This window comes from Candidatus Pelagibacter sp. HIMB1483 (genome assembly GCF_052048135.1).
GTDB lineage: Bacteria > Pseudomonadota > Alphaproteobacteria > Pelagibacterales > Pelagibacteraceae > Pelagibacter.
Genome location: NZ_JBNAIM010000002.1, coordinates 517685 through 575355, shown reverse-complemented (window position 1 = coordinate 575355; position 57671 = coordinate 517685). Strand labels below are relative to the sequence as shown.

At 29.7% G+C, this 57671-nt stretch carries 60 protein-coding genes (2 of these 60 running past the window's edge); 24 read left to right on the top strand and 36 right to left on the bottom strand.

Annotated features, from left to right (window positions below; genetic code table 11):
• Positions 1–125, top strand: the final stretch of a protein-coding gene (locus ACTTAV_RS03680; RefSeq protein ID WP_440670282.1) for an ABA4-like family protein. The gene continues 349 nt to the left of window position 1, outside the view; only the last 125 of its 474 coding nucleotides appear in the window; its start codon lies off the left edge, out of view; the stop codon is at positions 123–125.
• Positions 118–705, top strand: coding sequence for a 2-hydroxychromene-2-carboxylate isomerase (locus tag ACTTAV_RS03675; RefSeq protein ID WP_440670280.1), 588 nt, complete (start codon positions 118–120; stop codon positions 703–705). The genes ACTTAV_RS03680 and ACTTAV_RS03675 overlap by 8 nt, the downstream gene beginning before the upstream one ends.
• On the opposite strand, the gene ACTTAV_RS03670 is transcribed toward ACTTAV_RS03675, so the two are convergent.
• Entirely contained in the window at positions 698–1081 is a 384-nt protein-coding gene (locus tag ACTTAV_RS03670; RefSeq protein ID WP_440670278.1) for a rhodanese-like domain-containing protein, read from the bottom strand. The genes ACTTAV_RS03675 and ACTTAV_RS03670 overlap by 8 nt on opposite strands.
• 47 nt (positions 1082–1128) lie before the next feature.
• Here ACTTAV_RS03670 and ACTTAV_RS03665 point away from each other — a divergent pair, with 47 nt between their 5' ends.
• On the top strand, positions 1129–2118 hold the full coding sequence (locus tag ACTTAV_RS03665; protein ID WP_440670276.1) for a glycosyltransferase family 9 protein: 990 nt from the start codon (positions 1129–1131) through the stop codon (positions 2116–2118).
• A 126-nt stretch (positions 2119–2244) separates the two neighbouring features.
• Here ACTTAV_RS03665 and ACTTAV_RS03660 read toward each other — a convergent pair whose 3' ends face one another.
• From ACTTAV_RS03660 to ACTTAV_RS03640, 5 genes are all read right to left on the bottom strand, one after another.
• Entirely contained in the window at positions 2245–3546 is a 1302-nt protein-coding gene (locus ACTTAV_RS03660; protein WP_440670274.1) for an ammonium transporter, read from the bottom strand.
• Between the two features lie 136 nt (positions 3547–3682).
• Positions 3683–3958, bottom strand: coding sequence for an HU family DNA-binding protein (locus ACTTAV_RS03655; protein WP_075519434.1), 276 nt, complete (start codon positions 3956–3958; stop codon positions 3683–3685).
• A gap of 155 nt (positions 3959–4113) precedes the next feature.
• A complete protein-coding gene (rseP, locus tag ACTTAV_RS03650) occupies positions 4114–5226 on the bottom strand; it encodes an RIP metalloprotease RseP (protein WP_440670272.1) in 1113 nt (370 codons plus the stop codon).
• Positions 5227–5802 (bottom strand): tetratricopeptide repeat protein, encoded by a 576-nt coding sequence (locus tag ACTTAV_RS03645; RefSeq protein WP_440670271.1) that lies wholly within the window; start codon positions 5800–5802, stop codon positions 5227–5229.
• Between the two features lie 322 nt (positions 5803–6124).
• On the bottom strand, positions 6125–7561 hold the full coding sequence (locus tag ACTTAV_RS03640; protein ID WP_440670269.1) for a helix-turn-helix domain-containing protein: 1437 nt from the start codon (positions 7559–7561) through the stop codon (positions 6125–6127).
• A gap of 111 nt (positions 7562–7672) precedes the next feature.
• Here ACTTAV_RS03640 and ACTTAV_RS03635 point away from each other — a divergent pair, with 111 nt between their 5' ends.
• Positions 7673–7834 carry a hypothetical protein gene (locus ACTTAV_RS03635; RefSeq protein WP_440670267.1) on the top strand — a complete coding sequence of 54 codons (162 nt, stop codon included), beginning with the start codon at positions 7673–7675 and terminating at the stop codon, positions 7832–7834.
• A gap of 47 nt (positions 7835–7881) precedes the next feature.
• Positions 7882–9156, top strand: coding sequence for an isocitrate lyase (gene aceA, locus ACTTAV_RS03630; protein ID WP_440670266.1), 1275 nt, complete (start codon positions 7882–7884; stop codon positions 9154–9156).
• A gap of 48 nt (positions 9157–9204) precedes the next feature.
• Here aceA and ACTTAV_RS03625 read toward each other — a convergent pair whose 3' ends face one another.
• Entirely contained in the window at positions 9205–10125 is a 921-nt protein-coding gene (locus ACTTAV_RS03625; RefSeq protein WP_440670265.1) for a hypothetical protein, read from the bottom strand.
• A 41-nt stretch (positions 10126–10166) separates the two neighbouring features.
• Between ACTTAV_RS03625 and ACTTAV_RS03620 the strand changes: the two genes are divergently transcribed.
• Together ACTTAV_RS03620 and ACTTAV_RS03615 are read left to right on the top strand one after the other, a co-directional pair.
• A complete protein-coding gene (locus ACTTAV_RS03620; RefSeq protein ID WP_440670264.1) occupies positions 10167–11120 on the top strand; it encodes an SDR family NAD(P)-dependent oxidoreductase in 954 nt (317 codons plus the stop codon).
• Positions 11110–11787, top strand: a complete 678-nt coding sequence (locus ACTTAV_RS03615) for a nucleotidyltransferase family protein (RefSeq protein ID WP_440670263.1) — start codon at positions 11110–11112, stop codon at positions 11785–11787. Before ACTTAV_RS03620 ends, ACTTAV_RS03615 begins: the two co-directional genes overlap by 11 nt.
• 5 nt (positions 11788–11792) lie before the next feature.
• Here ACTTAV_RS03615 and ACTTAV_RS03610 read toward each other — a convergent pair whose 3' ends face one another.
• The 18 genes from ACTTAV_RS03610 to ACTTAV_RS03525 form a co-directional block, all read right to left on the bottom strand.
• On the bottom strand, positions 11793–12560 hold the full coding sequence (locus ACTTAV_RS03610) for an ABC transporter permease (RefSeq protein ID WP_440670262.1): 768 nt from the start codon (positions 12558–12560) through the stop codon (positions 11793–11795).
• Positions 12550–13485, bottom strand: coding sequence for an ABC transporter ATP-binding protein (locus ACTTAV_RS03605; RefSeq protein ID WP_440670261.1), 936 nt, complete (start codon positions 13483–13485; stop codon positions 12550–12552). The genes ACTTAV_RS03610 and ACTTAV_RS03605 overlap by 11 nt, the downstream gene beginning before the upstream one ends.
• Positions 13486–13530: 45 nt before the next feature.
• Entirely contained in the window at positions 13531–14976 is a 1446-nt protein-coding gene (locus ACTTAV_RS03600; RefSeq protein WP_440670260.1) for a sodium:solute symporter family transporter, read from the bottom strand.
• Between the two features lie 192 nt (positions 14977–15168).
• A complete protein-coding gene (locus tag ACTTAV_RS03595) occupies positions 15169–15462 on the bottom strand; it encodes a hypothetical protein (RefSeq protein WP_440670259.1) in 294 nt (97 codons plus the stop codon).
• Positions 15462–16046, bottom strand: coding sequence for an FMN-dependent NADH-azoreductase (locus ACTTAV_RS03590; RefSeq protein ID WP_440670257.1), 585 nt, complete (start codon positions 16044–16046; stop codon positions 15462–15464). Before ACTTAV_RS03590 ends, ACTTAV_RS03595 begins: the two co-directional genes overlap by 1 nt.
• 7 nt (positions 16047–16053) lie before the next feature.
• A complete protein-coding gene (locus ACTTAV_RS03585) occupies positions 16054–16761 on the bottom strand; it encodes a cytochrome c biogenesis CcdA family protein (protein WP_440671028.1) in 708 nt (235 codons plus the stop codon).
• Positions 16758–17648, bottom strand: a complete 891-nt coding sequence (locus ACTTAV_RS03580; protein ID WP_440670256.1) for an SMP-30/gluconolactonase/LRE family protein — start codon at positions 17646–17648, stop codon at positions 16758–16760. The genes ACTTAV_RS03585 and ACTTAV_RS03580 overlap by 4 nt, the downstream gene beginning before the upstream one ends.
• A gap of 7 nt (positions 17649–17655) precedes the next feature.
• On the bottom strand, positions 17656–18498 hold the full coding sequence (locus ACTTAV_RS03575) for a fumarylacetoacetate hydrolase family protein (protein ID WP_440670255.1): 843 nt from the start codon (positions 18496–18498) through the stop codon (positions 17656–17658).
• Between the two features lie 22 nt (positions 18499–18520).
• Positions 18521–19264: an SDR family oxidoreductase gene (locus ACTTAV_RS03570; RefSeq protein WP_440670253.1), complete on the bottom strand. Its 744-nt coding sequence runs from the start codon at positions 19262–19264 to the stop codon at positions 18521–18523.
• Between the two features lie 46 nt (positions 19265–19310).
• Positions 19311–21086, bottom strand: coding sequence for an IlvD/Edd family dehydratase (locus ACTTAV_RS03565; protein ID WP_440670252.1), 1776 nt, complete (start codon positions 21084–21086; stop codon positions 19311–19313).
• Complete coding sequence (locus tag ACTTAV_RS03560; RefSeq protein WP_440670250.1) at positions 21086–21847, bottom strand: SDR family NAD(P)-dependent oxidoreductase; 762 nt, start codon at positions 21845–21847, stop codon at positions 21086–21088. Before ACTTAV_RS03560 ends, ACTTAV_RS03565 begins: the two co-directional genes overlap by 1 nt.
• Before the next feature lies 1 nt (position 21848).
• A complete protein-coding gene (locus ACTTAV_RS03555; RefSeq protein WP_440670248.1) occupies positions 21849–22931 on the bottom strand; it encodes an ABC transporter ATP-binding protein in 1083 nt (360 codons plus the stop codon).
• Position 22932: 1 nt separating this feature from the next.
• Positions 22933–23826 carry a carbohydrate ABC transporter permease gene (locus ACTTAV_RS03550; RefSeq protein ID WP_440670247.1) on the bottom strand — a complete coding sequence of 298 codons (894 nt, stop codon included), beginning with the start codon at positions 23824–23826 and terminating at the stop codon, positions 22933–22935.
• Positions 23813–24688, bottom strand: a complete 876-nt coding sequence (locus ACTTAV_RS03545) for a carbohydrate ABC transporter permease (RefSeq protein WP_440670246.1) — start codon at positions 24686–24688, stop codon at positions 23813–23815. The genes ACTTAV_RS03550 and ACTTAV_RS03545 overlap by 14 nt, the downstream gene beginning before the upstream one ends.
• Positions 24689–24753: 65 nt before the next feature.
• Positions 24754–26007: an ABC transporter substrate-binding protein gene (locus tag ACTTAV_RS03540; RefSeq protein WP_440670245.1), complete on the bottom strand. Its 1254-nt coding sequence runs from the start codon at positions 26005–26007 to the stop codon at positions 24754–24756.
• A gap of 177 nt (positions 26008–26184) precedes the next feature.
• Complete coding sequence (locus tag ACTTAV_RS03535; RefSeq protein ID WP_440670244.1) at positions 26185–27087, bottom strand: ROK family protein; 903 nt, start codon at positions 27085–27087, stop codon at positions 26185–26187.
• 2 nt (positions 27088–27089) lie between these two features.
• Positions 27090–27839 (bottom strand): SDR family NAD(P)-dependent oxidoreductase, encoded by a 750-nt coding sequence (locus ACTTAV_RS03530; protein ID WP_440670242.1) that lies wholly within the window; start codon positions 27837–27839, stop codon positions 27090–27092.
• 32 nt (positions 27840–27871) lie between these two features.
• Positions 27872–29314 (bottom strand): NAD-dependent succinate-semialdehyde dehydrogenase, encoded by a 1443-nt coding sequence (locus ACTTAV_RS03525; protein WP_440670241.1) that lies wholly within the window; start codon positions 29312–29314, stop codon positions 27872–27874.
• Positions 29315–29406: 92 nt separating this feature from the next.
• On the opposite strand from ACTTAV_RS03525, the gene ACTTAV_RS03520 reads away from it, so the two are divergent.
• The 8 genes from ACTTAV_RS03520 to ACTTAV_RS03485 all read left to right on the top strand — a co-directional run bounded on the left by ACTTAV_RS03520 (position 29407) and on the right by ACTTAV_RS03485 (position 34019).
• A complete protein-coding gene (locus ACTTAV_RS03520; RefSeq protein WP_075519406.1) occupies positions 29407–29730 on the top strand; it encodes a GYD domain-containing protein in 324 nt (107 codons plus the stop codon).
• Between the two features lie 82 nt (positions 29731–29812).
• On the top strand, positions 29813–30805 hold the full coding sequence (moaA, locus tag ACTTAV_RS03515) for a GTP 3',8-cyclase MoaA (protein WP_440670240.1): 993 nt from the start codon (positions 29813–29815) through the stop codon (positions 30803–30805).
• A complete protein-coding gene (gene moaC, locus ACTTAV_RS03510) occupies positions 30805–31350 on the top strand; it encodes a cyclic pyranopterin monophosphate synthase MoaC (protein ID WP_440670239.1) in 546 nt (181 codons plus the stop codon). The genes moaA and moaC overlap by 1 nt, the downstream gene beginning before the upstream one ends.
• A 6-nt stretch (positions 31351–31356) precedes the next feature.
• Positions 31357–31827, top strand: a complete 471-nt coding sequence (locus tag ACTTAV_RS03505; protein ID WP_440670238.1) for a thioesterase family protein — start codon at positions 31357–31359, stop codon at positions 31825–31827.
• On the top strand, positions 31824–32093 hold the full coding sequence (locus tag ACTTAV_RS03500) for a MoaD/ThiS family protein (protein ID WP_075519402.1): 270 nt from the start codon (positions 31824–31826) through the stop codon (positions 32091–32093). The genes ACTTAV_RS03505 and ACTTAV_RS03500 overlap by 4 nt, the downstream gene beginning before the upstream one ends.
• The gene (locus ACTTAV_RS03495) at positions 32093–32545 is read left to right on the top strand and encodes a molybdopterin synthase catalytic subunit (protein WP_440670237.1); all 453 of its coding nucleotides are present in this window, start codon (positions 32093–32095) and stop codon (positions 32543–32545) included. The genes ACTTAV_RS03500 and ACTTAV_RS03495 overlap by 1 nt, the downstream gene beginning before the upstream one ends.
• Entirely contained in the window at positions 32532–33431 is a 900-nt protein-coding gene (gene msrP, locus ACTTAV_RS03490) for a protein-methionine-sulfoxide reductase catalytic subunit MsrP (protein ID WP_440670236.1), read from the top strand. Before ACTTAV_RS03495 ends, msrP begins: the two co-directional genes overlap by 14 nt.
• Before the next feature lie 6 nt (positions 33432–33437).
• Entirely contained in the window at positions 33438–34019 is a 582-nt protein-coding gene (locus ACTTAV_RS03485) for a sulfite oxidase heme-binding subunit YedZ (RefSeq protein WP_440670235.1), read from the top strand.
• Here ACTTAV_RS03485 and ACTTAV_RS03480 read toward each other — a convergent pair.
• Both ACTTAV_RS03480 and ACTTAV_RS03475 read right to left on the bottom strand, forming a co-directional pair.
• Entirely contained in the window at positions 34002–34577 is a 576-nt protein-coding gene (locus tag ACTTAV_RS03480; protein ID WP_440670234.1) for a nucleotidyltransferase family protein, read from the bottom strand. The two genes, ACTTAV_RS03485 and ACTTAV_RS03480, sit on opposite strands and share 18 nt — an antisense overlap.
• The gene (locus ACTTAV_RS03475; protein ID WP_440670232.1) at positions 34574–35005 is read right to left on the bottom strand and encodes an N-acetyltransferase family protein; all 432 of its coding nucleotides are present in this window, start codon (positions 35003–35005) and stop codon (positions 34574–34576) included. The genes ACTTAV_RS03480 and ACTTAV_RS03475 overlap by 4 nt, the downstream gene beginning before the upstream one ends.
• Before the next feature lie 346 nt (positions 35006–35351).
• Between ACTTAV_RS03475 and ACTTAV_RS03470 the strand changes: the two genes are divergently transcribed.
• Both ACTTAV_RS03470 and ACTTAV_RS03465 read left to right on the top strand, forming a co-directional pair.
• Positions 35352–35999 carry a hypothetical protein gene (locus tag ACTTAV_RS03470; protein WP_440670231.1) on the top strand — a complete coding sequence of 216 codons (648 nt, stop codon included), beginning with the start codon at positions 35352–35354 and terminating at the stop codon, positions 35997–35999.
• A 10-nt stretch (positions 36000–36009) separates the two neighbouring features.
• Positions 36010–38007, top strand: a complete 1998-nt coding sequence (locus ACTTAV_RS03465; RefSeq protein WP_440670230.1) for a CHASE2 domain-containing protein — start codon at positions 36010–36012, stop codon at positions 38005–38007.
• Here the strand turns inward: ACTTAV_RS03465 and ACTTAV_RS03460 are convergent.
• Entirely contained in the window at positions 37997–38275 is a 279-nt protein-coding gene (locus tag ACTTAV_RS03460; protein WP_440670229.1) for a hypothetical protein, read from the bottom strand. The two genes, ACTTAV_RS03465 and ACTTAV_RS03460, sit on opposite strands and share 11 nt — an antisense overlap.
• Before the next feature lie 115 nt (positions 38276–38390).
• Between ACTTAV_RS03460 and ACTTAV_RS03455 the strand changes: the two genes are divergently transcribed.
• Positions 38391–42824 carry an autotransporter-associated beta strand repeat-containing protein gene (locus ACTTAV_RS03455; RefSeq protein WP_440670227.1) on the top strand — a complete coding sequence of 1478 codons (4434 nt, stop codon included), beginning with the start codon at positions 38391–38393 and terminating at the stop codon, positions 42822–42824.
• On the opposite strand, the gene ACTTAV_RS03450 is transcribed toward ACTTAV_RS03455, so the two are convergent.
• The 6 genes from ACTTAV_RS03450 to ACTTAV_RS03425 form a co-directional block, all read right to left on the bottom strand.
• Positions 42825–43367 (bottom strand): invasion associated locus B family protein, encoded by a 543-nt coding sequence (locus ACTTAV_RS03450; RefSeq protein ID WP_440670226.1) that lies wholly within the window; start codon positions 43365–43367, stop codon positions 42825–42827. It lies immediately after the preceding gene.
• Complete coding sequence (locus ACTTAV_RS03445) at positions 43367–44356, bottom strand: type IV pilus twitching motility protein PilT (protein ID WP_440670225.1); 990 nt, start codon at positions 44354–44356, stop codon at positions 43367–43369. The genes ACTTAV_RS03450 and ACTTAV_RS03445 overlap by 1 nt, the downstream gene beginning before the upstream one ends.
• A 115-nt stretch (positions 44357–44471) precedes the next feature.
• On the bottom strand, positions 44472–45116 hold the full coding sequence (locus tag ACTTAV_RS03440) for a pilus assembly PilX family protein (protein ID WP_440670223.1): 645 nt from the start codon (positions 45114–45116) through the stop codon (positions 44472–44474).
• Positions 45103–46917: a prepilin-type N-terminal cleavage/methylation domain-containing protein gene (locus ACTTAV_RS03435; protein WP_440670222.1), complete on the bottom strand. Its 1815-nt coding sequence runs from the start codon at positions 46915–46917 to the stop codon at positions 45103–45105. The genes ACTTAV_RS03440 and ACTTAV_RS03435 overlap by 14 nt, the downstream gene beginning before the upstream one ends.
• On the bottom strand, positions 46908–48986 hold the full coding sequence (locus ACTTAV_RS03430) for a hypothetical protein (RefSeq protein WP_440670221.1): 2079 nt from the start codon (positions 48984–48986) through the stop codon (positions 46908–46910). The genes ACTTAV_RS03435 and ACTTAV_RS03430 overlap by 10 nt, the downstream gene beginning before the upstream one ends.
• 1 nt (position 48987) lies before the next feature.
• Positions 48988–49563, bottom strand: a complete 576-nt coding sequence (locus ACTTAV_RS03425; protein ID WP_440670220.1) for a pilus assembly FimT family protein — start codon at positions 49561–49563, stop codon at positions 48988–48990.
• Positions 49564–49684: 121 nt separating this feature from the next.
• Here ACTTAV_RS03425 and ACTTAV_RS03420 point away from each other — a divergent pair, with 121 nt between their 5' ends.
• Genes ACTTAV_RS03420 through ACTTAV_RS03395 form a run of 6 tightly spaced genes read left to right on the top strand, consistent with a single transcriptional unit; the run spans position 49685 to position 56998 of the window.
• Positions 49685–51505 (top strand): hypothetical protein, encoded by a 1821-nt coding sequence (locus tag ACTTAV_RS03420; protein WP_440670218.1) that lies wholly within the window; start codon positions 49685–49687, stop codon positions 51503–51505.
• A complete protein-coding gene (locus ACTTAV_RS03415; RefSeq protein WP_440670217.1) occupies positions 51506–52180 on the top strand; it encodes a hypothetical protein in 675 nt (224 codons plus the stop codon).
• Complete coding sequence (locus ACTTAV_RS03410) at positions 52177–52638, top strand: hypothetical protein (protein ID WP_440670216.1); 462 nt, start codon at positions 52177–52179, stop codon at positions 52636–52638. The genes ACTTAV_RS03415 and ACTTAV_RS03410 overlap by 4 nt, the downstream gene beginning before the upstream one ends.
• Positions 52631–54055 carry a secretin N-terminal domain-containing protein gene (locus ACTTAV_RS03405; RefSeq protein ID WP_440670215.1) on the top strand — a complete coding sequence of 475 codons (1425 nt, stop codon included), beginning with the start codon at positions 52631–52633 and terminating at the stop codon, positions 54053–54055. The genes ACTTAV_RS03410 and ACTTAV_RS03405 overlap by 8 nt, the downstream gene beginning before the upstream one ends.
• Positions 54056–55747: a GspE/PulE family protein gene (locus ACTTAV_RS03400; RefSeq protein ID WP_440670214.1), complete on the top strand. Its 1692-nt coding sequence runs from the start codon at positions 54056–54058 to the stop codon at positions 55745–55747.
• Entirely contained in the window at positions 55748–56998 is a 1251-nt protein-coding gene (locus ACTTAV_RS03395; protein WP_440670213.1) for a type II secretion system F family protein, read from the top strand. It abuts the gene before it with no gap.
• 59 nt (positions 56999–57057) lie between these two features.
• On the opposite strand, the gene ACTTAV_RS03390 is transcribed toward ACTTAV_RS03395, so the two are convergent.
• Both ACTTAV_RS03390 and ACTTAV_RS03385 read right to left on the bottom strand, forming a co-directional pair.
• A complete protein-coding gene (locus ACTTAV_RS03390) occupies positions 57058–57555 on the bottom strand; it encodes a pilin (RefSeq protein ID WP_440670212.1) in 498 nt (165 codons plus the stop codon).
• A 112-nt stretch (positions 57556–57667) separates the two neighbouring features.
• Positions 57668–57671: the end of a prepilin peptidase gene (locus ACTTAV_RS03385; protein ID WP_440670210.1), read on the bottom strand. 722 nt of this gene lie beyond the right edge of the window; 4 of the gene's 726 nt are visible here — the last part of the coding sequence; its start codon lies beyond the right edge, outside the window — the gene reads right to left on this strand; its stop codon occupies positions 57668–57670.

The window sequence follows — 57671 nt, the reverse complement described above, 5'->3', positions numbered from 1 at the left end:
TTATGATTAATAAAATTCTAGTAGGAATACCATTGATTATAACTTATCTGATTGGTCCGTTAGGTATTTTCGTTTATTGGCTTATAAGAATATTCTTTGCAAAAAGTATTAGTCTTTATGAGTAAAGTTATCGACTTTTATTTCGATTTTATAAGTCCTTACTCTTACATTGCACATCAAAAAATTAAATTAATAGATATTAAAGATGAAATTAAATTTGATTATAAACCTATTTTATTAGGTGGCCTTCACAAACTTGGAAATATAACTGCGCCAGCATTTAATGAACGTAAGATGAAAAATATGAAAAATGATTGTGAGATTATTTCTAAAAAAAATAAAATTTCATTTAAATGGAATGATAAATTTCCGATTAATTCTTTATATTTGATGAGGGGATTTATTTCAATTGATCCTCAATTTAAAAATAAATACCTTGATACTTGTTTTGATGCATACTGGAAAAACAACATAGATATATCCATTGAAAAAAATATAAATAATATTTTAGATGCCTGTAAAATAGATAAGAAAAATTTTTTTGATAAAATACAAGAACAACAAATAAAAGATGAGTTAAAAAGTTGTACAGATGAAGCTTTTAAAAAAGATATATTTGGAGCCCCAACATTTGTGATTAATAACAAACTTTTTTGGGGACAAGATCGTCTAGAATATGCGATTGATGAATGTATTGTTAAGTAATCTTAAATTTACTATTTCTTAAAGCACCAAAACCTCCATCTATATGAGAAACTTTTTCAAATCCCATATCTTTTAAAGTTTTTGCTGCTAAAGCGGATCTTGATCCACCAGCACAAAATAAAACCATTTCTTTATTCATATCCAATTTACCCTCCTTAAAATAAGGACTTTCAGGATCTAACCAAAATTCTAGCATGCCTCTTGGAATATGATTTGATTTTTCTACTCTTCCCTCTTTTTCTAATTCTCGAACATCTCTAATATCAATTAAATTACATTTATCTTCATTTGACATTTGGTAAGCTTCGTCAGTAGATATGGTTTTGATTTCACTTAGAGCTTCAGAAACAAGAGTTTGTGATGATTTTATATTCATAAAAGTAAATTTATTATATAGTTTTTTTTAGAGCTCATAAATAAAAAATGAATAAAAAAATTTGCATAGTTTACACCCATCATAAATTAGGCGATTTGATCTGGCAATTACCGTACATAAAGGCAATTAGTCAACATCATAATGAAAAGATAGATTTAATTGTTAGAAAAAAGACTCAAGCTCAAAACATTTTAAAAGATCTTAATCATATTAACAAAGTTTATTACAATGAATTTAGAAAAGGTTTATTTTATTGGTTAGATGTTTTTAAACTGATTAATATATTTAAAGCTGAAAAATATGAATTTGTTTATATTTTAGACAAAGTAAATAAACCTGCTATTGCAGCAAAAATTGCAAAGATTAAAAATATAATTGGCCCAGGGCTTGGTAATCAAAAAAAATGGTTAACTACACAAAATCATTTGAATGAAGAAGATTGGAAACTAAGTTATTCTGAACAATCTCAAAAATTATTAAAAATTAATTCAATAAATTTAGAGGATAAATTTCCAAATTTAGAAATAAATATTGAAAGATTAAAAAAAGATAACGCTGATCTTTTGATTGAAGGAAAAAAAATTGCTTTTGGAGTAGATTCATTTGAGGATTATAAAATGTGGTATGAAGAAGATTTTATAAAACTTGCCGATCTTCTTCATGAAAAAAAACTATTTGATTATATATATTTGATTTGTGGTCCTGATAAATCATATGTAGCGAAAAAGATTATAATGGACTCAAATAAACAATATTTTATTGATTGTTCTGGTAAAGATTTGCAAGGCATAATACTTGCAATAAAAAATTCTAATTTTTACGTAGGAAATAATTCAGGTCCTCTTAATATGTCAGCAGCTCTTGGGGTTAAAACGTTCGGTTTAATTGCTAATGATCCAGCAAGTGAATTAAAATTTAGTAAAATCAGACCAATAACACCGATCGATTATAAAGATAATGTTTGGAATAGAGATAGAACTGGTATGAAAAAACTTAAACCTGATAATGTTTTTGAACAAATAATTAAAAATTTATAAAAATAAAAAGCCCCTTGAGGGAGGGGCTTTTTTTTATTTAACTAACTTAGAGAGAAATTTAAGGGGCCCTTCGATGAGTAATCGCGGAGATACACAGAGAGCGAAGAACCCCTTTATTGTTAACAATTAGTCACGTATAGCGTAAGCAATTACACCTGTTTCCGTAACGTCTGTACCCTTAGATTCACCTTCTTTACTTAATCTTAGGCCAATAGTTGCTTTCATTAAACTAAAGACAATGTAAGCGACTACAAATACAAACACGTTCACAGATATTACTCCGATCAACTGTGTGCTAAAAGATGCATCAGCATTCGTTGCAGGCACAATTAATGTACCCCAAATACCAGCAAATAAGTGTGCAGGTACTGCACCAACTACATCATCAATTTGTAATGAGAATAATAGTTTAGTACCATAAACCACAATTAAACCACCTACTGCACCAATTAAAATTGCAGCTAATGGTGATGGCATTAATGGTTCTGCTGTTACAGCAACTAATCCACCAATACAACCATTTAACATTTGAACTACATCAGTTTTACCAAAATGTAATCTAGTGATTGTGGCAGCACCTAATACACCACCAGCACCAGCTAAAAATGTATTAATAAAGATTGTTGAAACAGCAATTGCATCGTCAGCAGTTCCCATAGCTAATTGTGAACCACCGTTGAAACCAAACCAACCTAGCCATAAAATAAATACACCAATTGTAACTAATGGAATTGACGAAGCTGCAAATGGTTTAAGTGGAGCTGGAGCACCTGACTTAGTAAATCTTCCAAGTCTAGGACCAATAATCATAGCACCAGCTAAAGCAGCTGCACCACCAGTTGAGTGTACTAAAGTTGAACCAGCAAAATCAGAAAAACCTAATTCTGCTAACCAGCCTCCACCCCACTGCCAACCCATTACGATTGGATAAATAATTCCTGAAAGGATTGCAGCAAATAAAAAGAACGGCCATAGCTTAATTCTTTCAGCCATAGCTCCAGATACAATTGATACTGTTGTAGCACAAAATACCATCTGGAAATACCAATCTGAACCATCTGAATAACCAGTGTCTACTGCACTAGCATCTGACCATGGCACAAATTTTCCAATGTATCCACCTTCTGGAATCCCATAAGCTAAGTTGTAACCTACCATCCAGAACATTATTCCTGCGATTGAAAATAAACCTATATTCTTAGCACAAATTACGGATACACTTTTTGATGTAACCATACCAGATTCTAGCATCGCGAAACCTGCCGCCATAAACATAACTAGAAAACCACAAATTAAGAATAATAGGGTATTAAATATAAAACCTACTTCAGCAGAAACTGTAGTCTCTGCCATACCTGCACTACTCATGTTTAATAAAAACACTAAACTTATAAGTGGTGCACTTATTTTTTTTAATAATTTAGTCATAAAGACCTCCCTGTTTAAGTGAGGGTTTATAATTTTATAAATCTAAATAACTAACGTTGATTGCGAAAATTGGCTATGCAGTTTTTGCATATAGAAACAGCCTTAACGCATTATACGTCAAGGCTGTTAAAACTTACTATTTGTTAAATACTTCTTTTAAAGCTTTAGCAGGTAGGAATTTAACCTTTTGTGATGCAGCGATTTGAATCTGTTCACCAGTTCTAGGATTTCTTCCAACTCTAGCTTTTCTCTTAGCCACTTTATATGTGCCAAATCCAGCAATTTTTACTGAATCATCAGCTTTTAAAGCATCAAGAATAGTGTTGGTAATCGTGTCAAAAGTTCTTTCAGCGTCTGCTTTACTTAAATTTAAAGCCCCTGAAAGCTTGACCACTAATTGTTTTTTATTCATTTTAGCTCCGGTTTTATTAGGTTATTTACTATCTTTATCAAAAACGTTGATAAATCAAGAATTTTTTTAGTATCTGTTTATAAGTTATACACAATATCTGGTATATTCATAAAAAACATTGATTTTACTTACTTTTTTAACTTTTTAGAAAATTTTTATCCAAATAAACCAATGTCTTTTAAGTCATTAAATGTTGTAAAAATCATCAAAGATAACAATAAAAACAAACCGATTCGAAAAAAACCTTCCTGTGTTTTTTGAGATAAAGGACGTCCTAAAACTTTTTCAAAAGCATAAAACATTAAATGACCACCATCTAACATTGGGATTGGAAATAAATTAATCAATCCAAGACTTATAGAAATATAAGCCATCATACTAATAAATGCCAAAACCCCAAATTCAGCAACTTGACCAGAAATTTTAGCTATTCTTATTGGTCCACCAAGTTGAGAAGTGTCAGCCTTACCAAATATCATTGCACCAATATATTTTAACGAAGAAATACTTACATAATACACTTCATGAGCAGCATGATAAAATGCTTGCGCAGGGCCTAATTTTACATGATTAATTTCATTGTTATATGCACCTAGCTTAATTCCAACCATCCTTTTATTTACTTTATTACCAAGATTATCCTCACCCATTACTATATCTGGCTTAATCTTGAGTAATAGTTCATCGTAAGAACGTTTTACTTTAAAGTCTATGAAATCGTCAGTAGACATCATAATATATTTAGAAACATCCATAATGCTTTTAACTTTATTTCCATCTATCTCTAAAATAATATCATTATCCTTTAATCCACCCATCATCGCTGGACTATCTTTTTGAACCTCATTAATAACTGCAGGAGTAAAATCTTTTCCAATAAAAGTATAGATTGAGAAAAAAATTACTATAGCTAGTAAAAAATTTGCTAATGGACCTCCAAAAACTATTAAAACTCGTTGATATAAAGGTTTCAACACAAAGAGTTTTTTTTGATCTTCCTCACTGTATTTTTCAATTATTTTTTGTTGATCAGCTTGTGAAAAAACATTTCTATCACCAAAAAATTTTACATATCCACCTAATGGAATCCAGCATATTTTCCATCTTGTTCCTGATTTATCATTCCAACCAAAAATTTCTTGGCCAAAACCTATTGAAAAATCTGTTACACCAACACCATATTTTTTAGCAAAATAATAATGTCCATATTCATGAATGAATACAACAATTAATATTAATACAATAAAAGGTAATAAGTAGTTAAGCATTTAAATTGATTGTTCCTTTATTAATTTTTTAATTTGTTTAATCATTATCTCAGGTGATTTCATAGAAGGATATATTTCTTTAGCTTTTTCATAACTTTCAATTGCTTTCTCATAATTCTTAAGATGTATATTTACTAGACCTTGTCCAGCAAGAGCGCCAAAATGCCTTTTCTCTAATTCTAAAACTTTATCAATATCATTTTGAGATTTTTCAAATTCACCAGATAAATATAAAACTGTTGCACGTTTATTCCATGCCTCAGCCCACAATGGGTCTAGTTCGATAGCTTTAGAAAATACGTCAATAGCTTCACTGTACTTATCATTATTTACCAAGTTTGATCCTTCCGCTAATAAAGATGTTAATTTTTCATCATTTGGATGTGTGCTCCAAATTTTCCAAATTTTTTGCTCAACCTCATTAGCAATAATAGGATTATTTATCTTTAGCTCATTAAATAACATATTTAATTGATCAACTCTATCATCTGCACTCACAATATTTAGGTTAAAAAATAAAGCTAGAATTATATATATATATTTTTTTATAGTTATATTTTTTACAAGTTTTAACATTTTTTTTTCTAAATATAGGATTAACAAAAATATACTCTATTTCTCCCTCTTTATTAAAGTGCACAAAACCAAGTAGTATTGATATTTTTTATAGTTAAAACACTCTCTGTTTCAATTATTTTATAATAAAAGGAATCAAGATTATTCATCTAATTTAAAAGTATAGTAAAACTAAAATAGCTATCAAAATTAATAACAGAGCTATTAAAATTATAGCACTTATTTTAACTTTAAATTTTTGATAAATTTTTTGATTTATATTTTCCCAAAAAAAAACGATTAAAAATACAATTATTGCTGGAATTATAAATTTTAGCATGACTTAATTTTGGTTTTTATCCCCAACATAAACAGAAACACCTCTGGTATTGATATCTACATCAAATTTCTTGTGTAAAGGCGGAAAGGCTCTTTGAGAACAGTCTAATCTATCGCATGTTCTACATGACACACCTATTGGAATTTCAGTTGATTTATCATTAACATTTATATTTTCTGTATAAACAAAATCTTTTGCATACTTTGCATCACAACCTAATCCAATTGACAAAATACTTTTTGTTCTACCAAATCTTCCTATGCCCTTTTCAACCGTTCGTGCAATACAGACATATTTTTCTCCATTTGTCATTTTACTTACAGCACTTTGAATAACACCTGGTCTGGTAAAAGCTGAATAAACATTCCATCTTGGACATGCACCTCCATATCTTGGTATTTCGATACCAGATAATGAAAATCTTTTAGAAATATTTCCTGCCATATCTACCCTTAAAAAATGAAAAGGTATTCCTGGTAATTTTGGATCTTGTAAACATGTAACTCTATGTGCAACTTGTTCAAAAGAAGTTGCAAAAGTATTTTGAAGTAATTCTAAATCATATTTTAATTTTTTGCACTCAGAGTGAAATAGTTTATATGGCATTAAGATTGCTGCACCACAGTAATTTAATAAAGCTACTTTAGTTAATTTCTTCGACTCTTCTGATGGGAAAGTAAATTTAGATAAATAATCTTCAATTTCTTTACTTGCTCCCTCTTGAGCAATTTGCGCTGCTGCATGAAGTTTTTTTGTTTCAAGAGAACTGTAATCACTTAATAAAAGTTCTTTTTTATTTTTATTATAAATCTTTGAAAAAGGCTTGTTTTCTTCTGGAATTACATCCTTTACTGTAATTCCATATTCTGATTTAAGATAATCACAAAGTGCTATGTAACGGGTTCGATTATTTTTTTGAACTTTTTCGAAAACTTTATTAGCAAAATCTTCTAATTTTGGAAAATAATTTTTATTATCTTGAAGAAAATCTGAAATAACTTCTCCAGGAAAAGAATTTTTCCTGTTATCAACAATTTTTCCAGATAATTTTTCAATTTTGTTTATAAGCTCGTGATCTTTCTTTTTTAAAATATCACCTAATCGAACTATTGCTTTCCCAATTTTTGGATTAGTGCTAACTAAATCTTTTACTTCTGGACCTAAAATATCTAAATCTTCAAATAACCTATCATCTAAAATTTCTGAAAGAGTATTTTCTAGATTAATATCTGTTTTTGAGGTTAATTGAGAAAGTTCAATATTCAGTTTTTCACAAATTTTTAATAGTAAATCTCCATCAATTTTTCGTTTACCACCCTCGATTAAATTTAAATAGCTGGGTGATATATTTAAATCTTCTGCTAATTTATTAGCCTGAAGGCCCAATTGTCTTCTAAAAGCCTTGATTTTTGGACCAATTTTTAAGTTTAATTGACTCATATTTTCTATTTGTAAATTTTGTAAATTTATTTTTACATTTTTTTTCTTTAGTTTACAAGCTTTTTTAACTTTTTTATAGATTTTGTAAATCTTGTAAATTATAAGATTTACATGGACGAAAAATTAAAAAACAATGAAAATGAGGCTCAAATCATAAAGCATGAGGATCTAGCTAAGCATAATAGCAGAGGGATCTACATGAGAGATGATCATTGTGATTGGGGTTCAAGTGGAATGAAAGATCTAGTTGAGACCCTAAACGACTCTAACTAATTCTAATTCGTTCTATTTAATTCATTAAAATAAAAAAAAGGATAAAAATGAGTGCAGAGAATATCTCATACGACTTAAAAAGATTTGCTGGTATAAAAAGAGATTATAAACCTGAAGATGTTGAAAGACTAAGAGGTTCATTAAAAATTGAATACTCTTTATGTAAACAACAATCAAAAAAACTCTGGAACTTATTAAATTCAGAACCTTATGTGAACACACTAGGATCTCTATCTGGTAATCACGCAGTTCAGCATGCAAAAGCTGGACTAAAAGCAATTTATTTAAGTGGCTGGCAGGTGGCAGCAGATGCAAATAGTGCTGGTGAAATGTATCCGGATCAATCTTTATATCCATATGATAGTGCACCTAAATTAGTAGAGTCCATGAATAATGCATTAATAAGAGCAGATCAAATTCAGCATATGGAAGTCATTGATGGTGATATGAAAGAAGAAAAAAAAGTTGATTACATGCTTCCTATTATTGCTGATGGTGAAGCAGGTTTCGGTGGTCCATTAAATGTTTTTGAACTTGCAAAAAAATTTATTAAAGCAGGTGCTGCGGGTGTTCATTTTGAAGACCAATTAGCAAGTGAAAAAAAATGTGGTCATATGGGTGGAAAAGTGTTGGTACCAACAGGAACAATGATTAAAAATCTTAAAGCAGCAAGACTAGCAGCAGATATAGCTGATGTACCCTTAATAATTCTTGCAAGAACAGATGCGAACGCTGCTAAATTAATTACAAATGATCATGATGATAATGATAAACCTTTTTTAACAGGAGAAAGATCTCCAGAAGGTTTTTATTATGTTAAAGCGGGCATTGAACAAGCTATATCCAGAGGTTTGGCTTATGCACCTTATTCAGATTTAATTTGGTGCGAAACAGCTACACCAAATCTTGAAGAAGCTAAAAAATTTGCTGATGCTATTCACGAAAAATTTCCAGGTAAACTTTTGGCCTACAATTGTTCACCTTCTTTTAATTGGAAAAAACATTTATCTGATAGTGAAATTGCTTCTTTCCAACAAGAGATAAGTAAAATGGGCTATAAATTCCAGTTTATTACATTAGCAGGATTTCATACTCAAAATATTGCAATTTTTGAATTAGCAGAAAAATATAAGAAAGAAGGCATGGCTGCATATTCAAGAATACAACAACAAGAATTTGCTCGTGAAAAAGATGGTTACACAAGTGTAAAACATCAAAGAGAAGTTGGTACTTCTTATTTCGATGCTGTATCAAACACGATCAGTAGTGGAAAAAGTTCAACTACAGCAATGGATGGCTCTACAGAGTCAGAACAGTTCTAATAAAACAATTCCTCTTGTGTATTAGTAATTAACTGGCCCAGAAATGGGTCAGTTAAATTTTCTAGTAATAAATCTCAATTTCCACAGAAATATCTTAATGAATTTATTTATATTAAAATTATCACTTACTTCTTTACTTTCATCCAAATTTACAAAGACCTCATCAGTCTTAAATTTACATACACCTCTTATGTCAGTATAGTTTTGATCTTTTAATTCTAAAAATTTTTCATAATAATTATTAGTCATATGCTCAATGAAAGAATCTGTAACAGGTTGGCCGTTAACTTCTGGAATTAAAGTTGCTCTGAAATAATTCATACTAAAAGCATGAAATCCAATTGATGATCTTTCTGTAATACCATAGTTGTGTCTGAAATTATGAGCTCTTTTTTTAAAAGACCACCACTTTGTTTTTAAAAAATTTTGAAATTGCTGATTTGTGTATATCCAAAAACAACAATAGTTTTCTAAATCATTTACAATAAATCTTTGATTGTTTATTTTTAAAAATTTATCTAATTTCTGTGTTATATGAATACTATAATTTTGATTATCTGAATTATTCTTTTCATAAATTAAAAAACCTAAATTAAATTTTTTTTTAGATAATAATTCATGATATTTTAACCAGTATTGTAAGTTATTTTCTGAAAACTTTATATCGTGTTCCAAATACATATAATAATCGTAATCATTTTTTTGTTTTTCCATTAATGATCTACACTTCCAGGTTAAATATCCTTTGTTCAGATCATCCTCATTTATTTCATGTTTAATTGTTTTTGCTTCTAAATTTTTATCATCAAGAAAACTGTTATGAGTATGAATAAATATATCCGTCTTAATTGAAAGATTTTTTAAACTCTTTACATTTTCTTTTAAATAATCAAAACGAGTTAAATTTCTATATCCTTCTTTTTTTTCAGGATTTGGATTGTAAAAAGGTATATGAATTACTATAGACATTATATAATTTAAAATTATAAACAAATTTAAAGTTTTTAATAATGAAAAAAATTCTAATCACAGGTGGAACAGGTTATCTTGGTAGAAATTTAGCTAACTTTTATAAGAAAAAGTATAAGGTCTTTCTTGGCGCTAGAAATAATAAACAAAATTTTTTAGTTAGAAATTTAACTAATTGTGAAGTTGTTCCATTAGATGTTTCAAATATAGAATCAGTTAATGACTGTCTAAACTATACAAAACCAGATATTGTAATTCATGCTGCAGCAACTAAGTTTGTAGATCTTTCTGAAAAATTCCCTTTTGAGTGCATAGACATAAATATTGTTGGTTCAACTAATATCGTTAGAGCTTGTATAAATAAAAAAGTTCCAACTGTCATAGGTGTTTCAACAGATAAAGCATCACCTCCAATTAAAAATATTTATGGACTAAGTAAGTCTTGCATGGAAAGATTATTCTCATCAATTAAGTCTTACAGTAAAACTAAATTTATTTGTGTAAGATATGGAAATGTAACTTGGTCGACAGGCTCAGTGTTACCAATTTGGAAACAAATGTTTAATAAAGATAAAACTATTTTAACAACTGGACCATATATGAGAAGATTTTTTTTCTCAGTAGATGAAGCGGTCAGTTTAATTGATCAAGCTCTCAAACTTAAAGATAAACTTAACGGTAAAATTCTTTCTGCAGAAATGAAATCTGCTAAGATGATAGAAATATTAAAAGTTTGGATAAAAAAATTTGGAGGCAAATATAAAATAATTCAATCAAGAAAAGGTGATCGATTAGATGAATTTCTTATTGGTGAGGACGAATTAAGATATGCTAAAGAAATTAAAATTAAGAATAAAAAATATTATATCATTGATTTTAATGAAATGTCTAAAAAACCATTAAAAAAAATTATATCTTCACAAAATGCAAAAAGATTATCACAGTCTGAAATCGAAAAGATAATTCAATTTGGACTGAAATCTAATGACTTATAAAAAGATTAATAATGCATTCATAATGGCAGCTGGACGTGGAACCAGACTAATGCCACTTACAAAAAAAATTCCAAAAGGCTTAGTAAAATTTAAACAGTCTTCTTTAATTGCTAATGGTATAAGAAAACTTAAAAGATATATAGATCACATACATATTTCAGTTGGCTACAAAGGACCAATTCTTGCCAAACATTTAATTGAAGAAAAAGTTTCGTCAATAATTAACACTGATAAAAAAGGTAATGCATGGTGGATTTTTAATTCTATGTTAAGAACATTTGATTCACCTATTTATGTTTTAACTTGTGATAATGTTACTAATATTGATTTCAAAAAGATTGAAAGAGATTATTACAAAAAAGGTCAGCCTTTATGTATGATAATTCCAACAGAACCCATAAAGGGTTTGGACGGTGATTATATATTCAGAAAAAAAAATATTATTCAAAAACTTTCAAGAAAAAATAAATCAGATATTTACTGTACAGGTATTCAAGTTTTAAATCCTAAGAAGATAAATGATAAAGTTAAAAAAACTGAAGACTTTAATATTTTATGGAAAAGATTAATTAAAATAAAACAGCTGTATGTTTCAGATATTAGACCCAAAAAATGGTATACGGTTGATAGCGTCAATAATTATAAAAATTTAAAGAAAATTTTTTAGCTTAATTAAGCTTTAATATTGTATCCTTTTTTAAGCAATACTGTAACTACAGTTACACAAATGGCTAAAAATAATAACATTGATCCAATGCTTATCCATATATTAAAATCAGAAACACCATAAAAAGAAAACCTTAATCCATTAATCAAATAAACAACTGGATTGAAGTATGTAACTGTTTGCCAGAAACTAGGCAGCATATCTAATGAATATAAGCTGCCTCCTAAAAAAACCATTGGTGTTATCACAAGTGTTGGAATAATAGACATTTGCTCAAAATTTGAGCTCATTAAACCAATTAAAAAACCAAACAGTGCAAAAGTAAAAGCAACTAAAACAAGAAGGAAAATCATTAATAACGGATATTTTACTTGCACCTCAACAAAAAATAGAGAAGTAATAAAAATAACGACACCAACTATTAAGGTTTTTGTGGCACCAGCACCTACAAATGCTAAAACAACTTCTAAAGTTGAGATTGGCGCTGCTAAAATTTCATAAATTGTTCCATTAAATTTAGGAAAAAAAATACCAAATGATGTATTGCTTATTGATTGTGTTAACAATGTCAGCATCAATAGACCTGGCACAATATACGATCCATAACTAATACCATCAATATTTTCAACATACCCTCCAATAACTGATCCGAAAACAATAAAGTATAAAGAGGTAGACAAAACAGGAGACAACAAAGATTGAGTTAATGTTCTTCTAAATCGATCCATCTCATGCAAATAAATCGCTTTTAATGCATAAAAATTAATTTTCATTTTTTTCCTTTACTAAACTTACAAATATTTTTTCTAAAGTGCTTTGTTCTGTTTTTAAATCTTTTAATTTAAAACCTGAGTCTTTTAAATCTTGTAATAAATTTGTAATTCCAGTTTGTTTTGCTTGTACATTATAAATATAATCTACTGACATTTTATTTGAGCCTAATACTAAATCATATTTATCTAGTGAATTTGGTATTTCTAAAACTTTCTCTTGAAGTTCAACTGTTAATTTTTTATGTCCCATTTTTTTTAATAATTCTTTTGTTTGATCAACAACTATAATTTCACCTTGATTTATAACACCCACCCTATCAGCGATAGCCTCAGCTTCTTCAATGTAGTGAGTAGTCAAGATTATTGTAACTCCAGTTTTTCTTAAATCTTCTACAATCCTCCACATATCTTGTCTTAACTCGACATCAACCCCTGCTGTTGGTTCATCTAAAAAAAGAATTGTAGGTTCATGAGATAATGCTTTAGCGATTAAAACTCTTCTTTTCATCCCACCTGATAGCTGACGTAATCTTAAATCTTTTTTATCCCACAAGCTTAATTGTTTTAAAATTTTTTCTATATGACTTGGGTCAGGTTTTTTTCCATAAAGGCCTCTTGAATAAGAAACATTATTAAATACTGTCTCGAACTGCTCCAAAGTTAATTCTTGAGGAACCAAACCAATCCTAGACCGTGTTTCTCTGTAATCATCAATAATGTTAAAATTATCAACAGTAACTTTTCCAGAGGATGGCGTTACAATTCCACAAATAATACTTATTAAAGTTGTCTTGCCAGCACCATTTGGTCCAAGCATTGCGAAAATTTCTCCTTTTTTAATATTTAAATTTATATTCTTAAGTGCGTTGAAACCATTATCGTAAACTTTTGAAAGAGAACTAATTACTATTTGATTATCTGACATTTGAAACAGATATATAACTATTAATTCCTTTAATACAATCGAGTATTATTGTTGCTTTTTAGCCTTTAAAACTAATAACGGTAAAAAAGTTGCAACCACAAATGACAAAAATAATAAAGATTGTGGTATAAAAGAAATAAATAAGTCCTTAGGAATTAAAATTCCAACTAACAAACTTTTTGAAAAATCAGGAATAGGAAACAGTAAAAAACCTCCAATTAATCCTATTAGAATAGAAAAGTAAGCTGCGTTTTCATTAATTCTTTTATTGTAAAAACTATAAAAAACAGTCAAAACAAACGCACAACAAAATAAATCAGCTAATAAAAATAAATATAAGATATCAAATCCTTTAGATGCAACAAAAAACGATATTAAAGACAAAATAACAATTATATATTTTGAAAAATTCAAATAATTAACTTTATTTTTAAATTTAAATGAGGCTTTTCCATCTACTACGATTAAGCTTGAAATAGCATTAATCAATGTATCAATAGTTGAAATAGTTAATGCTAGACCAAGAATAACCACCATTAAAGATAGAAAAATAGTTTGATCTTTAAGCAGTAAAGAAAAAAAACCAAGATCAGGTCTAATTGTAGAGTCTATGGAATAAGCTACTAAACCCGAAAATCCCATAAAAAAAACAATTGGAATTATTATCAAAAAAGACAAGATTAAACTCTTTTTTAAAATATCAAAATTTTTTGCAGCATAAATACGTTGCCAATTACCTTGATGAAATAAATTTGTTGCCGCAACTGCAATAAAAAAAGTTAAGCCAGCTGTATATCCAGGTAGATAAGAGCTACTTAAAAGTTCAGGGTTATTCTTTTTAATAAAATCAAACGAAAAATCTGTTCCTATTGTTTTATTTAAATAAATAAAAGAAATAAATAATAAAATTCCGATAACAATCATTTGAATATTGTCAGTAAATATAGAAACCCTTAAACCTCCATATAAAGTATAAATTAATGTACTTAAAAGAACGATTAATGCTGTAACCCAAAGTTCTGTCCCAGAAATATAATTAATTAAAACTGCTACAGCAGTTACTTCGGCACATAGAAATATAAACATATAAAATATAGTCATTAATAAAATTAGTCTAAATAAACTTTTTCCAAATTTTTTTCTTAAAAATTCAATTAAAGTTGAACCTTTTGGAAATTCTTTTCTAATTTTTTTTCCTAAAAAAATAAAAAAAAACATTGGAAAAGCAGTACCTAATGAATAACCTATAATTGCACCTAGCCCTCCCCAAGTTGAAGCAGATACTGGACCAAATAAAATCCAAGCACCTAAGGCTGATGCTGTTAAGCTTGTTGTTAATGAAAATAATCCAATGTTTCTGTTAGCAGTAAGGTAATTATTTAATCCTTGATATTTTTTAGAGTGGTAAAGCCCAAACATTAAAAATACTAAACTAACAATTATTACTAATGTTAATGAAGTAGATTGACTTATAAAATATGTTTTATCCATTTTCCCTTTCTGAATTACCGGACAGGTTCTTAGGGTTTAATCTCAGTCGGTTAAGACACCCCTTTCACTAATTAATATATTATTATGTTAAATAAAGAAAGAAAAATTAAATTAGATGTTTTTCAATTAAATAATAGACGGTAAAAATGATTAAAGAAACACAGATCATTATAAATACTTTTTCTTGATTACTCATACTTCTTTTTTACTATCCAATATTTCAATCATACACTTAGTAGCATACTCGCGCCATTCTGAAGAAGTCTTACCTTTAAGACTATTTAAATGATTTTGATTATTTTGAATATCTGCTTTATGTTTGATTTTATCTTGTTCGTCTAAATTAGCTTCCATATTTTTTAAATTATTCTCCATTGCATTTATCCAATTATTTCCAAGTTCAACGCATTTTTGATCATCTTTTTCATCACAGATTTGTTTAAAAAAATTAAAAATTATATCATCTGTTTTGATTGAATTATTCACTATATATTCACTTTATCAATTTGTGCCTCAGCTTCACGTATTGACTTTTCATAATCCAAAGCCATTTGATCGGCGCTAATAACTTCAATTTTATCTATGCCAAAAAAATTTAAGATAAATTTTAACCAAGGGGTAAGAAAATCTTCATTACTATTAAGTTTAGTTCCACCAGAAGTGATAATGAGGTATGCTTTTTTATTCTTTAATAAACCTTCTCTTCTACCATTTGGTTTAAATTTAAATGTTTCTCCAACTCTTGCAGCTAAATCTGTCCATGCTTTTAGAGTGGCTGGGGGGCCATAATTGTAAATTGGAGCTGAAATTATAATTACATCACTTTCTTTTAATTCTTTTACTAATTGATCTGAGAGTTCAAACATCTTTTTATGATTTTCATTTTGGTCTTTTTCATCAATGTTCATGCCAGATTCTGTCAATCCTGTAACAAAAACCATTTCATCATTTAAATCTCTATAGATAACTTCATCTTCAGGTTTTTTTATTTTATCTAATAATTTTTTTGCAAGTGCTCTTGAAGTTGAGCCCTCTTTTCTGGCACTAGAATCTATTTGATAAATTTTCATAACTTAATTATCCAAAATTTTGTAAAAATGGAAATACTTCAAGTAAATAAAAACCTAAAGCTTGTAGTTGATTTGTAATAATCAATAATCCAGTGATGAATAGTATAATTCCACCAATTTTTGTTACTCTATTAATATTTTTTTTAAAATTTTTTGAAAATATTAGGAACTTTTGCATCAAATAACCTGATAAAATAAATGGTATTGCAAGACCTATCGAATAGAGTGAAAGAAGTAGAATACCTCGCCCCAGACTTTCTTCAGTCGAAGCAAGAACTAAAATAGATCCGAGAATAGGTCCAATGCAGGGTGTCCATCCAAAAGCAAATGCCATACCAATTAAAATTGGACTAAAAAAGTTTTTCCTAATATTAGTTTCTATTCTCTTTTCATAATTCAAAAATTTAATATTAATAATTCCGATTATATGAAGAGATAAAACTATAATTACTAAACCAGCTGTAATTCTTAGTTCATATGAGTTTTGTAAAAGAACTTGCCCTATAAAAGTTGAGGCTGCACCAAAAATTATAAAGACTATAGAAAATCCCACTGTAAATAAAATAATGGGAATTAGATTTACATTTTTTTTTTCGATCAGTTCATTTAAAGAGCTACCAGATATATAAGAAATATATCCAGGTATAAGTGGTAAAACACATGGAGATAAAAAACTTATTAATCCAGCAGCAAAAGCTATTATTAATTCCATTATAATTTAATCTTATATGATTTTGACAACTTTCCACTCATATTAGTTTTAACGCTAAAAAAAGATCCAGAATATCTATACTTTTTATATTCTCTTTTTGACATTGATTTTGTGGCTGATGAAACAAATAGTTCTTTATTGTTTTTACCTCCAAATGTGCAGTTTGTAATATTCTTGGCTGGAAAATTAATTTTATGTATCTTTTTTCCTTTTTTATTAAAAATAGAAATGCAAGCACCATTAAAGTGACAAACCCATAAATTTTTCTTATTATCTAAGGTCATACCATCGGGTGAACCTTCATTAGTTTTTAATTTAACAAATATTTTTTTTTTTATAATTTTGAAATTTTTATTAATCTTTATTTTATAAATGGTCTTGCTCCTACTGTCAGTATGATAAAAATTATTATCATCTAAAAAAGCTGGACCATTTGTAATAAAATAATTTGAGTCAACTTTATGAAGAGTTAAGTTTGCATCTAAACAATATAGTGATCCTTTTTTGATTGATCTTTCTGGGTTATCCATTGTTCCAAACCAAAGCCTACCAATAGAGTCTGTCTTTCCATCGTTTATTCTATTTTGTGGTAAATCATCTTCAATAAATATTGATTTAATAATTTTTTTTGATTTCAAATCCATTATTCTTAATTCTCTTTCAAGTCCCAGTATAAATATGTTCTTTTTTATATGAGTTAAAAATCCAATTTGTTTATTGAGATGAATTATTTTTCTTTTTTTGTTTTTTATATTTAAAATATGAATTCTACGTTTTTTTATATCTACAAAATATATGGAGTTATGTTCCTTAACCCATAAAGTTCCTTCACCCAAAACACAATTTGTTTTCCAAATAACTTTTGGATCAGTTGTTTTGATAGTATACATTTAAAATTTACAGTGAAACGACCTTCGAATTTTGTTCACCTAAATTATCTATAGATAGCTTCATTTCATCACCAGATTTTAAAAATTGCTGTGGTTTCATTCCCATACCAACTCCTGGAGGTGTTCCAGTTGTTATTATATCTCCTGGTTGTAATGACATAAATTTACTAACATAAGATACAATTACATCTACATTAAATATCATTGTACTTGTATTGCCTGTTTGCATTCTTTTTCCATTTAAATCTAACGACATGTTTAAGTTATTTATATCTTTGATGTCGTCTTTAGTTACTAAGTATGGTCCAATAGGTCCATAAGTGTCATGTGATTTTCCTTTAACCCACTGACCCATTTTTTCAATTTGCCATTCTCTTTCACTAACATCATTAACCAAACAATAGCCTAAAATATGATCTTGAGATTGATTTTGTTCTATATGCTTTGCTTCTTTACCAATTACAATTCCAAGCTCTACTTCCCAATCTAATTTTTTTGAATTTGGTACCATTTCAATATTATCATTTGGTCCACTTATACAACTTGTTGCTTTCATAAACATAATTGGTTCAGATGGTACTGGTAAACCTGACTCTGCTGCGTGGTCAGAAAAATTTAAGCCTATAGCTACAAATTTACCAGGCTTTGTAATACAAGAGCCAACCCTCTCACTTGAAGGTAGCTCTGGAAGAGAAGATAAATCAGTACTTTGTAATTTAGAAATCGTTTCAAAATTTAAATAATCAGGGTTTAAATCTTTAATATGAGAACTGATATCTCTTATCTTTCCTTCTTTATCCAAAACTGCGGGTTTTTCTTTTCCTTTATGTCCTACTCTTAATAATTTCATAATTTTCCTTTTTATTAATTAATTATATTGAAATTCCTCCATCAACAGAAATCGTTGTACCTGTTGTAAATGTCGCGTCATCACTAGCTAAATATACAGCAACTGCTGCAATTTCTTCAGCTGTACCAAGTCTTCCCATTGGTTGTCTTGCTATAAAATCTTTTTTAGCCTGAACAGGATCTGGACTTTGATTAACCCTGTCTTGCCAAGAAGGTGAAAAAACTGTGCCAGGTGCAATTGAATTACATCTTATATTTTGTTTAACAAAATCTGCAGCTATAGCTTTAGTCAAACCAATCACTGCTCCTTTTGTTGTCCCATACACAAATCTATTTGGAAAACCCTTTAAACTAGATGCACACGATGAAACATTAATAATACTTCCTCCGCTTTGTTTTACCATTATTGGTAAAATTGCCTTACACATAAAATACATTGATTTGACATTAACATTAGAAGAAAAATCCCAATCTTTTTCATCACATTCTAAAATTGTTCCATGATGAACAAATCCAACTGCATTAAAAAGAATATCTACTTTTGAAATAGTGCTCATAAAATCTTTTATTGCATCTTTATTAGTTGAGTCTAAATTTTTTATCTCAATATTTGGATATTCTTTCTTTAGTTCGTTAAGAGTTTTATCATTAATGTCTGTTGCGATTACTTTAGCTCCCTCATTATGAAATGCTATTGCTGTAGCTTTTCCTATACCTTGTCCTGCAGCTGTAACTAGTGCAATCTTACCTTTCAATCTGTTGGTCATTTTTTATTTTCTCCCATATTATGTAAATATAAATGTTTTTTCATATTTAATGTGAATGCCTTAGTGACCCTTTTTTTTCAATTATATTTGTATAGATCGATCTAGTTTTGATACAAGCACCATCTTCAAGTTGACCAACAATTAACCTTGATATCTCTTGCCAAGGTGTTTGGTTTTTTAATGGTTTGATTTTTCTTTTGGCTCTTCTTTTTTTAAATTCTGTATTAGATATTAAAACATCAACTTTTCTTTTATTAAGATCTATTTTTATTTTATCTCCAGTCTTAATAATTCCTAAATCTCCACCTGCAGCAGATTCTGGAGAGACATGAAGAATTGATGGGCTTTCAGAAGTTCCACTTTGTCTCCCATCACCTAAAGTGGGAAGAGCATTAATACCTTTCTTTAAAAGTCTATCAGGTGGTTGCATATTTACGACCTCTGCAGATCCAGGGTAACCTATTGGACCACATCCTCTAATTATTAAAATTGAATTTTCATCAATCTTTAATTTTTTACTGTTAATTCTTTTATGATAATCCTCAGGACCTTCAAAGACTACAGCATTACATATGAATGAATTAAGATTTTTTGGATTAGATAAATATCTTTTCTTAAATTCATCACTTATTACTGAAGTTTTCATAATTGCTGAACTAAAAAAATTTCCCCTCAATACTAAAAAACCCGCATGTTCTGTAAGATTATTTTCAAAGTTCTTAATGACATCAGTGTTTACTTTTATTTTACTCTTGAGGTTTTCACTTAATTTTTTTCCTGTTACAGTCATTACATTAGTGTTTAATTTCTTGTTCTTAATCAATTCTTTCATAACAGCCGGCACCCCGCCTGCTCTATAGAACCCTTCCATTAAATGTTCACCTGCAGGTTGGCAATTTACTAATAAAGGAATTTTATGACCTAGTTTTTGCCAGTTAGATAAATCAAATTTTATCCCCATCTGTTTTGCTACTGCAATTAAGTGAGTAGTAGCATTGCTTGAACCACCTATTGCACTAGCAACAACTACAGCATTCTCAAAAGCTTTTTTTGTCATTACTTTTGAGGGTGTAAGATTTTCCTTTACCATTCCAACGATTCTTTTTCCAGTTTTATAAGAAATAATTTTTCTTTCTGTATAAGGTGCTGGAATTATCGCTGATCCAGGCAATGACATTCCCAATGCCTCAGCAATTGAATTCATAGTTGAAGCTGTTCCCATTGTATTACAATGTCCTGCGCTTGGTGAAGCTGCAGTAATCATATCCATAAATTCGTTATAAGTTATTTCTCCTTTTGCGTATAACCTTCTACCCTCCCAAATTATAGTACCTGATCCAACTTTTTTTCCTTTGTAATTTCCATCTAAAGCTGGTCCTCCAGATAAAATGATTGAAGGAATATTTACAGTTGCTGCTGCCATTAAAGCAGCTGGAGTAGTCTTATCACATCCAGTTGTTAATATCACTCCATCTAGAGGATATCCGTATAAAACTTCTACAAGTGATAAGTAAGATAAATTTCTATCTAATGCTGCTGTAGGTCTTTTGCCAGTCTCTTGAATTGGGTGAGTAGGAAATTCCATAGGAACACCGCCAGCTTTACGAATTCCTTTTTTTATATATTCACTTAATTTTAAAAAATGTCTATTGCATGGGGATAAGTCACTTCCAGATTGTGCAATACCTATAATTGGTTTTCCTGATTGTAAATCTTTTCTTGTTAATCCATAATTTAAATACTTTTCTAAATATAAGGCAGTTAGACCAGGATCTTTTGGATTATCAAACCAATCACTACTTCGTAATTTTTTTTTTTTCATTAATACCAACCATTATCGACAATATAAGATTGATTAGTGCAACCTGAGGATTGATCTGAAGAAAAAAACAAAATTGCTTTAGCTATCTCAGATGGCATTAATCTTCTTTTTAAACATTGTTTTTTCATCATATCAGCTTCGGCTTCAGGTGTTAGCCATTTTTCAATTTGTCTCTCAGTAATAGTCCAACCTGGAACAACTGAATTTACTCTAATATTAAACTCACCAAGATCTCTAGCGAAAGATCTTGTTAAACCAACTACTCCAGACTTTGCAGCTGTGTAAATTGCCATACCACCTTGACCAATCATCCACGATATAGAGCCCACATTAACTATTACTCCACTTTTATTCTTTATCATTGTTTCTCTAACTGATTGGACAGAAAAGAAATAGTGTCTCAAATTTACGTTAATCCGATCATTCCAGTATTCTTCAGTGACATCCTCTATTTTATGTCTCTCATCATTAGCTGCATTATTTATTAAAATATCTATTTTTCCTTTTTCATTGATAATTTTTTTAATACTGTCTTGTAATTCTTTTATATTTAATAAATCACATTTAATATAATTTGGAACTGAAATTTTTTTTTTTTTACATTCTTCAATTAATTTTTTAGAAGCATCTTCGTTTATATCAATAAAATTAACTACAGAACCTTGTTCACAAAAATGCTCAACTATCGATGAGCCAATACCAGAGCCACCTCCAGTTATTAATACTATTTTATTTTTTAAATCAGGATAAACTGCATTCATATTAAATTCTATTTTGAGTATTTTTATCGAATAAAGATATTTGTTTTAAATTAATATATAAATCAAGTTCTTTATCCATTTGTATATCAATTGTTGATGGAAATTTTCCTAAAAATTGTTGACCTGAAAAATTAAATGTAATTATTTGTTCATGACCTGTATATTCAATAATTTCAGATTTTAATTTTATGCCAAAGCAATCCTCATTTACTTTTTCAAAATAAACATGTTCTGGTCTTATACCAAGAAATATAGATCCATTATCTATATCCTTATTAATAAAGTCATATTTTTTTAATGGAATTTGAACATTATCTGATCCATTTGGTTTAAAGATCTTATTATTCAAACTTCCCTCTAATAAATTCATAGATGGTGAACCTATAAAGTCGGCAACGAACATGTTTTGAGGTTTGTTATAAATATTTTTTGGAGTATCACACTGTTGGATTTTACCTTGATCCATAATTGCAATATTTGTTCCTAAACTCATAGCTTCTGTTTGATCATGTGTGACGTAAACAATTGTAGTTTTTAATCTTTTGTGAAGTTTTTTAATCTCTCTTCTCATTTCTACTCTCAATTTTGCATCTAAGTTTGATAAAGGCTCATCAAATAGAAAAACTTTAGGATGACGTACTAAAGCTCTTCCCATAGCAACTCTTTGTCTTTGTCCTCCTGACAATTGAGATGGTTTTCTATCCAATAATTCATTTATTTGAAGCAAATTAGAGACTTCATTTAAAGCTTCAGATATTTTTTCTTTTGGGGTTTTTCTTTGCTCTAAACCAAATGTTACATTTTTCCTTACTGTCATAGCTGGATATAGTGCATATGATTGAAATACTAATGCGATATCTCTATCACTTGGTTCCATGTTATTAACAACATGATTATCAATTAAAATTTCACCACTATTAGAAGTTTCCAATCCAGCAATTGTATTCAACAAAGTAGACTTTCCACATCCAGATGGACCCAATAAAACTAAAAAATCTCCGTCGTTAATATCTAGGTTTATACCTTTAAGTACCTCAGTATTTCCAAAATTTTTATTAATGTCATTAATTTTTAGATTTGCCATTTTATCCTTTCACTGATCCTGCTGTTAATCCTCTAATGAAATATTTTCCAGCCAAAACATAAACAATTAAAGTTGGAAAACCAGCTATAATAGCAGCTGCCATATCTACATTATATCTTTTTACACTTGAACTGGTTAATACCATGTTGTTTAGAGCTACTTGAATAGGAGCTTCGTTACCAAAGGTAAAGGTTGCTCCAAATAAAAAATCATTCCATATCATAGTAAATTGCCAGATAACAGTTACTACTAATATCGGTGCCGATATTGGTAAAATAATCCTAAAGAATATCTTAAAGAAACCTGCCCCATCTATTCTTGCCGCTTTAACAATTTCATTTGAAATCGAAATATAATAATTTCTGCAAAACAATGTTGTAAAACATAAGCCATAAACAACGTGAACTAAAATTAAACCATATATCGAATTTGATATACCCATACTTCCAAGTGTTCTAGACATTGGTAGAAGTATTGCTTGATAAGGAATAAAAGTTCCAAATAAGAAAAGCAAGAAAATATAACTATCTCCTTTAAATCTCCATTTAGTTAATGCATAACCATTTATAGCTCCTAAAATTGTGGATATTATTACTGCTGGTACAACTAATTTTACAGAATTCCAAAAATAAGTTTTTAGAAAAACATCTCCAGCAGAAAATCCTTGACCATTCCATGCAACATCCCAGGCTTCAAAATTTAATGCGCTTGGTAGTGAAAATAAATTGCCTTGTCTAATTTCTTCCATTGTCTTAAATGAAGTAACAATCATTACATAAAGAGGAGCTATGTAATAAATTGCGAAGAGACCCAATATTATAAATAAAATCCACCTATAAATAATTTTTTTATTTTTTGATGATTTTTCGAGTTGATAATAATTATTTTCTGTCATCTTCTCTCTTTAATTCTGAATATAAATAAGGAACCACAATAGCTGAAACAGTTAAAAACATCATAATTGCACTCGCAGATGCCAATCCTATTTCACTTCTATGAAATGCCATTTGAGTCATAAAAACAGCTGGCATATCTGATGAAATTCCAGGGCCACCAGCAGTTAAAGCTATGACTAAGTCGTAACTCTTAATTGCCAAATGAACCAATATTACGATTGCACTCATAAATACTGGTCTCATCATTGGTAAAATTATTTTTGTGTAGACTGAAACTAGGCTTGCTCCATCAATTTTAGCAGCTTTTATAATTTCATCATCAACGGATCTTAAACCAGCCAAGAATATTGCCATTATAAATCCTGATGATTGCCAAACACCTGCTATCACTATTGTGTAAATTGACATTCCAGGAGTTACTAGCCAATCAAAAGTAAAGTTAACGAAACCTAAATCTTGTGCAAATTTTTCAATACCTAATGATGGATTTAACATCCATCTCCAAGCAGTACCAGTTACAATAAAAGATAATGCCATTGGATATAAATAAATAGTTCTTAAAAAACCTTCGGCTCTTATTTTTTGATCAAGTAAGATCGCAAGTAAAATTCCAATAAATATACAAAATACAATAAATAAAGTAGTAAATATAAATAAATTTTCTACAGCTACATGCCATCTTGGCATTGACCATAATCTAAAATATTGGTCCAAACCCCAAATATCATAAACAGGTAATAGTTTTGATTTAGTAAAAGAAATATAAATTGTCCATAATATAAATCCATAGACAAACCAAGCTAATACACCAAATGATGGTGCTATAACTAATCTAGGTAAATTTCTTTTTAACCAAAACATAGAATTCTAAAAAATGAATTACGCGCTAGTTTTAATAGCGCGTAATTTTAATTTTTAATTATCGATTAACTTGCAGCCTTAACAGCAGCTGATAATTTCTTAACAGCATCTTCTGAAGACATATTTGAATTAAAATGTTCAGTAACAACATCTTGTATTGCTCCTTTAACACCTAATTCTAAAGTCATACCGTGAGCAAAACTTGGAAGTAATCCACCTTTTTTAGCTGCAGTATTTAAATCTGCATTAGATTTTTTTGCACATTTGTCAAAATCATCCATCGGTACATCAAGTCTTGCAGGAATTGAACCTTTGTAAATGTTAAAAACTTTTTGAAAGTTTTTACCCATCATTAAACTTGCAAGTAATTTTTGCCCTTCAACCTTTTCATCTCCTTTAATCTTAAAGAAAATAAAAGAGTCAACATTGTACAAGTATCCATTATCTGATGGAGTTGCAGCACAATAGTAGTCTACATCTGGTGTTAATCCAGCTGCAGCAAACTCACCTTTTGCCCAGTCACCCATTAGTTGGAAAGCAGCTTTACCTTCCATTACCATACCCGTTGCAACGTTCCAGTCTCTACCTGGAGATCCTGGATCAGTGTAACCTTTTAGTTTTCTCATTTGGTCAAAAATTTTCACCATAGTTTTACTTCCTAAAGTTTTTGCATCAGCATCAACGAAAGCTTTTTTGTAAAACTTATTTCCACCGATACCAAGAGCCACAGCTTCGAATACTGTTGCATCTTGCCAAGGTTGAGAACCATGTGCTAAAGGTATAATTCCTTTTGCTTGTAGCTTGTCAGCTGCAGCATTGAACTCATCCCAAGAAGTTGGCATTTTAATTCCATTTGAGTCTAAAACTTTTTTGTTTGCCCAGAACCAATCAATTCTATGAATGTTTACAGGTGCAGCACAATAAGCTTTACCATTGTCACATTTCATATGACTAGCAACTTGTTTACTTAAAAGTTTATCCCATCCTTCAGCTTTTGCTACAGCATCAATATTGTACGGAGCTACAACACCTTCTCTGTCATAAGCTTGAATAGTTGGACCTTTGATTTGAGCAGCAGCAGGTGCATCACCAGCTACAATTCTAGCTTTTAATGTTTGCATAGCAGCATCACCACCACCACCAGCAACTGGCATGTCAGACCACGCACCACCTTTTGCAGCAAAATCATCTTTTAAAACTTGAAGTGCTTTTGCCTCTCCACCTGATGTCCACCAGTGAAGAACTTCAGCTTTAGATCCAGCATAAGAAATTGTTGGAGCTAAAACCATTGCTATAATAGCAACTATTATTTTTCTCATTATTTCTCCTCTAAGTTTTTTTATTAATAAAAAAAAAGACGTTATAATCTTTAATGATATTTTAAAATTTATTTTATTGTCTTCAATTTAAAGTTGAATTTTTTTTTTGGAAAATTTTTTTTGAATAATGGGATAAATAAATATTTTTTAAAAATTTATTTCTAACTCAAGTTGTAATTAATAAATAGTTGTTCTTCCAAGTCGTGCAGCACCTCTTACTCCACTGGCATCACCATATTTTGGTTTTAAAAAAACACCATCATATTCTTTTCCTATTACATATTTTTTTACAATTGTCTCAATTTCGCTTAAAAAATCGATTTCATTAGAAACACCACCACCAAAAACAAAAGCGTCTGGATCTAAAATATTTATAATTGTAGCGAGAGACATAGCTAAATTAATTTTGAATTCATCTATAAACCTTTCTGCATCTAGGTCATGTTTTCTATTTAATTCAAAAATTTCATTAGTCTTTAAATTTTTTTTATATTGTTTATTAAATCTTTTTGCCAAACCAAGACCAGATATAAAACTTTCTATTTCTGCTTCCCTTAAAGATGTGGTTTCAAAATTTTCTTTTTTGGATAAAAAATAAGGAATTTGATTATGTCCCCATTCACCTGCTACACCATTCGGTCCTGTAACAATTTTTTTATCAATAACAAGTCCTCCTCCAGCACCTGATCCTAAAATTATTCCATAAACAATTTTGTAATGTTTGCCAGCACCATCTATAGCTTCGGACAAGGCAAAACAATTTGCATCATTTTCACAGAAAACTTCTTTTCCTAAAGCTTTTCTTAAATCAGATTGAAAAGGTTTTTTTTCTAACCAATAACAATTTGGTGCATTTTTAACTAAACCTGTTTGTGGTGAATGAACACCAGGATGACAAACTCCAATTGGAAGCTCACGTTTAAATTCATTTTGTAATTTATCATGAATAACTTTTATAGCACTCACAATTGAAGTGTATTCTTTTGGACAAGGTATTCTTTCTCTATGACTTTCATTACCATTATCCTCAAGTACAACACTTTCAATTTTAGTGGCGCCAACGTCTATTCCTATTTGCATAATTAATAAGTTGCTCTCCCTCCACTTAAATCATATACAGCTCCTGTTGCAAATGAATTTTCTTCACTTGCAAGCCATGTCACTAATGAAGCTAATTCCTCTACTTTAGCAAATTTATTTCTAGGTATTTTGGATAACATGTAATCAATATGCTCCTGAGTTACTTGATCGAAAATTCTTGTTTTTGCAGCTGCTGGTGTTACACAGTTTATAGCAATATTTTCATGTGCCAACTCTTTACCTAAAGATTTTGTTAATGCAATTACTCCCGCTTTTGTTGAGCTATAAGCGCTAGCATTTGGATTTCCTTCTTTACCAGCAATAGATGAAATATTTACAATTCTTCCATAACTATTTTTGATCAAATATGGCACTACAGCTTTACAACAATAAAAAACGGAATTTAAATTCATTTCGACCACTTTTTTCCATTCATCAATTTGGTAATTCTCAACTGTTGATATTGGGCCAGCTATACCTGCGTTGTTAATAAATATATCAATCTTACCGAATTTTTTTTCTACTTCCTTTAACTTTGTCTCAACTTCTTTTATCTGCCTTACATCAACTATCTGAAAAATAAAATCTTTAGAATTAATTTTTGAGATTGCTTTTTTACACTCATTCTCATCTATATCCCATATTATAACTTTTGCTCCTGAACTAATAAATCTCTCTGCTATAGCTAAACCAAAGCCTTGAGCGCCGCCTGTAATGATTGCAACTCTATTATTTAAATTAAACTTGATCATGATTGTTTATATATTTTTTAAAATTCTAATCTTTATCCTTTAATACCCATGTGAGTGTATTTTACATTTAGATAATCTTTAATAGCTTCAGAACCACCCTCTCTTCCATATCCACTTTGTTTTATTCCTCCAAATGGTGCTTCTGCGATAGCAATCATTCCTGTATTAACTCCTACAGTTCCAGTTTCTAATTTTTCAGATGCAAGATGTGCTTTTTCCATTGAATTGGTACATACATAACTAGATAAACCAAGCTCATGATTATTTGCTCTTTCAATTACTTCGTCAAAAGATTTGAAAGATAACATTGGAACCAATGGTCCAAAAGGTTCTTGTTTCATTATTGTAAAATTGTCTTTTACATCATCAAATACAGTAGGTTCATAAAAAAAACCTTTGTTAAATCCAGCTGGTCTTTTTCCGCCTAATAAAACTTTAGCACCCTCTTGTTTCGTCTTTTCAACCAACTCTTCAATTTCATTTAATCTTTTCTTAGTGGTTAATGGACCTAATTGAGTACTTGGATCCATGCCATCGCCGATTTTTAATTTTTTTGTCTTATCTACAAATAAATTAACAAACTCATCTTTTTTACTCTCATGAATGTAAAATCTATTTGGAGATATGCACACTTGGCCATTATTTCTAAATTTTGCAGCTATAGCCATATCTGCAGCTTTTTTAATATCTGCATCATCAAACACAATAAATGGTGAATGACCAGAAAGCTCCATTGTTACTCTTTGAACTTTATCTGCAGCTTGTTTCAAAATTAATTTACCAACTCTTGAAGATCCGGTAATTGATACTTTTTTAATTATATCTGAAGCAATTAACTGTTGTGCAATACTTGGTGGATCACCTGATAAAAGATTAACAACACCTGGAGGCACACCACACTCTCTACAAATATCTACCATTTGCATTACTACTCCTGGAGTAATTACATCTGGTTTAATAATAACAGAACAGCCTGCAGCTAATGCAGTTGAAATTTTTCTAGCTGATAATACTGCTGGAAAATTCCAAGGAGTTAATGCTGCTACAACACCAACCGGTTGGTAATAAACATGAACTCTTGTATCTTCAAACCTGCTTTCTACTGTTTGACCATAAATCCTTTTTGTTTCTTCAGCATTCCACTCAAATATATCTGCAGCTCCATTAATCTCACCTTTGGCTTCAGCTAATGGTTTTCCAACTTCAAGTGTCATCCATTTCGCTAAGAGGTCTTGTTTTTCTCTCATCTTGTCTGCTATTCGTCTAATGATATAAGATCTTTGCCAAGGAGCAGTTTTCTTCCAAACTTGTAATCCTTTTTCAGCTGACTTTAATGCTCTATCCACATCTTCTGGAGAAGCTTTAGAAGCTTTGCCCAAAACTTCTTCTGTTGCGGGATTGATAACTTCATAAGTTTCACCATTTGATGAGGGTGACCAATTGTCATCAATAAATTGTCCAAACTTTTCGTACATAATTCGCTAAACTTGAAGTTGAGTAAATAATTTAATTAAGAAATTTTTTATCAAATATGTTTTAATCTTTCAAATTAAATAAAGGAGGTCCTATGAAATTTGTAGTTCTAGGAAGATATACTGAGCAAGGTCTTGGTGGTTTTGTAAAAAATCCTTCAGATAATAGACAGGAAGCAGCAAAAAAAATAACTGAAGCTGCAGGTGCTAAACTAATTGAAATGATGACCCTTAGAGGAGCATATGATTTCATAGCTATTGTTGAAGGTTCTAATTTTGAAACTGCTGCAGGGATGAAAATGTTAATGGAAGCAACTGGTACAATTAAAGATATGACAATTATGGAGTCAGTAGACTTTAATAAAGCTGCTGAAATTGCATCAAAAGCTGCTGCATCTTACAGACCTGTTGGAAAATAATTTATACTTAACTCCTAGCTTATTAGGCTAGGAGTTATTTAGATTGATTTAAGCGGATTTATTATGATACCCTTAATGACTAATGAAAATGCTTAAAGACACTTTTGGTCGAACGTTTCCATATATAAGACTATCAATCACCGATGTTTGTAACTTTAAATGTGGTTATTGTTTACCTAATGGCTATCAAGTTGACAAAAGTGATAATAGAAAATTTCTTCACTTAGAAGAAATAAGACGTCTTGCAAAAGTTTTTTCAAAACTAGGTGTATGCAAAATCAGACTTACCGGTGGTGAACCAACAGTAAGAAAAGATTTTTTTGATATCATTAAAGTATTAAAAAATGAAGCTGGGATTAAAAAAGTTGTTATTACAACAAACGGTTATCATTTAGATGAAAAAGCAAAGATGTTGGTAGATAGTGGGTTAAACGGTATTAACATTAGCATCGACAGTCTCAATAGAAATACATTTAAAAATGTCACGGGTCACGATCGACTACCAGAAATTCTTAGAGGTATTCAAAATTTACAAAATTTGAACTTTGATAACATAAAAATTAATGCAGTACTTTTAAATGGAATAAATGCGTCAGAAAAAGATTTTGAGTCTTGGGCAGAATTTATAAAAAAAAATAAAGTTGATTTTAGATATATAGAATTAATGCAAACCGGAGATAATTTGGATTATTTTAAAAAATATCATGTATCTTCAAAAATCTTTAAAGAATACTTAAATAAAAATAGTTGGATTTATCAAACTTTAGGTAAAGATGCTGGACCATCTCTAAATTATATCAATCCAGAATTTAAAGGTAAATTTGGAATAATAGCTCCCTACTCTAAAGATTTTTGTAGAACTTGTAATCGTTTAAGAATCACTTCTAGAGGAGATTTAAGATTATGTTTATTTGGAAATACCGGAATAAGTATCAGACATTTACTGCAAAAAGATGATCAAACAGAAGAATTGCAAGATTTGATAATGGGTCAAATGAAGTTTAAAAAAGAGTCTCATTATTTAGAACTTGGTGAAACAGGTTTAACTAAAAATTTATCTACAACAGGTGGTTAATGTCAAAATTAAAGATTATAAATCAAGAAGAACTTAAGGATTGGGCCAAAGAAATATTTAAAAAAAATTCTTTTAATATGGTTGATGTTTCATCAAAAAAAGAAACATTTAGGAGAGCGTTAGCATCAGGAAAGATTTATGTTGGAAAAGAAGTTTTTGATTTAATTAAAAATAAAAAAATGCCTAAGGGAGATCCTGTGACTTTAGCTGAAGTGTCAGCTGTATTAGGTGTAAAGAAAACAAGTGAACTAATTCCTTTGTGTCACCCACTACCAATCGATCATACTGCTACTAAAATAATTATGAATGAAGTTGATAATTCATTAGAGGTTTTTTGTGTTGTATCAGCTGTAGCTAAAACAGGAGTTGAGATGGAAGCTATCATGGGAGTTAATGCTGCATTAATAACTATTTATGACTTAAGTAAAATAGTAAATCCTCATCTTAAAATAGATAATGTTAAACTATTAATTAAAGAAGGTGGAAAAAGTGGATTATGGACTAATCCAGATGGATTACCTGAATTTCTTAAAAATATTTTTTAATATTTAATGTCTGTTTATTTAAGCTCTCAAAAAGTAATTAAAGATTGGATTGATTACAATGATCATATGAATGTTTCATATTATCTATTAATGTTTGATAAGTATGGTGCTGATACCCTGAATAATATCTTTAAAATGGGTGAACACTCTGCAAAGACAACTAAAAAAAGCACAATGATTGTAGAGTCTCATATAACTTACAATCAAGAGCTCCAACTAAATGATGAAGTTGATATTAACTGTGTTTATTTTGATCATGATAAAAAACGACTTCACTATAAAATGGAAATGATACATAAAGAAAAAAAATATCTAGCCTCAACGATTGAAATTTTAGCTTTATATGTAGATCTTAATGATAGGAAAGTTACTGAATTTGAAGAAGAAAAAGTAAAGATCATGGATGACTTTATTAATAAAAATAAATCGCAATTTAAAGATGAGAACTTAAAATTTTCATCTAAATTAAAAAAATGAAAATCAAATTAGAATTATTTGGAGCTAGTAGAGATTTTAGTAATAAAGATCATTTAGAATTAAATGTAAAAGATAAAGCTTCAATAGATGATTTGAGAAATGAAATTATTAAATATATAGATAAAAATTTCAAAGGTAATGAAAACTTCATCAAAGTTGTAAAATCTTCAGCTTTTTGTTCTGAAAATAATGAAATAATTAGCGACAATTATAAAATCACAAAAGATCAAAAGATTGGTATTATACCTCCTATCGGAGGAGGTTAATGCTTCATACAAAAATAGTAGATTCTAAAAAAGAGAAGATACTTACTTCAAATGCTGAAAAATTTATTAAAAACTCTAAGTTTGGAGCATCAATTTACTTTTTAGGCACTGTAAGAAATATCAATGATAATAAAACGGTCACTGGAATTACTTATGACAGTCATGATGAGATGGTAATTAAAAGCTTTGAAGAAATTTATAATGAAGCAGATCAAAAATTAGACATTAAAGACAAAGCTGTGTTTATTGAACATGCCAAAGGTCATCTCAAATTAGGTGAAATAAGTATTATTATCGCAGTTGCTTGCAAACATCGTGATCAAGCATATGTTCTCTCAAGGTATATAATTGAAGAAATAAAAAAAAGATCACCGATTTGGAAAAAAGAGCATTATGAAAATGAAGAAAGTGAATGGTTAAAAGGAAATCCAATAGCTAATGAAAAAGTTTAAATATTCTGAAATTACACCTGAAAAGATTTATCATACAAGAAGATCTTTTATTAAATCGATGGGATATGGTTTAGGTACACTTTCTTTAAGTTCTATTCCATTAATTAATGCTAAAGCCAGTAATTTAAATGAACCAACAAGTTATCAAGACATAACAACATATAATAATTACTATGAGTTTGGAACAGGAAAAGGTGATCCCCATAGAAGAGCAAAAAATTTTAGTACAAGACCTTGGAGTGTAAAAATTGAAGGTGAAGTTGAAAAATCTTTAGAACTGCCTATTGAAGAAGTTTTAGCAATTAAATCTGAAGAAAGGATTTTAAAACTAAGATGTGTTGAGGGTTGGTCGATGGTAATTCCATGGTTAGGTTTTTCATTAAGTGAATTACTTAATAAAGTAGAAATTAAACCCTCTGCAAAGTTTGTTGAATTTGAAACAGTATACAATCCAGAGGAAATGGTTGGTCAAAGATATCCTGTTTTAAACTGGCCTTACATTGAAGGTTTAAGATTAGATGAAGCAATGCATCCTCTTACCACTGTTGTTACTGGTTTATACGGAAAACCTTTACCAAATCAAAATGGAGCGCCGTTAAGAATATTCATTCCATGGAAGTATGGATTTAAAAGTGCAAAAGCAATTGTGAAAATTAGATTAACAAAAAATATGCCTAATACTGCTTGGAAAAATGCTTCACCAAGAGAATATGGTTTTTACTCAAATGTAAACCCTGAAGTCGATCATCCAAGATGGTCTCAGGCAACAGAGAGAGTAATTGGAGAAAGTATTTTAGCACCGAGAATTGAAACTTTAATGTTCAATGGTTATGGAGATGAAGTGGCTCACCTTTATAGCGGTATGGATTTAAAAAAAAATTACTAAAATAATTTGAAAAACTATTTCAAGCCTGCTGTTTTCTTATTATCCCTTTGGCCAGTTTATATAATTACTTATCAAATATTTTTTAATAAATTAGGTCCTGAACCAGTTGATAGGATCATAAATCATTTTGGAGAATGGACTTTGATATTTATTCTTTTAACTTTAACAATGACTCCTCTTAAAAAAATCACAAAATCATTAGAGTGGATTAAATTTAGAAGAATGCTTGGTCTGTTTGCTTTTTTTTATGCATCAATTCATATGCTTAGTTACGTCGGGCTTGATTACAGATTTGATTTTGAACCATTAATCAATGATGTTTTAAAAAAGAAATTTATTTTCATTGGTTTCTCTGCTTGGCTTTTATTAATACCTTTAGCAAGCACCTCATCAGATAAAATGGTAAGACTTTTAAAACAAAATTGGAAAAAACTTCATAAGTTAATTTATGTAATTTCAATTTTTGGAGTGTTGCATTTTATTTGGTTATCTAAAACTATATTCTTTAAACCACTTATTTTTTTAATAATTTTAATTATTCTTTTACTTTTTAGAATTAATTTCAGTAAATCAGACACTAAAATCTGAGACTTTATCAAAATCTTTAAATGATTTAGCGCTATTAATTTTTATAAATTTTGTTTTATTCTTAAGTCTTTTAACCATAAATTTTGCGCCAAATTTACCTTTTATATTTTTAAATTTCTTTGTAAGTGAAATATCAAAACCTATCGGATTACCTAACTTATTTTTAAACTTTAAGACATGTACTAAATAATTTTTTAATTTAATTGAGTTATAAATCTTATTTATATCTGATGTCTTAATGAATGGCATATCTGATTGAACAATAATGAATCCTTTATCATTTCTAGATACTTTTTTTAAACCAACTTTAATTGATGATGCCATACCTTTTTTATAATTTTTATTATAAATAAAAATATTTTTTTTATTTTTTTTGATAATTTTTTTTACTTCTCTACTTTGATGACCAAGGACAATAATAACTTTATTAACTTTGCTTTTATGTAATGTATTTAATGGATGGTTTATTAAGGGTTTTTTTTTATATAATTTAATTAATTTATTTTCAGATTTTAATCTTTTAGATTGACCAGCAGCAAGTAAAATTGCTTTAATCATTTCAATTCGTAAGTATCCCAAGTAGTTTTTTCAGATACTTTATCATATAAGTTTTTAGCTCTTGAATTATCATTTCTTGTAATCCATCTTATTAAACCCCATTTATTCTTTTCAGATATATCTTTTAACTCACTTAAAATTTTCTTTCCTATTTTTTTTCCTCTATGTTCTGGATCTACAAACAAGTCATCTAAAAAACCGATATATTTTCCTCTTAATGGACTTGGCATTTTTCTATAGTGGGCTAAAGCAATAACTTTAGAATTTTCTTCATAAACTAAACCACATACTTCATGTTTTTGATCAAATAACCAATTCCAAACTGTTGTTAATATTCCATCATTCATTTCAACTTTATAAAAATCTGCATAACCTCTATAAAGTTTTTCCCAATCTTTTTTATCTTCTATTTTAATTGGTCTAATCATTAAAATCTTAATTTTCTTTTTTGTTTAAAATTTTTATCAATATTAGAAATATTTAAATATTTTTGATACCCTTTTTTAATCTTTTTCCAATCTTTATCTATAATTGCATACCAAGAAGTATCTCTATTTCTTTTTTATAGATTGCTCTACCAGCTGAGCTACAAGGGCATTCGTATCAACAGAGTTTTTAATGTTAAAAGTGAAATAAATCAACACATAAAAGATTTGGTTGTTAAAAGATAATTCTCTAATTGGTAACTTTGTAGCTTGTTGTAGACCATTTGTGACCATTCTATCGGTTTTACTATCGGCATGAGATTGTTTATGATATAAAAAAAATATTATTATGACTGATATTAAAAAAAGACATTTTTGCAAAACATTTGCATTATTGAGTTTAATACCATTATTTAAAGTAAATATTTTATCAGCAAACACTATAGAACAAAATCATATCTTATCTGGATCTTTTTTAATAAATGGCAAAGAGGCGAATTCAAATTTTCAAGACTTAAATAAAAAAGTTATTGAGACAAAAAAGGAAAAAACAATTATTAAAAATAATGATGATTTTTATTTAATAAGACCCGAAACAAAAATAGAATTTGTGTCAAAAAAATTAATCAATGTAATTGAAGGTTCAGTGCATGCAGTGTTTGGAAAACGTAAAGAAGAGTTAAAAGTTAAAGTTCCAAATGGAACAATAGGTATAAGAGGAACTTCAATATTTATTGATATAGAGCCAGAGGATAATAGAACTTATTTTTGTAATTGTTATGGTAGAACAACTCTTTTTGATAACGATAGGAATTTGATAGATGATATCACATCCTTTGGTCACGAGTCAGGAGCAATGACAAGTGATGGAAAATTTAAAAGATATGGAATAAACTATTTATCTAATCTTTATGCATTAAGACATCCAAAGATTTTTGATGAAGAAATGGAAAATGCAGGCTGTATTGTAAAAAATAGCCATTGCACTTTAAAGTAATTTTATTATTTTGAAAAAAAAATTAACAATTTTATCCATTATCATCATTTTTGTAATTTTTAATAATTTTGAAAATAATTTTCAAAAGAGAATAAGCTATTTAAATTATGATTTTTTTCAAAAATTATTTGAAATAAAACCAATTACCAATGATGTAATCATCGTTGATATTGATGAAAAAAGTTTAAAAAAATTAGGTCAATTCCCATGGCGAAGAGATATTCATTCTAAAATTATAAATAATTTAAATTCAGCAAATGCAAAAGTCATTGCATTTGATATTTTCTTTAGTGAACCTGATAAACAAAATCCTCAATTATTTATTGAAGAATTTAATTTAGAAAATCAAAGTAATATTATGTTTGATAGTGATCAGCTTTTATATGATACGATTGACAAATCTAATATTATCTTGCCAGTTGTAGGTACAGTTGTAGATGAAGATTTGGAACAAAATTTAAATATTAAGGCAAACTTAATTAAACGAGGGAAAAGTCCTTCAGACTATTTATACACATTTAATGGTTTAATTACCTCTCTTCCGAAATTTAATGAAAAAGCTAAAGGGTTAGGAACAATTTCAATTATTGAAAGTGAGGATGGAATTTTAAGATCAGTTCCAATGATGATTAATATCAATGATACTATCGTGCCAGCATTATCCTTGGAGGCTATTCGATTATTTAATGATCAAAAAAGTATTTTAATTGAAACAAACTCATCGGGTATTCAAGCAATTAAAACTCGAACAAATTTAATTAAAACTGACGAAAATACTTTATTTAACGTTAAATACAAAAAATTTGATGATAACTTTTATATTTCTGCATCAGATGTTTTTTATAATCAATTTGATCAAAGCAGAATTAAAGACAAAATTGTTTTAGTAGGTTCATCAGCACAAGGGATTTTTGATTTAATAAAAACACCTTCTAATAAAATTATTCCAGGAGTGGAAGTGCATGCTACTATTATTGAAAATATTTTATCAAATGATTTTTTAATTACCAATCACATCACTAAATTAATTGAAAATATAATTTTAATTTTAAGCTTAATATTAGTCATTATTTTTACGAGTTATATAAGACCAGCTTTTTCAATTTTATTTTTTGCAGCTCAGATTGCTACTTTATTTTTTGCAAGTTTAATTATGTACAATCAAAATTATTTTGTGGATGTTTATAATACGATCTTAACAAGCATGATCCTATTTACAATTGTATTATATTGGAGATTTGTTGAAGAAAATCAAGCTGCTTTAGATAATGAAAAAAAACAATTAGTTCTAAAAAAAGAAAGAGAAATTGCTGGAGAGGTTCAAAAGAAATTATTTCCAGATTTAAAAAAACCTTTTCGAGAAATTTTCGCAACAAACATTCCCGCAAGAGATGTGTCTGGTGATTATTTTGATCATATCAAAACTAATGACGAGCAAATTTATTTTACTCTAGCAGATGTATCTGGCAAAGGAGTTAAAGCTGGAATGCTGATGGCTAATGCCTCATCTGTATTCAAAGCATTATCAAAATTAAATTTTGATTTAAATAAATTGGTTATGAATATTAACAATCAGGTAAAAGAATCCTCTTATCAAGGAATGTTTATTACTGCGGTTATTGGAAAAATAAATTTAAAAACAAATGAAATGGAGTTTGTTAATTTTGGTCACGAGTCGATAATGATCTATGACAAAAATCAAAATACATTTGATTATCATAAAGCAAGCTCTCCACCTTTAGGTTTAATGAATATAAAAAATGAGACAATGATTAAAACTTCTAAATTAAATTTAGAAAATAAAAAAATATTTATCTATACCGATGGAGTAACTGAAGGTTATTTGGAAAATGGACAAGAGCTTACTTCTAAAGGGGTTGAAGATATTGTTTTGAGTAATAAAGATTTATCTCTTAAAGACACTATTGAAATGGTGGTTAAAAAACTTAATCATGGAATTAAATTAAGAGATGATATTACAATGTTAGGTATTGATCTTAAAAACTAAGAAAAAATGAAAGTCCAATAAAAGCTAACAAAAAACAATAAGTAATTATTTTTTGTTTTTTCTGTTTTTTTAATCTTGAATTATTTAATTTTTGAAATAATGCTTCGCTAGAAACTTTTTCCTTTTTTTCTTTAATTAAAGTTGAAATATGATTTTGAAAAAATTTATTTTTTTTGTCAGTTAATGATTGATGATGAATAGTCTCATAGAAACCTGATTTTAGTTTATGTGAAGGATTATAAATTTCATCTAAATCTATTTTTGACATGGTGTACTTATCTCACATGGTTTTAAAAAAAACAAGGTTTTAGAAATTAATTTGATTAGTAATTTTAGAGGCATACAAAGGAATAAAATTAAGTTAAATATATAATCTAATTAAAATGCAAAAAAAATTATTTAATTTAATAAAAATAGTTTCCATAGTTTATGTTTTTCTTAATTTTAATAGCATAAATACTTTTGCAGACGTTGTTCCTGCAAGTACTGACACCACTGTAAATACCGCTGTTGATTTGCAAGGATCTATAAAACAGAACCGTACGTATAGTATTACAAATGATGCGGTGTATAGAATTGAAGCTCCAATACTTTCAACTTCATATTCAATTACAAAAACGGGAAATGGAACATTGGTATTTAATGATACTAACATAACAAATTTTTCTGCAGACATCATTATTACTGAGGGAACTGTTGCAGCATCAAATAATAATACTTTAGGCTCAGGAACAGTTAGATTAAACGGTGGGACATTATCCTCAGACAGTACAGGTGCTAGAACCTTAAGTAATGCTATTTCAATACAAGCCTCTAGTGAATTAGGAGATGCTACAAATTCTGGTGCATTGACTTTGTCTGGGAATATAGATTTTTCTGCCGGAGATTTAATTTTGTCATCAAGAAGTAATAATGAAATATCTGGAACAGTTAATCTTTATAATGATAATCAAACATTTAGTATTGATAGTAGTGTAACACAAACCATGTCAGGAAATGTTAGAAATGGTACTTTAATTAAGTCTGGATCTGGAATTTTAGTGCTTAGTGGTACAAATACCTACACAGGTGATACAAATATAAATGCTGGAACGTTAAATGTTTCAGGACAACTAAATTCAGGGTCATATTCTGGAGAGATTGATAATAGTGGCACATTTACTTTTTCGTCTAATTCAGACCAAACTATTTCAGGTAATATAACAGGTTCTGGAACTCTAACTAAATCAGGCTCAAGCACATTAACATTATCAGGAACAAACACTTACTCTGGCATCACTACAATTAGTGATGGAACAGTTAGATTGAATGGTGGAACATTATCAGATAATACGGCTGTGACAGTTGAGAGTGGGGCAATTTTTGATATCAATAATTCAGATACTATAGGTTCAATTGCAGGTGCAGGTACAATTGATATCACAAGTAAAGAGGTCCTAACTGTTGGAGCTGATAATTCATCAACAACTTTTTCGGGAATTATTCAAAGCGATGATGGTACAGGCACGGGCGCTATTACAAAAGCAGGAACTGGTTCCTTAACTTTGTCAGGTAATAATAACTTTGGAGGAGCAGTAAATGTAAACGCAGGTTCATTAATGATTTCATCTAATAATGCTCTTGGCAACACTAATAATTTTACAACAGTTGCATCAGGTGCTACAATTGACTTTCAAAACGTTAATTATTCAACAACTGAATCACTTAGAAATAGTGGAACTATATCTACTTCTACAGGCACAAGTACATTTGCGGGTTCAATCACATTATTTGCGAATTCAACAGTAGATGTTGATGGAACTCAATTGACTTTAAGTGGTGGTATTACTGATAGTGGTACACGAAGTTTAGAAAAAACAGGAAATGGAATTTTAGAATTAAGTGCTGATAATAGTTATACTGGAGGAACTACTATCACAGAAGGAACATTGTTAGTTTCGGGTAGTGGAGATTTAGGTACAGGCACTTTAACAATTAGTTCAGCTGGTACATTAGATTTACAAAATACTTTATCTGTATCAAGTTTAGTAATTTCAGGAGCAGGATCTGGCAACAGAATAAATAATAGTGATGCAGATGGCACCACAGCAAATCTAACAGTTTCAGGCACCAGTACTCTAAATGGTGCTATAAATACTGATGGAACTCAAACTTATAGTGGAACAACAACACTAGGTTCAGATGTTAATCTAACAGGTCCAACCATTGCATTAGCTGCAGTTACTGCATCAGGAACAGAAGATTTAACAATAACTGGAAATTTAGACTTGGATGGCGCTGTTTCAGGCGTAACGAATATGTCTGTATCAGGGACATCGAATATTGGTGCAGATGTTACAACAACAGGTACACAATCATACACTGGTACAACTACAGTATCTGCAAGCTCAACATTAATTGGTACAGAAATTTCTGCAGCAGCAATAGCATTAAATGATGATTTAGAAATTAGAAATAGTAGCGACTCAACATTAGCAAGTGTTATCTCTGGTACAGGGGCATTAACAAAATCAGGAAGTGGTGCTTTAACTTTAAGAGGGGTAAATACTTTTGATGGAGATCTTACTGTATCCGCTGGTACTCTTTATGCAGGTTTAGCCGCAGATAGTGGAAATCAAATTATTGAAAATAATGTAACCGTTAGTGGTGGTACTTTATCTGGAGGGGCAACTATTGGAGGGAATGTTACAGTTGCAACAGCTAATTTAGCACCTGGTAATAGTATTGGAACCTTAACAATAGATGGCAACGTTACTTTAGATGATAATTCAACAACTACAATTGAATTTAATGATACGACATCTGATAAAGTAGTTGTATCTGGAAATATTACACTTGCAGGTGCATTAGTTTTAGAACCAGCAAACACAACTTACTCTGATGCAACGTTTACAATTTTTGATGGATCCGGAGGATCTGGAAATTCATTATCTGGTACTTTTGCATCTACTACTGTAAGTAATAGCTCATACCTTGGTGATGCAACTACTTCTATTTCTTATGACACCGTTAATAGAAAAGTGTTTTTAAATATAGATGAAGATGGCGGAGTTTCATCGAATACAATTAAAAGTTTAACAACAAGAAATAATTTTAAAGACATCGCTCAAATATTTGATGATGCAACAGCTGGTAAAATCTTAGAAGTAGCAAATGTTCTAAAATCATCCGATGCTAATTCAGTAAATACAGAATTGAATAAAACTAAAGGAACACTGTTAGCAAACAGTTCATTAAAAAGTATTTCAAACCATCAATTTTATCAAAAAGCTTTAGATAATATTGTATCTACTAATACCAATTCATCAGTTAGTAATTTTACTCAAAACAATTTAGCAGATCTCACTTTAGATAACCTTCAAAGTGAAGGGCTATATGGAGAAAAGGCTAGTTACAATGATTATTATGATTTTTCAGATCAATCTGTTTTAGGGTTTATAAAAAATAATAAAAATAGAACTTTACTGAGTAGATTTAGTTCAGAAGATCGTTCTTCATTTCTAAGAACTTATGGCACTAGTTCAGAAAATGAAAATATAGGAACAGATTATACTGGTTATAAATCCGATACTTATGGTGTTTTATTTGGTCAACAATTTAAAGATAGTGATAAAGATTTTTATGGTTATGCCTATGGATTCTCAGGGACCGATATAGATTATAATAATGATTATGGTGAAACTAACGCTTACACGCTACATACAAGTGTATTTAAACAAGTCAGTGATGATGATTATAATTTAAATCTTAAACTTGGTGGATATTTAACTAATAGACAAAATGAGAGAAAAGTTTCTGTATTTGGTACTTCAGTTAATGATATTTATAAATCAGAAACTACTGACCTAGGATTACAGGCTGGGGCAACTTATTTAAGAAAATATAATATTCTTGGTTTAAATTTATCTCCGAGCATGTCTCTAAGTACAACTTATGAATTAAAAGATGATATTGATGAAAAAGGTGGAAGTCTTGCACTTAAGGTGGATAATGAAAATCTGTTAACTATTAAACCTGAAGTAGGTTTTTCACTTGATAAAAACTTTTCAACTATTGAAAATATCACCAACCAATTTAGCTTTGCAATATTTGCAAGTGAAGATCATTATCTAGAAGGCACTACTGCATCTGCAAAGTTTGCAACTAGCTCTAATTTTGATTTAGATTTACCAAAAGACAAAGATCAGTTTTTAGCTGCAGGACTTGGTTATAATTTTTTAAATTCAGAAAGTGGAACAAGTTTAATGGCTAATTTATTTTATACTCAAAATACAGAAAATGACTATGAAGGAAATTTATTTTCATTAACATTTAGAAAATTATTTGGTGATTTTGGTAGAGGAAGAATACCAGCAGTCATAACTGAAAAAGTAGATGAGCAAAAAGAAAAAGTCGTTAAAATCATTTTACCTAAAGTTGAAAAAGAAGAAGAAACAATTGTTGATACAGTTAGAAGAAGTCTTGCATTATTATTCCAAAAACAAACTACAAGTTACAGAGCTTACAAAGATATTTATGAAAACTTTGATTGCAAAGTATTAGAAGATGTAAGATTATATCAATCTCTAATGTATTTATCTAGACCTCAAATAGTAAATCTATTAGAAAAATGTAATATTGAAGATGAGAATGCGATCTCTTTAGTTGCAAATAGATTAAATGATATCAGACTGAACGATTTAACGATGTTTGAGATATTAAAGAAAAATTATTACTACTCTTTAATCTATCTACCATTCATTACTTTTATTGCTTTTGTGATCTTAATGTATGAATTATTCAAAAAAGGTTACTTTAGACTGAGAAGAAAACCTTAATCAAAATTTTGATTTTTTCTGTAACTGAGTAAGTCCCTTAGAAAAACCTTTTAAGGATGTTTTGATCACAATTGGATTTCCAGTAAAGCCTTGAATAGCAACCTCAAGTTCGTTCGATTTGATGAATTTATCAATAATTTGATCAAATAATTCATTAGCCTCTTTTTGAGGGGTATTATTGGTAATTGAAATTACACAACCAAAACTTTCACACTTTAAATATCTAAAATTATATTGTTTATCATTATCAAATCTTATCGCTGGATTGATGCCTAAATTAACTCCAAGCGGAGTAATGATTGTAAACACTTCTTTAATTTGATTTTCTTTATTCTTAAATGCTGAATAAAGAAGGTTTAATTGTAGATTGCTATCTTTTAACGTAATTAATTGAGTTAATTCACAGATATTAGTGTTATCGCTTTGCTTGCAGTTTAAGAACCAGTCTCCAAATCGTTCTGAGGCTGGGTTTTTATCTTCAGCAAACGAAGTTAAATTTAATGAAAAAAAACAAAGTAAAATAAAAGTAAATTTCTTAATCATTAGTCAATTAATCCTTTTTCTTTTAAACCTTCTAGGTATTTCTCCATTGTAATCATTCCTTCTTTTGCAGAAGTTTGTAAAGTTGATGTTACTGATGACATTTTTCCTTCTCTAATTAAATTTCTAACAGCAAGAGTACCTGTCATTATTTCAAAGGCAGCAATTCTACCACCACCTTTTTTCTTTAATAGTTGTTGAGACAAAACCATTCTGATCGAGCCAGCTAACATTGCCTGTGCTAAATTTTTTTGAGCAGGAGGAAACACATCTAATATTCTTGTAATGGTAGATGCAGCACCACTTGCATGTAAAGTACCAAATACCAAGTGACCTGTTTCCGCAGCCGTTAGAGCAAGAGATACGGTTTCTAAATCTCTCATCTCTCCAACTAAAATTACATCAGGATCTTGTCTTAGTGCAGACTTTAATGCTCTTGCAAAACTTCCAGTATCTTTTCCAACTTCTCTTTGAGAAATAATGCTTTTTTTAGCTTTGTGAACAAATTCAATCGGATCTTCGATAGTTATAATATTTTCTGATCGATGAGAATTTATTTGATCAATCATTGCAGCTAATGAAGTTGATTTACCAGATCCAGTTTGACCAGTGACAAGCACTAATCCACTTTTATGTTTTATAGCATCATTAACAGCAGTGGGTAAACCCAATTTAGACATTTCTGGAATATCACTTACAATTTTTCTTAGAACCATACTTGGTCCATAGCTTGTATAATAAGCATTAGCTCTGTAACGATAAGGTTTCACAACAGTTGCAAAATCTAAGTCTCTATTATTTACAATTTCGACTAATTGTTTTTTGGTTAAAACTGATTTCCAAAACTGTTCTAGTTCTACTTGAGTAATAATATCATCTTTAAAAACCATTATTTCACCATTCACCCTTATTGCTAAAGGTTGGTTGGCTCTAATATGGATATCTGAAAGATCGTAGTCGTTTGTGTATTGTATTAATTTATCAGCTAGCATTTTTTAAATATTATTTAATATTCAAATTAAACAATTTTTTATTAAATAAAACAGATTTTTTATAATTGATGATTTTATATTTTTTGGCAGTAAAAAACTCTCGATTTGCATTAAATTAAGGACGGTAATATCCTTCAATATTTAAAGCTCGTGCAATATTGCCTGTGCTACCATCTCCACCAGAAGATAAAAACAATTGAAGTGGAACTATTTGATTGTCATCAGGGCCATATCCGCAACTTATCACTCTATAAAAAATTCTACGGTTATTATATTGATTTGGAGTTAAAGTATCTGGACCCTCTGTATCTTGTGGAATAAAATTATAACCATTCAAGGTTGTGTGAAATCCAATTCGCTGAACATAGAATTCATAACTATATCTACCAAAATCACTTTCAACAGCAATCGCTGCAAAGTTTTGGTTAGTTTGTCTAAACGCATAGTGAACATTGTTAGCTGTATTAGTGTAACCATGAAGAGCTAAGCAGTCTCCAGTGATAGATGAATTTTCAGTATTAGTAATAGTGATAGCATCTGTTCCTGATGCAGACAATTGATCGACTAACCATAATCGTCCAGACTCTAGCCCATATTCTGCAGCTTGCTGAACAGTGTTGATTTGATGAGATTTGACAGAGTTTGCAGAATTAAGTTGAGTAATTGCAAGCATTGCAACACTAAATGAGCTAATTGCAAGTAATACCAGCATCGTTAATGCTAAAACAAAACCTCTTTTATTTTTATTAAGGTGCATCATTATCATTTGGATCTGGGTCACAAAGATCTAACATATTAACATCTGTATAAGTGGTATCATCAAGCACTAAATCGAAAGATCCAAAATAATTAGCACAAGCTAATCTTTCAGATTCTGTTCCATTGCCACAACTAATCACAGGGGATGGAAAATTTGAACTAAATTCTAAAACGTATCCTATAGTTTGAAATGGTGTATATGTTACACCTGGTACAAATAAATCATTCCACCAACCTGTTCCAGATATTGCATTTGAAAATTGTGTATAATGTTCTCCTGCAGCATTAGGATAGTGTTCATTTGTTTCTAGATCATCGTCATTATAATCAGTATTATACATATCCGTACAACAATTGTTTGGCTCTCCAGTCCTCCAACTTGTAAATTCTCCTGGATCATCATCTGGATCTGTATCAAAAAATATTTGACCTCTTTCAGGACCACCTGCCCATACCCATGTTCCTTCAGTTGCATTTGGTATATTGTCAGTTCCAGTATTATCAGTTCCTCCAAACCAAGCAGCTACAGGATTGCCCATGTCATCTCTAATTTTATCTAAAACATAATCATTTTCCGCATCACTAGTAATTGTTGCTAGATAACCAGATAAGTTAAAGTAAGTAGTATTTTCTGCTCGAAGTTTTGCTTGACCCCACCAAAGTTGACTTCCAGTAATTGAAGTACGATCCCATGCACCTCTTCCATCAGTAGTATTTTCTACATAGCAATAGAAATGTCTGTTATTTCCAACTTGTCTTCCAATCAAATCCTCACAAAGATTTTCAAAACCTACAGCCAAAATAATTACCCTGTCTTCATCTGCAAAAGTTGTACGATCATCTATTTCATCTTCCAGACTTACATAATTGATTGTTCTTATAAATCTTTGATAATTTCTTCCACTCGCATCTCCTCCAATTTCCAATATACCTGTGTCTGTTACAAAATTTACTGTTAATCCTAAATCTGTTGCCATGTCCGTATCCCATTGCAGTCGATCTTCACCATCAGTGTAATTTTCTGAGATAACCACCCTTGCAGAGGGTATAGTTCTGGTATCAGGATCCCAGTTTGTTTCATTACTTGATATCAAATAGTTTGAAAAAAGATCTTTGGAGTTGGGGCATTTTTCATCACAAAGCGTACTACTTTCAGTTAATGGAAGATTTCTTAAAAAAATTCTTTTTCTAAAATCTAAGTTTAAATCCTCATCATCTTTAGATCTGAAATTAATTGCAACATTGATTAAATTATCATTTTCACTATCAAAAGTAGGATTTGAAAATTCAATTGTATTTATATTATTTGAAATAGGTTGCCAGTCATGCACAGCTGCATTAGTGGATGCTATAATGTCATCACAATTATCTGTTCTCTCAGTTTTCTTATATAGAGTATTGGTATCAGGTAAATCTGATGTTCCATCTCCTAATTTATAGGTAATTTTAAATCTTAAAGCTGTTGTGCCATCAAAGCTAGGTCTATCATAACAAGAGCTGACCTCTGTTCCAGAAACTATCTCTACTGCATCATCAATATCTATACCATCTTGGCAATTATCTGGATCTGAAATATCACCTCTAATTGGATGAACAAATCCTCCTCTTGCAAGATCGCGTTCAATGAGATTAAAAATTAAATTTCCCTCTGTTTTAATTTCGCTGGTATTGGCTATTTGGCTATAGTCTTTTGATCCTCTATCAAACAAAGCATAAATTGAGATTGAGACTAAGGATGCAACAAATATTCCAATTAATAACTCTACTAATGTAAATGCTTTTTTTTTGGATTTTATGAACATACGCTCGATTGTGATAAATTTAGTGTTGCTCGTCTTTTAATTCGAGCTCTTTCAAAGACTTCGTTATCCATATCTTCTGCTAATACCACTGGAATTGAATTTGTTGGACCTTCCCAAACTGTTGTTCCAGCTGGCCAATCTCTAGCTCTCATATCGTAATTCCTAACACTGCTATTAACAGCATGAGTTTCAGTCGATGTGCCTTTGAGTGCTCTTTCATAAAATCTAACATTCATATCATCCATGTTGTCTGCAGCACCAGTTAAACCATTTTCTGCTTTATATCCCATCCTTAAAACTTCATCATTAATTTGAACAAAGCCTCCTAAAATTCCAATTTGAGGATTTTGACCATCTAATGTTTGATCAAAGTTTGGAGTGTCTCCAGTTGCGATTGCACTATCTAACCGTCCTGTATTTCTTATTCCTCTGCTTAAACCTGATAAAGTATTTGTTGTTGTATTATTTGAAGTATAACTTACATATTCACTTCCTATTTGGACATTTCCACTATTAGGAAAAATAGAGCTATCTGCCAAAGTAACTGAAGTTGAGCTAGCAGATATTGCTGATGCTGTTGTAGTGTTTAAAGCTGTTACATAATTCCAACATTCATTTTCATCTTCAATATCTAATGCATCACCATGTGCAGAACCTGTATTTCCGCTCGCAATTAAACAATCATCATCATCTGCTCTTAAAACTCGCCAACGATCAACACCTGTTGGTATCCCTGTTATTTCAAGTTCTATATCTTCTAAGGTTGCAAGGTTTCCTGTTCCCAAATGAACCACCATCCCGTCATGTGCTTGGTTCCAAACATATCGACCTGAACAAGTTCCGTTATTAATTGCTCCCTGACAACTTTCTTGTGCATCATCAAAAACTAATATTCTTGCATCTGTTGGAAGATTTTCAATATCAAATTGAAAATAACCACCACCATTAGTTCCTTCTAAGACTTGTCCAATTTGACTTGTATCTGCACTATCATCTCCATGATTATATTCATCAAAAACAAACCACAAAGAAAGATCATTTGTATTAATTCGAACACCTAAACATTGACCAGTCCAAACACTATCATCACATCCCGAAGGCTTAACTCTAATATCATCACCAGTATATCGATACAAAAATACACTTATAACATCAGCACCTGCGTAGACTTGTCTGCAAGTGGAGGCATTAACTGCAGAGCAGCTTGTAGTATCATCTTGCTCACCATTATCAGCATCTAGATCAGTAAACATTCTAGCAACTCCTCTAAAATTATAATGTGCAACTGGATTTTCAGATCCATCTATAATTCCTGTTTCTACCGGATCTGCTAAGCCGGGAAAATTAAATGCAACTTTGTTGGGAGTTTCATCAAATATACAAACATTAACTTTTTTTGCTAATACGGTATTGTCAGTTCCATCTCCTAAGGTAACTTTAACGATATCTCCATCAGTAACCTCAACAGATCTAACATTTATTTCGCTACCAAGTTCATCATCAAGTTGAGCTTTCCAATGATTGTGCAAATCTTCGACTTCGTCCGGTAGTGTAGAGCAATCACCAATTCCACTTGGAGCGTCATTAACCAGATTTAATCCATCAAAACAAGCTAACTCATTTTTTTTAAAAGCAATAAATGTAATCGAGGTTCCATCAGCTAAAGAAGCATTAGCAATATTAGAATTAAATTCAATTGTTAAGTCGCTTCCTGATCCAGTTACACCGTCAATTACATATCTACCTCTTAATCCATCAATTAGAACAATATCCCCATTTTCAGGCATTGTATCAAATCCAGTTAATTCTATTGTATCTGTTGATCCATTAAATGTTTGGTCACCATCAACTGTTATTGTGCCTAATGCATTATTTTTATGACTAACATATTCCATAATATCTTGAATTATCAAATCTGCTAGTTGATCACGTCGATCAGCTTTTACTAAGTCTGTTTGAGTATTTAAAAAAACTGTACTCGAATTTATGTAAACTAAAGTAATCATACTTAAAACAAATAAGGCAACCAAACTTTCAATCAAAGAAAAAGCTTTTTTAAATCTCATCATTTTATTCTTCTAAAAAACCAGTTTTATTTAATTTAAAAATCACAAATAAACCTTCTCCACCTACTAATTTAAAAAATTTATCTCTAGGCGAAGATCCATCGTACAAAAAACACAATTCAATATCATCATCATCTTCCGTAGTACAATTTTCATCATCACAATCTTTTAAAGAAACTCTTTCAATAGTTTTATCATAATTAGACAAGGAAGTTAAAGAGGACACAGTAACATTTGAAAATGCATTGTCACACGTATCATCTGAACTATCACCACTTTGACAGTTGCATCTTCTATTTAAATCTAAATCTCTCCATCTAACATTATTAGTGTCTGGTTCGTACAATTTTAAATTGATATTATTGCCTGAGTTTTCCATTATCACTTTATAATGTTTTCCATCTGAGAATGCTTTAAATTTAATCTCTTCGATGTAACTTTTTAAGTTTTCTTTATTAGCTCTTAGTGTTGAACCCGAATCAATTGAGGTAAAAGAGACATATCCAATACCACTAAAAATTCCAAGGATGGCAATGATAACTAAGAGTTCAATGAGAGTGATTCCTTTTTTAAAAAACATAGATAAATTAATACATATTTAAGCATAATTTAAATACATAATAATTAGACACTAATATAGGCACTATTGCAAACATCGTTGAATTTTATAAAAGTAATAAATGACCATGGCTTATTAATATATGAAAGAAAAACTACTAGTTTTTAAAGAAAAATTTTTACAAGCATTTAGAAAATTCATATATCCATTACTTGGTGGCATAAGTATTTCTAAAGAAAAAAGAGTAGCAATAGAAATCCAACAAGACAATATTAGTGTTTGCCAATTTGATGGAAAAAATCAAATTAAGCGGTTTTTTAATGAAAAATTAGAAATATCAACAGATAAAAATATTGAAAATGCTAGTGAAATATATGAGCAAAAAATTCTTAAAATTGTTAAGAAAAACATGCTTAAAGGATATGAGGCTAACTTAATATTTCCAACATCGTATTCTAAAATTCGTTTAATTAACATCCCTATTGCTGAGGAGGACGCAGCAAGCTCAGATGATGTAATTTTTTATAATTTTTCAAAAAATGCACAAGCTCACGAGTTTTGGGAAAAATATGAAGAATTAGGTGAGATAAAAGAAACAGATGAAATAAGCCATTATATAGTTTCTAAAAATGATGCAACATTAGAATTGAGTGTCATTGTTGCTATCACTGAAAAAGAAAAAATTTTATCCTTTAAAAACTTACTTAAAAACTGTGGAATAAATGCAAATCTAATTGAACCAAAATTATTCTCTATCATCAATTCAATTTTAATTAAAAAACAAGAAATTAAACCATTCAATTTTGGTATTTTAGAGTACACGAATAATAAATCATATTTTGCGATCGTAAGTGATACTTCTATAAAATTAATAGAAGTTGAAATTTCAAGATCGGATCAAGTTCTTTTAAAACAATTAGAAAAAATGCCAAGTCCAGATGGTCCGTTTTGGTTAGAAGTATTTGAGAGAAGTTTACAAAATATTAATTCATTAATTGAAGAAACAAATAATGATGAAAACAATGAGATAAAAGTTAAAGAATTATATTTTTACTCTGAAGAAGATAAAATTAATAATTTTATAACGGGATTAAAAAATAAATTCCAAGATATCATAATCAAAGAAATTTCTTTGATATCAGGCAACATGTCTGAACCAGAATTAGAAATTAAAGATAATTTAGTCGAGTACGATACGTTAAAAGAAAACCTATTAGAAAATAAAACAATTAAACTAAGTAAAAAAGTTCAAAAAACTTTTCCAGTTACCTATATAGATATTAATAAAGCGTTTCCTTTAATTGGGTCCTCACTAAGATATTTGAATGCATTTAATATTAAGAAAAAATTTCTTCCTAAATTTCAAATTAATTTAAATCCAGAAAATTTTAAGTATTTAGAGAACAATAAAATTAAAACGAGCAATTATTTGTTAAACTCAATTACAGTTCTTTTATTATTTATTTTTTCAGGTTTAATTGCTTTAAACTTGCCAGTTTATTTTGAAAAATCTAAAGTATTAAAACAACATCCATCGGTAGTTCAAAAATATGATCAAACATTAAATGAAATAAAAAATATCAGCGGCAAGTATAAAAAAATTGAAGCAGACACTAAACTTGCAAGTGAAGTTCAAAATGTAAATAATGAATATTATAAACTAGTTAAAAATACACCATCGATTGTTCCTGAGGGAGTAAAATTAAATAAATTGGAATTTTTAGACAACCAAGCTGTTTTTGAAGGTCACGCAATAACCGACTATGATCTTAACATGTTTGTCCAAAATATTAGAGATACTATTGGTAGACCAGATATTACAAAATTGAATATAGCTGTAATAGTAAATGATGATTCTCAGTCAGCACCGATTGAACAATCTGAAAGCACGTCAAATAATAATCAACAAGTTTCTCAAAATACAAGTTCTTTTAGAAATTTTAAAATTGAAGTGGATTTATAGATGATCAAAAGATTAGTCATTAAAAGAAGAGTTGTCAGAAAAAAAATAAAAAGTACTGACGACAAAATTGAAAAGTTCATTAAACCTTTTAAAATTAAAGAAGAAAAATTTTTAAATCCAAATTCCATTAACATTAAAATGTTTATGATTGGAATTTTGGTATTGGGTTTTTTTATTGGAAACTTTGTTGTAATAAAACCAACCATCAATTCAGCAAAACTTATTGAACCAGATTTACAACAGAAAAAATCTTTTTTAGACACAAGTGACACTTCTAGGATTGGTTTATTAAAAAAAACAAAAGAAGCTGAAGACCAACTTAAGCAAATCAATCAGTCATTTTTCTACACTTCAAAACCTGATGAGTTTTATGCTTTGTTTTCGGAAGCAGCACTCAACCATCAGTTAAAGATTTACTCTTTAAATAAAGTTTCTGAAGATTTTTTTAAAAAACAAAAAAAAGATGATCCCAAGGCATTTGATATTTTTGAAAAATATAAAATTGTTGAATATGAGCTAGTAATTGATGGAAAGTTTATTGATTATCTTAATTTTATAAAAACACTCGAAAAATATGATAAAAGTTTTGTAATAACTGATTCTGTTATTCAAAAAAAAAGTAATGGGACAGTTGAAATTAAAAACAAAATTAAACTGAGTTTATTAAATACATGAGAATATATTTATTTAAATTTTTTCTGATTTTTTCACTAGTTTTATTGCCTCACATTTTACATGCAGGTCAATCTGGTGATGAAGTTGAAGAAAATAGTGAATATAGTTTAGAAAATGATACTGAACAATCAAATGATAATCAATTAAAAATTAAGATTGTAAAGAAAGAAAAAATTGTAGATCCATTTTCTAAAGATTTATTAGTTGTTAAATTTTTCAGAAAAGATTTGAATACTCCAAGTGTATATCCTGTGTCATCGATGAAATTGGTTGGAACTATATTGTCCGATGGTCCTGATAACTTTGCATTAATTAAATTACCAGGTGATAATGATCAGGTAGTTGTAAAGCAAGGTCAAAAAATTGGAAAATTTGATGCAATTGTTAAAAAAATTGAAAAAGATTTATTAATTATTGAGGAAAATAAAAAAATATTAACTCTGGAGTTAGATGACTAGTTTTAAATATTTATCATTAATTTTAATTGCATTAATTTTTACTAGTTGCGCTTCAAATAAAGGTAATTCTGGAAAAATTAAAAAAGATATTAGCATAGAGGAGATCAAGAGAGATGGGCTAACCACAGTTACTAATACATTTAAAGAAGGGCCAAATATTGGTTACAATAATGCTACTAAACCACGAAGAGAAATGTCCTCTTCATCTTCTAAAATAAGTTTTCCTAATTTTCCAATTTCAATAAAATTTCAAAATTCAGATTTGCGAGAAGCATTAATTGGGCTGGGAAATTTAGCAAATAGGAATGTGGTGGTTGACCCAAATGTTCAAGGGATTTTGAACTTTTCTGTAGTTAACGAGCCATGGAATAATGTTATTAATACTGTCATTGAAATGAATGGTTTGGTTCAATCTTCAGATAATGATACTGAGATTATCAAAATTTCAGCTGGTGGTACATCGGGACAGATTCAAATGACTGAAATATTTAATATTTTTTATGAAAAGCCATCTGAAATGAAAAAACAATTAGAAGCTGTTATTAAAGGTGATCCTGTGGCTGGGGGAACAACTGTTACCTTAATTGAAAATGATAATAACCAAACTATAATTGCAAAAGGAAGTCCTTCAGATTTAAAAACATTAGAGAACATTTTAGAAAAAATTGATGTAAAAAAACCTCAAGTACTAATTGAGGCTTTTTTAGTGGAAGTGTCACCAACCTTTTCTTCTAAACTTGGAACCAGATTAGGTTTGGCAAGATCCAAAACTACTGCTAGTGGTGCAACAGAGTCTATTCGGGGTGGTATAGGAACTTCTGCTGCCAGTGTTGCTTTAGGAAACGATAATAGTAGTGCAACTGATTTTTTAATTTCAGGCACATCTGGTCTTGGAATTTTAAGAGAAACGAGTTCAGGGGATTTGAAATTTGAAATTGATGCTCTAGAAAAAGAGGGAGACTCGAGAACACTTTCAAATCCAAAATTATTTACTGTTAGTGGTAAAAATGCAATAATTAAACAAGGTACTCAATTTGGAGTGACTGAGACCACAACTGCAGCATCAGGAACTACGACATCATCAACTAAATATTATGATGCTAATCTACAGTTAGATGTTACCCCTATAATTACAGGAGATGGTACAGTTATGATGGAAGTTAAAATTACCAATGATTCAGTTGATTTGTCCGTAAATCCTCCAAAAATCACTAAAAAAGAAATAGATACAAATTTGATATTAGCTAATGGAGATATAGCTGTTGTAGGTGGTATTTTAACTGAAACATTATCAGAAACAAACTCTAGAGTTCCTGGTTTAGGCAAGATTCCAGGTATTGGAGCATTGTTTAGATCTAGAGTACAAGCAGATGATAAACAGGAACTTTTGATTTTTTTAGCACCAAGGATTATCTAAATGGAATTAAGTTCTGCTGCTTCAGAAAAAATTGCAAATCTTTTGGCTGCCAGTGGAGCTCTAAGTCAAGATAGATTAACTAAGATCACAACTCAATGTGGACCCAATAAATCAAAAATTGTAGAAGAGCTTCTAAAGAAACAATTTACAACAGAAGCAGATATCGCAAAAACAATTTCTAGAAGTTTTTCGATTAAACAAGTTGATTTAAAAGAGACTCAGATAAAGCCAGAATTAATTACTATATTACCAACTGAGTTTGTTAAAAAAGAAAAAGTAATTCCTTTTGAATTACAAGGTGGAACTTTAAAAGTTGCAGTTGCAGATCCTTTAAAACTTTCTCATGGACCTAAAATCAAATCTTTTACAAAAAAAAATGTTTTATTTTCCGTAGCAACTCTAAGTAATGTTGAACAAATTTCTAAATCAAAGGTGTGGGATATAAGAATTGCAAAAAAGGAAACAAAAACTCCAAATAAAACTTCAATTGCTGCCGCGACAGGTTCTTTAAATGTAGTAGGAGTTGTTGATAAGATTTTTCAAGATGCATTAAGAGACGGAACAAGTGATATTCATATCGAAGTTTTTAAAGATAATGTAGCCAAAGTTAGATATCGAAATGATGGGATTATGAAAATTCAAGAAAGTTTTGATCCTATATTAGCTCCTAATTATATGGCTGTTGTAACAAGACTGAAAATAATGGCTGGTTGTAATATTTCAGAGTCTAGACTTCCACAGGATGGAGCAATTACTGTTCAAGATAAAAGTAACAATGGAATAGATGTTGATGTTCGTTTCAATACTGTCCCAACTAAATATGGTGAGCGTATTTGTATGAGATTATTAAGAAGTACAAATGTTATTGGGTTAGATAAAATTGGTATACCCATGTCTGAATTAAGCAAATTTATCAAAGCAATCGAGTCTCCTCAAGGGATGGTTTTAGTAACGGGACCTACTGGAAGTGGTAAAACAACTACTTTATATGCTGCTCTCGCGCATTTAAATAAGCCAGAAAAAAATATACTCACTGCTGAAGATCCTGTTGAATATACAATGGAAGGAATAGGTCAAATCCAAGCAAATGAGCAAATAGGATTATCTTTTGCAAGTATTTTAAGAGCTTTTTTAAGACAAGACCCTGAAGTAATTTTAGTTGGAGAGATTAGAGATAAAGAGACTGTTGATATTGCAATTAAAGCTGCACTAACAGGACATTTATTATTATCAACACTACACACCAAAGATGCTATACAAACAATTATTAGGTTAACAAATATGGGTGTACCTAATTTTATGATAGCAGGAGCTTTGAATACAGTTGTTGCTCAAAGATTAGCAAGAAAAATTTGCTCGAATTGTAAAGTTGAGGATTCATCTATCACTCAATCTCAGCTCAAAGATATAGGCTTTGGATTGACAGAACTTGAAACATTAAAAGTTTATAAAGGACAAGGTTGTAGCGAATGTAAAGACACAGGATATAAAGGAAGACAAGGTATTTATGAAATTTTAGAAGTCAATCAAGCATTAGCTTCAGCAATCATTGAGGGTAAACGAGCTCCTGAAATGTTAAAAATTGCTAAAGAAAATGGCTTTAAAACTATTGATCAAGTTGCAAGAGATCATATTAGAAATGGCGTAATTACTTACGAAGAATTTTTAAGAACTATTTCATTACAAAACTAGATGTTAAATTTTAGTTATACTGGAAAAAAAGAAGGTCAAGATACAACAGGATCAATCCAAGCCTTGAATAAAGCACAAGCCATAGCTAAATTACGAGCTCAAAAGATTACTGTTTCAAAGATTAATGAATCCAAAGCTAATGGTTCATCAAGTAATGGTGCCGATCCAGAGATTAAAACATTTTTAGGAATGCAACTTCACTCTGATAAATTGAGTGATTTAGATATTATGATGTTTTCTAAAAAACTTGAAACAATGATGAAAGCTGATTTGCCTATAATGGATTCAATTCAATTAGCTAGAAGACAAGCTAATAAGCCAGGTATGATTAAATTAACCAATTCAATTATTGAAGATTTAAACCAAGGACGTCCTTTCAGTACTTCACTTGAAAAATTTCCAAAATATTTCGATGACTCTTATGTGAATATGGTTAAAGCTGGGGAAAGCAGTGGTACACTTGCTTTATTTCTTAATAAAATTGTCAGTTTAGTTGAAAAGAAATTAAAAATTATAAAAGACATAAAAGGTGCACTCACTTATCCAATTATTCTGTTAACAGTTGCCCTTTTAGTGACAACTGTCATGTTGGTAAAAGTTGTTCCAGTCTTTGAGGAAATTTATGGAAGTCTAGGAGTGCCATTGCCTGCTGCAACTCAAAAAGTTATAGCAATGAGTAACTTTTTAACTAATCCTAGCCAGGGAGGGGTTTTGGTTATGAGTATAATTGTAATAGTAACAACTATTATTTTTTTAAATAAAAAAGTTTATGCTGTAAAAAAATTTTTTCATGGGTTTTCACTAAAAATTCCAGCCTTTGGTCCTTTAGTAATTAAATCTATATATGCAAAGCTTTCCATGGTTTTATCTAATCTATTAACTGCTGGAGTTCCAATCATACAAGCTCTAGAAATCAGTAGTAGAGTGACTAATAATATTTTAGTTAGAGAAGCTATAGCAAGAATTCAAGAGGAAATTTTAACAGGTAAAAACCTTTCTGAACTTTTTGCCGGAGAAAAAATTTTTCCTATGGAGTTTTCGGAATTTATGAAAGTAGGTGAGAGAACTGGAAGTGTAGATGAAATGTTTAATTCCCTTGCAACTTATTATGAAGCCGAAGTTGATAATGCTGTTGGAGCTTTGAAACAATTTATAGAACCTGTAATGATTGTATTAATTGGAGCTTTGATTGCTGGATTACTACTTACTTTATATCAACCAATATTTAACATGGGACAGGTAGTGAAGTAAAAAAAAAGGCGCTTCTTTTAGAGCGCCTTTTTTAAAATTTAAATTTTAATTAAGTTATATTATGATGCATCTCCAATAGTTTGAGATAGAATTTCTCCATCCGCAACTCTTTGTCGAATAGTACATTCATTCGCTGTGGCATCACAAAAGATTGTAATTCTTCCATCAGCATCTGGGTCAGTTGCTGCAGCCACAGCTTTTGCATATGTTCCAGCTGCTTCATCTTGAGAGTAAGGGTTTTTATAACCTAAACCAGTTGAAGCTGTTAAATAACTTGCTATATTTGTATCTGTTGCAGCATCAATACCGTCAGAGCAAGTATCTTTTGTTGAACCTTCAGGCCATGCATAATTTCCTGAACCTAAAGCACATTTTGCCATTTCAGCATTAATCATACTTACAGTTTGAGAAAACTGTGTTCTTGATGCCTGTTCTTTAGCACTAGCTGTGTATCCAGTATATGCAGTAATACCTACAGCTGAAAGGACACCAATAATTGCAATTACCACAAGTAATTCAATTAAAGAGAAACCTTTTTTTGAGTTTAATTTTTTCATTTATTCTCCATTTAAATTGTTAACAATTATCCCTTTATACTTTTTTTTTTAATTATTCAAAGAAATTTTTTATCAACAACCAAGAGGGATTTAGAACTAATTTTAGACTAAACTAA

Bases quoted from the DNA above. Each gene is read 5' to 3' on its own strand.
- ACTTAV_RS03675 (WP_440670280.1), top strand. From the start codon at position 118: ATGAGTAAAGTTATCGACTTTTATTTCGATTTTATAAGTCCTTACTCT.
- ACTTAV_RS03670 (WP_440670278.1), bottom strand. From the start codon at position 1,081: ATGAATATAAAATCATCACAAACTCTTGTTTCTGAAGCTCTAAGTGAA.
- ACTTAV_RS03665 (WP_440670276.1), top strand. From the start codon at position 1,129: ATGAATAAAAAAATTTGCATAGTTTACACCCATCATAAATTAGGCGAT.
- ACTTAV_RS03660 (WP_440670274.1), bottom strand. From the start codon at position 3,546: ATGACTAAATTATTAAAAAAAATAAGTGCACCACTTATAAGTTTAGTG.
- ACTTAV_RS03655 (WP_075519434.1), bottom strand. From the start codon at position 3,958: ATGAATAAAAAACAATTAGTGGTCAAGCTTTCAGGGGCTTTAAATTTA.
- rseP (WP_440670272.1), bottom strand. From the start codon at position 5,226: ATGCTTAACTACTTATTACCTTTTATTGTATTAATATTAATTGTTGTA.
- ACTTAV_RS03645 (WP_440670271.1), bottom strand. From the start codon at position 5,802: ATGTTAAAACTTGTAAAAAATATAACTATAAAAAAATATATATATATA.
- ACTTAV_RS03640 (WP_440670269.1), bottom strand. From the start codon at position 7,561: ATGAGTCAATTAAACTTAAAAATTGGTCCAAAAATCAAGGCTTTTAGA.
- ACTTAV_RS03635 (WP_440670267.1), top strand. From the start codon at position 7,673: ATGGACGAAAAATTAAAAAACAATGAAAATGAGGCTCAAATCATAAAG.
- aceA (WP_440670266.1), top strand. From the start codon at position 7,882: ATGAGTGCAGAGAATATCTCATACGACTTAAAAAGATTTGCTGGTATA.
- ACTTAV_RS03625 (WP_440670265.1), bottom strand. From the start codon at position 10,125: ATGTCTATAGTAATTCATATACCTTTTTACAATCCAAATCCTGAAAAA.
- ACTTAV_RS03620 (WP_440670264.1), top strand. From the start codon at position 10,167: ATGAAAAAAATTCTAATCACAGGTGGAACAGGTTATCTTGGTAGAAAT.
- ACTTAV_RS03615 (WP_440670263.1), top strand. From the start codon at position 11,110: ATGACTTATAAAAAGATTAATAATGCATTCATAATGGCAGCTGGACGT.
- ACTTAV_RS03610 (WP_440670262.1), bottom strand. From the start codon at position 12,560: ATGAAAATTAATTTTTATGCATTAAAAGCGATTTATTTGCATGAGATG.
- ACTTAV_RS03605 (WP_440670261.1), bottom strand. From the start codon at position 13,485: ATGTCAGATAATCAAATAGTAATTAGTTCTCTTTCAAAAGTTTACGAT.
- ACTTAV_RS03600 (WP_440670260.1), bottom strand. From the start codon at position 14,976: ATGGATAAAACATATTTTATAAGTCAATCTACTTCATTAACATTAGTA.
- ACTTAV_RS03590 (WP_440670257.1), bottom strand. From the start codon at position 16,046: ATGAAAATTTATCAAATAGATTCTAGTGCCAGAAAAGAGGGCTCAACT.
- ACTTAV_RS03580 (WP_440670256.1), bottom strand. From the start codon at position 17,648: ATGTATACTATCAAAACAACTGATCCAAAAGTTATTTGGAAAACAAAT.
- ACTTAV_RS03575 (WP_440670255.1), bottom strand. From the start codon at position 18,498: ATGAAATTATTAAGAGTAGGACATAAAGGAAAAGAAAAACCCGCAGTT.
- ACTTAV_RS03570 (WP_440670253.1), bottom strand. From the start codon at position 19,264: ATGACCAACAGATTGAAAGGTAAGATTGCACTAGTTACAGCTGCAGGA.
- ACTTAV_RS03565 (WP_440670252.1), bottom strand. From the start codon at position 21,086: ATGAAAAAAAAAAAATTACGAAGTAGTGATTGGTTTGATAATCCAAAA.
- ACTTAV_RS03560 (WP_440670250.1), bottom strand. From the start codon at position 21,847: ATGAATGCAGTTTATCCTGATTTAAAAAATAAAATAGTATTAATAACT.
- ACTTAV_RS03555 (WP_440670248.1), bottom strand. From the start codon at position 22,931: ATGGCAAATCTAAAAATTAATGACATTAATAAAAATTTTGGAAATACT.
- ACTTAV_RS03550 (WP_440670247.1), bottom strand. From the start codon at position 23,826: ATGACAGAAAATAATTATTATCAACTCGAAAAATCATCAAAAAATAAA.
- ACTTAV_RS03545 (WP_440670246.1), bottom strand. From the start codon at position 24,688: ATGTTTTGGTTAAAAAGAAATTTACCTAGATTAGTTATAGCACCATCA.
- ACTTAV_RS03540 (WP_440670245.1), bottom strand. From the start codon at position 26,007: ATGAGAAAAATAATAGTTGCTATTATAGCAATGGTTTTAGCTCCAACA.
- ACTTAV_RS03535 (WP_440670244.1), bottom strand. From the start codon at position 27,087: ATGCAAATAGGAATAGACGTTGGCGCCACTAAAATTGAAAGTGTTGTA.
- ACTTAV_RS03530 (WP_440670242.1), bottom strand. From the start codon at position 27,839: ATGATCAAGTTTAATTTAAATAATAGAGTTGCAATCATTACAGGCGGC.
- ACTTAV_RS03525 (WP_440670241.1), bottom strand. From the start codon at position 29,314: ATGTACGAAAAGTTTGGACAATTTATTGATGACAATTGGTCACCCTCA.
- ACTTAV_RS03520 (WP_075519406.1), top strand. From the start codon at position 29,407: ATGAAATTTGTAGTTCTAGGAAGATATACTGAGCAAGGTCTTGGTGGT.
- moaA (WP_440670240.1), top strand. From the start codon at position 29,813: ATGAAAATGCTTAAAGACACTTTTGGTCGAACGTTTCCATATATAAGA.
- moaC (WP_440670239.1), top strand. From the start codon at position 30,805: ATGTCAAAATTAAAGATTATAAATCAAGAAGAACTTAAGGATTGGGCC.
- ACTTAV_RS03505 (WP_440670238.1), top strand. From the start codon at position 31,357: ATGTCTGTTTATTTAAGCTCTCAAAAAGTAATTAAAGATTGGATTGAT.
- ACTTAV_RS03500 (WP_075519402.1), top strand. From the start codon at position 31,824: ATGAAAATCAAATTAGAATTATTTGGAGCTAGTAGAGATTTTAGTAAT.
- ACTTAV_RS03495 (WP_440670237.1), top strand. From the start codon at position 32,093: ATGCTTCATACAAAAATAGTAGATTCTAAAAAAGAGAAGATACTTACT.
- msrP (WP_440670236.1), top strand. From the start codon at position 32,532: ATGAAAAAGTTTAAATATTCTGAAATTACACCTGAAAAGATTTATCAT.
- ACTTAV_RS03480 (WP_440670234.1), bottom strand. From the start codon at position 34,577: ATGATTAAAGCAATTTTACTTGCTGCTGGTCAATCTAAAAGATTAAAA.
- ACTTAV_RS03475 (WP_440670232.1), bottom strand. From the start codon at position 35,005: ATGATTAGACCAATTAAAATAGAAGATAAAAAAGATTGGGAAAAACTT.
- ACTTAV_RS03470 (WP_440670231.1), top strand. From the start codon at position 35,352: ATGACTGATATTAAAAAAAGACATTTTTGCAAAACATTTGCATTATTG.
- ACTTAV_RS03460 (WP_440670229.1), bottom strand. From the start codon at position 38,275: ATGTCAAAAATAGATTTAGATGAAATTTATAATCCTTCACATAAACTA.
- ACTTAV_RS03455 (WP_440670227.1), top strand. From the start codon at position 38,391: ATGCAAAAAAAATTATTTAATTTAATAAAAATAGTTTCCATAGTTTAT.
- ACTTAV_RS03450 (WP_440670226.1), bottom strand. From the start codon at position 43,367: ATGATTAAGAAATTTACTTTTATTTTACTTTGTTTTTTTTCATTAAAT.
- ACTTAV_RS03445 (WP_440670225.1), bottom strand. From the start codon at position 44,356: ATGCTAGCTGATAAATTAATACAATACACAAACGACTACGATCTTTCA.
- ACTTAV_RS03440 (WP_440670223.1), bottom strand. From the start codon at position 45,116: ATGATGCACCTTAATAAAAATAAAAGAGGTTTTGTTTTAGCATTAACG.
- ACTTAV_RS03435 (WP_440670222.1), bottom strand. From the start codon at position 46,917: ATGTTCATAAAATCCAAAAAAAAAGCATTTACATTAGTAGAGTTATTA.
- ACTTAV_RS03430 (WP_440670221.1), bottom strand. From the start codon at position 48,986: ATGATGAGATTTAAAAAAGCTTTTTCTTTGATTGAAAGTTTGGTTGCC.
- ACTTAV_RS03425 (WP_440670220.1), bottom strand. From the start codon at position 49,563: ATGTTTTTTAAAAAAGGAATCACTCTCATTGAACTCTTAGTTATCATT.
- ACTTAV_RS03420 (WP_440670218.1), top strand. From the start codon at position 49,685: ATGAAAGAAAAACTACTAGTTTTTAAAGAAAAATTTTTACAAGCATTT.
- ACTTAV_RS03415 (WP_440670217.1), top strand. From the start codon at position 51,506: ATGATCAAAAGATTAGTCATTAAAAGAAGAGTTGTCAGAAAAAAAATA.
- ACTTAV_RS03410 (WP_440670216.1), top strand. From the start codon at position 52,177: ATGAGAATATATTTATTTAAATTTTTTCTGATTTTTTCACTAGTTTTA.
- ACTTAV_RS03405 (WP_440670215.1), top strand. From the start codon at position 52,631: ATGACTAGTTTTAAATATTTATCATTAATTTTAATTGCATTAATTTTT.
- ACTTAV_RS03400 (WP_440670214.1), top strand. From the start codon at position 54,056: ATGGAATTAAGTTCTGCTGCTTCAGAAAAAATTGCAAATCTTTTGGCT.
- ACTTAV_RS03395 (WP_440670213.1), top strand. From the start codon at position 55,748: ATGTTAAATTTTAGTTATACTGGAAAAAAAGAAGGTCAAGATACAACA.
- ACTTAV_RS03390 (WP_440670212.1), bottom strand. From the start codon at position 57,555: ATGAAAAAATTAAACTCAAAAAAAGGTTTCTCTTTAATTGAATTACTT.